The sequence below is a fragment of the Microbulbifer maximicatervae (SeqCode) genome, assembly GCF_052467385.1.
Genome location: NZ_CP174311.1, coordinates 5131886 through 5189328 on the forward strand (window position 1 = coordinate 5131886; position 57443 = coordinate 5189328).

Sequence of the window (57443 nt, forward strand, 5' to 3'; positions counted from 1 at the left end):
CCATCCTGTAATCTGACCACCAGGCTGCGGCGGCGGCCGAATACGACATCGGCGGCACTGACCTCTCCTTCGATTACCACATCCATACCGGCGGTGAGGCCGGCAATAGGCACCACCCGGGTGCGGTCTTGATAGCGTAGGGGCAAGTGGAAAACCAAATCCTGTAGGGAGTTGATATGGAGTTTGGCCAACACCTGGGCAAATTTATCCCCCACGCCTTTGAGGGTGGTAACGGGCAGCTCGGCCAGGTTGTTATCTATCCCACGGTCAGGTGACACTGGCTGATGGCCTCTCGCAGTATGTCGATTGCGCGGTGTCGGGGGAAGCTTGCCCGCCAGGCCAGTGCTACGGTGCGGCGTGGGCCCGGTGCGGTAAAGGGGCGGGTCTCCAGCAGGCCACTGGCATACTGTGATGCGGTGGCGGCTGAGAGTGGCAATACGGTAATTCCAAGCCCTGAGGCCACCATATGGCGGAGTGTTTCCAGTGAGCTGCCATCTGCGGCTGTGCGTATGCTGCCGCCGCCCGCTTCTTTTTCCATGGTTAGCTGCAGGTGCGGACAAGCTTCCAGTACCTGATCGCGGAAGCAGTGACCCTCACCCAGCAGAAGCACATTGTCTTCAGTGAGTTGATCCGGGGAGATAACCTCCTGCTTTGTAAGTGGATGGCCTGCGGGCATCAATACAACAAATGGCTCGTCGTACAGGGGTTGGGTGACAACGTCGGGCTCGGTAAAGGGGAGAGCAATAATGATGGCATCCAGTTCACCCTTGCGCAGCCTCTGTCTCAGCGTGGCGGTATATCCCTCTTCAACATAGAGTGGCATTTCTGGTGCCAAATGCTGTAGTTGGGGAATAAAGTGTGGGAACAGGTAGGGCCCAATAGTAAAGATGGCGCCAACTGACAGGGGGCTCGCCAGCTGGTCCTTGCCGGCGCTGGCGATGTCTTTGATGGCTGCTGATTGTTCCAGAACCAGCTGGGCCTGGGCGACAATTCTCTCGCCCAATGGGGTTGCCTGCACTCGAGTTTTTGAGCGCTCAAACAGAGCGACACCGAGCTCTTTCTCCAGTTTCTTTACCGCGATAGAGAGTGTCGGTTGGCTGACGTAACAGCGCTCGGCGGCACGGCCAAAATGCTGTTCCTGGGCGAGAGTTACGATATAGCGCAGTTCATTGAGAGTCATGGTCGAGGCAATTAGATGGCCATTAGTAATAGTAATTATTCATAAATAATCGCCGCTGGCCAATACCCTGTCTCAATCTGTAAGCTGAGAGCGAATATTGGGAAAATTTACTAGTTTTGGGAATTCAGGTGGGATTGAGGCGCAAAATTTTGCTATATCTGTAAGGGGCACACCGAACGGAGATACGTCATGGGAGTTCTGTCCTGGGTCATTCTCGGGTTGATTGCCGGCGCTTTGGCAAAGTGGATTATGCCCGGGAGAGATCCTGGTGGTTGGATAGTCACTATGGTCATCGGCATTGTCGGTGCCTTTATTGGAGGCTGGCTGGGTGCCTTGATTGGGTTCGGTGGCCCAGTGACTGGTTTCGGAATTGGCGACATAATAACGGCTACGATTGGTGCGATAATTTTTCTTGCGATCTATCGCATGTTCAAAAGGCGTGGCAACTAGTCCGCCTTTGGGGAGAGCCTCGGCGGCGAACTATAAGCATTCCGAATTTGATATTTGCCCAAATGACCCCAGCACCTTAGGACTGAATAGCACTGAATCAAGGGAATAAGGTGGACAGCAAAGATTGTTCACCGGGAACTATATGACACAACAAGAAAAGCTTTGGATCCTTGGGTGTGGTGACCTCGGGGCGAGACTGGCACTGCATATAGACCGAAAGCAATACGCGGTTTATGGAATGCGGCGCAATCCCCTGGTAGCTCTGGCGAGTAAGCGCCGGGCAGATGTGGTGAATTGGCGCCGGGGGGATGCCACTAAGAAAGAAGATATTGAACGCTTGTTGTCTACGGGGGCGGATGTCATTCTCGCGACATTTACCCCCACTGAGCACACACCAACCGGCTATCACCGCGCCTATGTGGAAACGGCAAAGGCAGTCGCTGAAGTTGTTCCGCACCTTCCATCCCCACCGCGCTTGGTTATTTGGGTTTCATCTACTCGTGTTTATGGCCAAAGCGGTGACGACTTTATCGATGAGCAAACCTTACCCCTGCCCAGTGGTTTTCAGGGAGATAGTTTGCTGGCAGCTGAAGAGATCATTCGCAACGCAATTCCCAACAGTTGCATTGTGCGCTTTGCGGGAATTTATGGGCCTGGTCGAGATCGCTTGTTGTCGCAGGTTCGCGCTGGTCGCTGCGCTCCTCCCCAGCCACCGCAATATAGCAATCGCATCCATGTCGATGATTGTATTGGTTTTTTATTGCACCTTATTGAAAGGCACAAACAGGGGTGGGTCCCGGAGCCCCTTTATATAGGCGCCGATAGCCAGCCTGTGCCGATGTACGAGCTGCAACAGTGGTTGGTAAAAGCGATGGGATATACCAGTGCCCACCTGCGCGAGATTGTGCAAACGAGCGAGCGCCGCTCGAAAAAGCTCAGCAATCAGTTGATGCTGTCCAGTGGTTACGAATTGAAATATCCAGATTACAAGGTGGGCTATAGCGCTCTGTTGGAGTCGGAGGGCTGAGCTGCCCTCCTCAATTATTGCCACAGCATCGGCGAGAACTTCTTGCCTCAGGTCACCATAATCGCTTCGGCTTCAAAAAGGGCTCCCCGCGGCAACTCCTTGACGACGACGGTTGCCCTGGCGGGATAAGGCTCTTCGAAAAACTCTGCCATTATCTCATTTACAGCGGCAAAGTTGCTGCTGTCGGTAATGTAGAGATTGAGTTTCACAATATGCTGAAGCGATCCGTCAGAGGCCTCACAGACTGCGCTGAGGTTGCGAAAGACCTGGTGGACTTCATCGCTAAAACCTCCGCTAATCATCTGTTGTGTCTCTGGGTCCAGAGCGATTTGTCCCGACAGGTAAACAGTATTATCCACTTTTACTGCCTGGGAATAGGTACCAGCTGCGGCGGGTGCCCGGTCGGTTTTAATAACGGCTCGATTGGGCATGGGGTACTCCATTACTTATCAATATTGTTGAAAAGGAAGACCTATACGGAACTTCCGATTAATCCCTTACTTATTTGCGGGGCTTTCAGAAGTCGGTTAAATATATCGCGCTTTGAAGCCTAATGGCAGTTCCCAATGGGATTCCCTTGTGTTCCTCAAGGGCGGGCGATGCGTATGACAGAAGGGAGGTTGCGCAGGCGCTTCATAACCCGAGCCAAATGTACACGGCCACTGACTTCCAGGGTCAGGGAGATCACGCTGTTGTGAGCATCCTTCTCATCCACATTGATCTGCTCGATGCTGGCGCCCTCTTCCGTAATACGAGTAGCCAGTCGGGCAATAATCCCTCTCTCTGACTCGACTTCTACCCGCACATCACCGAGGAACTCTCCTGTCACATCCGGTGACCAGTTCACCAGCATGATGTTTTCTGGGTGCTCGCGAAAATCACCGGTATTGCGGCAGGTGTCGCGGTGTACTACTACGCCTTTGCCCGAGCTGATATGGCCGATAATGGCATCCCCGGGAATAGGACGGCAACAGCGAGCGAAGCTGATCATCATGCCCTCTTGGGCATCGATCGTTAAGGGAGAAGAGATATTGCTGGCTTCAGTCTCTTCACTGGTGACGGGCGCGAGTAATTTAGCGGCAGAGAAGGCCACTTTACTGCCCATACCTATCTCTTCCAGCAGCTTGTCCAAAGTTGCGCATTTCGCCTCTTTGAGGCCCGCTTCTAATTGCTCTGGCGATAGCGCGTCTAGGCTCGTGTCGAACTTACTGAGTGCTTTTTCCAGCAGGCGCCGGCCCAGGGTAATGGAATCGTGGTGACGCTGGTGCTTGAGGAAGTGACGGATAGCACTGCGCGCTTTGGCGGTTACTACAAAATTGAGCCAGTTAGGGTTTGGCTGTGCAGTTTTGCGCGTGAGAATCTCGACTTTTTGCCCGCTTTCCAGAGGTTGGGACAAAGGGGCCAGGCGCTGATTGATACGCACGGCAACACAGGAGTTGCCGATATCCGTGTGTACGGAATAGGCGAAGTCCACGGCAGTGGCTCCTGCGGGGAGGTCAACGATCTGCCCTTTAGGGGTAAAGACGTAAACTTCATCCGGGAACAGGTCAATTTTTACGTTTTCAATAAACTCTAACGAGTCGCCGGCGCGCTGCTGCATCTCCAGCAGTCCCTGGACCCAGCGCCGTGCGCGCACCTGGCTGGTGCCACCGGTATTGATCACCTCATCGCCGGAGGCTTTGTACAGCCAGTGGGCGGCAATGCCACTGTTGGCCATTTCATCCATTTCCTTGGTGCGGACCTGAACTTCAATGGGCACCCCGTGCATACCCAGCAGCACTGTGTGCAGTGACTGGTAGCCATTGGATTTGGGGATAGCGACGTAATCTTTAAACTCGGAGATTACCGGTTTGTACAGGCTGTGCATAACACCGAGAACCCGGTAACAGGTATCCACACTGTCCACAATGATGCGGAAAGCGTAGACATCCATTATCTCCTTGAAGGACTTCTTCTTGGCGCGCATCTTTTGGTAGATGCTAAATAGGTGCTTTTCCCGACCAATCACCAGAGAGCTGATGCCCTCCCGCTGCAAGCGCAGTTCTATAGCATTCTGAATCTGTTCCAGCAGCTCTTTGCGATTGCCGCGGGCGGCGACCAGGGCGGCGCGCAAGCGGCTGGCACGTAGTGGGTAGATGGCAAAAAAAGCGCGATCCTCGAACTCGATACGAACGTCGTTCATACCCAGTCGGTGGGCGATGGGTGCGTAGATCTCCAGCGTCTCGCGGGCAATACGGGCACGCTTCTGCGGTTTCAGTGCACCAAGAGTGCGCATATTGTGCAGGCGGTCGGCCAGTTTGACCAGAATCACGCGGATATCGCGGGCCATGGCTAGCGCCATCTTCTGGAAGTTTTCCGCCTGCTTTTCTGCAGGGCTGTCGGTCTCGAACTGGGTTAGTTTGGAGACCCCATCGACCAGGTCGGCAACCTCTCCACCAAACTGCTCGGCCAAAGCTGCCTTGGGGATACCCGTATCTTCGATCACATCGTGCAACATGGCTGCCGCCAAGCTCTCGTGATCCATATGCATGCCCGCGAGAATAGTGGCAACTGCCAGCGGGTGGGTGACATAGGGCTCGCCGGAACGGCGCTGCTGACCATCGTGAGCCTGCTCCGCGTAAAAATAGGCGCGGCGGACGATTTGGATCTGGTCGGGAGGAAGGTATGAGGAGAGGCGGTGGGCCAAACTATCTATGGTGTGCAATGCCGCGCGCGCCTCTCGTAAAACACAAAAAGTACCCAGTAAGAGACCTGATCAGACTTGCTGATCTGTTAGGTAGTTGGGGGCAACGATAGGAGCAGGTGCCTCTTCGCGTTCCGGCTCGTCGAGGATGGCGGCATCCACCAGGCCCTCTTCGATTTCGCGCAGGGCAATTACCGTGGGCTTATCGTTTTCTTCGGGAACCAATGGATCCCTGCCGCCTGTAGCGATCTGACGGGCGCGTTTGCTGCCGACGATAACGAGCTCGAAGCGGTTGTCCACATGCTCAAGGCAATCTTCAACGGTAATACGTGCCATAAACTTTCGTTTCCATTTGCTGTGCCCGAAGGCAAATTCTGTACAGGGGACCGGCTATTTTACCGGACCGGGAAATGTATGCAATTCGATCAATTGGTTCAGTGGCGCAACAGTGCCTGAAGTAGATCGCCGTGGCGCAGTTGCTGCAGCTCTAAGCGCTGTCGCTGGGCAACGATAATGGCACGCAGCTCTGTTAACGCTTGCTCGAAGTTATCGTTGATTACCAGGTAATCTGCGGCGACATAATGGGTCATTTCGTCGATGGCCTGGTCCATACGGCGATCAATGACCGCTTGATCGTCCTGACCGCGTCCGGTGAGGCGCTCACGCAGGGCTTCCTGGGACGGAGGCAAAATAAAAATACCCACTGCATCAGGGCGCAGGCGACGAACCTGTTCGGCCCCCTGCCAATCGATTTCCAGGATTACATCGCGACCACTGGCAAGAGTCTCTTCGATCTCAGCTTTGGCGGTGCCGTAATAATTATCGCCATAAACTTGGGCGTGCTCAAAAAAAGCATCGCGCTCCAACATTGCCAAAAATTCTTCTCGCTCGACAAAGTGATAGTCAACGCCGTGAGTTTCGCCTGGGCGCATGGCACGAGTGGTATGGGAAACCGATACGGTAACCTGGCTGTCGCTGTCTACCAGCGCTTTGACCAAGCTGGTTTTTCCTGCACCGGAGGGAGCGGAGACGGTGTAGAGGGTTCCTGTTTGCACAACTGATCCTGTTCGCGAGCAAAGAGCCCATTATAACCGAAGCTTGCGTCTGGAGATGAAAGAGTGTCATGAAGGGACAAGGCTAGCCCCCGACCGGGGTGGGGGTATCTGTTGGGAGATTCAGGGCGCGTTACCACCTGCGCGCCTGGGCCCGGCCGGGATAGCCTCGCGGGAGTTTCTCAATCACCGCCAACCACCTGTGATTAAGGGGATCTCCCTGTTGTTAATCGCTAACGAAAGTGACTCTATCCTCTTTGCGCCGGGTTGCCAACCACCACCATACCAAAGAGCTTGCGAGCAAGTAGGATATGAAGAGTGGTACATATGTATTGTTTAGTAGCGGAATAGCGCAGATGAGTGCTGCGAGTCTCAAAGTTTCGAGGCGCCCTGAAATAGGATGACCATCCAGTATCCTTCCATTAATTGCCAGGCAAATAATCAAGGCAATAACCGAGCCCATAAGTTGCCAGAAACTCAATACGCTGGTGAACCAGAGGAGAGATAAGGTTGTGGCGGTATAACAGAGGTGTTGTGCGAATGCGTAGTTGCGCAAACCAGGGCTAATTTCAGGGTTGAAACGTTTAAAGTTTGTCAGATCGGTAGAGGCTACTGGCATGGATTTTTCTACATCTGCGGGTCTGTAGCCTGTGGGGCGTAACCAAAGAGTGCACTTGTCCCACCAGCTTTTCGTATGCCAGGCATCAATTGCCATGCGCTTTAAGTGTTGTAAATTGGCTGCTACAGGATCAAAGGTATTCAGGGGCTTACGCACACCGTAAAGACAGGGCTCAGTTTCGAGTTCCTGCTGGTAGGTGCCAAATAAGCGATCCCAAAGTATTAATATTCCGCCGTAGTTTTTATCTACGTAGACAGCGTTCTGGGCGTGGTGTACCCGGTGATTCGAGGGGGTAATGACAAACCACTCCAACCAGCGGATCTTGGGTATTTTTTGTGTGTGAACCCAAAACTGGTAAATAAGATCAATTGCGCCGGCGACAATAACAATTTCTGCCGGCAAACCAATCAATAGAAGCGGTAGATAAAATATCCAATCCAGCTGTAGCCCCCCCGAAGACTGGCGCAATGCTGTGCTCAGGTTGTAGTCCTCACTCTGGTGGTGCACCAGGTGTTCTGCCCAAAAGATGTTTACCTCGTGACAGATACGGTGCTTCCAGTAGTAGCAGAAGTCGTATGCGAGAACCGCCAGGGCCAGGTGCCAGACATTGTCGATAGACCAGTTGAAACCAACCCATTGATAGTAGGGTTGTAGCAACGTAAACAGCGGGATATAGATAACGAGGAATAAGCTTTTATAGGTAAGCCCGATAATACGATTGAGAATCCCCGTGCTGAGATTGCCAATAGTGTCATTCAGCCTGTAGAGCCCCCAGCCTTTCCAGCGATCTAGGGCGAACTCCATAAGCATGGCGGTCAGAAAAAATGGAATAGAGAAAGTAAGCAGGTCCACAGAAACCCCATATTTTTATTATTAGATAGCGTATCTATTGAACTCTGCCACACGGCTACTGGGCCGCATATGCCAGTGATGTATGGATTCTGAAATCAGTCAGTATTCGCTGAAGGGATTTTGACGTAATTAACTTTCAGGTTTACAAAAGTGGTGCCTGATTGGCACTAACCAAAAGATTGGCAAGAGCATGCGATACGTCGAATTGGTACCACGGCTAGGTGCGACTTTCGATGTTTAATCATGGTTTTCTTCGTGAAAGGATTTTCTTTGGAGTTTATAAATAGAAAGACCGGCAAATGCCGGTCTTTTTTTACTCTGAACGGGTCGCTATTTACTCGCTAGCTTCCGCTTCCAAAGTCACACCGCTGTAGGATTCATACCCATAGACACTGATGTACCAGGTGCCGGAATCCGGGTTGCTAATGGTGCAGCTCTCCTCGTTACCCCAGAGGTATGGACGACAGTCATATCGACGCAGGGTAGGATAGTTACCGTGGCGCACGTAGAGATCAACTTCGCCGGAGCCACCGGACATCTCTATAGTAAGGGTGGAAGTCCCAGACTCAACATCAATGGTGAAGTCATTCCAGCTGCCCTGGCTGCCAGAAAGGTTAGTTTCTGTCCAACCTGAACCATTGCTGCCACTGTCGTCATCGTCGTCGTCGCCATTACCACTATCGTCGCCGCTCGCCATAGCTACAGCTGCTGCCGCGTCCACAATACCGGAGCCGCAGTTGTTGCAAGAAGAGGGGAAGCTGCGAGCAGTGCTGGTGAGGATCGATTCAACTTCATCCGGAGTAACGTCGGGGTTAACCGAATAAATCAGCGCTGCTGCGCCGGCGACATGGGGGGCTGCCATACTGGTGCCCTGGCTGTAATAGTAGCTATCGCTGCCCGCATCGGTAGAGCCGTTGTTGTAGGTGGAAAGGATACCGTCGGAATCGTTTGCGAAGCTCTGTGCGCCACCGGGTGCAGCGACATCAACCACATTGCCATAGTTGGAGTAATAAGAGCGGCCGCCGGTACGGTCAGTTGCCGCAACGGTAATAACCCCATCACAGCTGGCAGGCGAGTATTGGCTTGCGTTGGCACCACTGTTACCAGCGGCGACAACCACGGTAGCGCCGAGGCTGCGCGCAGTGTCGATAGCGCTTTGCGTGGTAGTGTCACAGCTACCGCCACCGCCGAGGCTCAGGTTCAATACTTGGGCTGGGTTTTGGTTGCTTGGTAATCCGCTGACAGAACCACCGGCACCCCAGATAATGCCGTCGGCAATATCAGAGGTATAGCCACCACAGCGTCCAAGCACACGAACGGGCACTATCTTCGCATCATAGGCTACACCGGCGATACCCATGTTGTTGTTAGTAACCCCGGCAATGGTGCCGGCTACATGGGTGCCGTGCCAGCTGCTGTCGCTCTCGGAGGGGATGCTCGGGTCGTCACCGCAGGCTTTATCTGTATACCAATCCCCTGGGTCAGTGGGATCGTCATCACGTCCATCTCCATCTACGGAGACGAAAGTGTCAGAAATCATATCGTAGCCTGGTAGGATATTGTCTACCAGATCGGCGTGGGGGAGATAACCGGTATCGAGTACGGCAACCACTACGCCATCGCCCTGGGTAACGTCCCAAGCTGAGGGCAGGTTCAAGCCGCCGGTGGACTCGTAGTAATGCCACTGGCTGAGATAGCTCGGGTCATTGGGCTCGGCCATCGCTTTCATAATCAGGTCCGGCTCTGCGTATTCCACATCCGGATCCTGTTTCAGGCGATCGATGATCGCATTTACTTCAGCTCTACTTTTACGGCCTTCCAGGCGCATTACCTGAGCGCCAGTGGCCATACGGCGGAGGTGGCGCATCTTGTGGCCGGCGCGACGGGAAGCTTTTTCGACCGTCTCTGTGGCCATGGTGGCCGCCCTCCCAACTTTAGCGCTCTCCTTGTACTTTACGATGATGCGGTCGGTTAGCAGTGTTTTTTCCGCGTCCGCTGCGTGAGTAGCGAAAGGGGTAGCACACAGTAACGAAAACGCACTCGCCAGAGTCGTCTTTTGCAAAAGACTTTTCAATGATGATTTCATTATTGTTATATCTCCGAGATATTTTAAATCCGGCTATCAGTATTCCGATAGGCCGGAGACTCCTGAAAAACTCCGCACTAACAAAATAAATTTGCTTAACGGATAGGCCTAGAAACTGTCTTTCTCACAGTCGGTAAGTCAGTTTGACCAAAATTGGTACCAAAGTTTCAAAATGGTACTTCTTTATAACGTTCGTGAAATTATTATCCTCAGCTTAAGCCTTTAATTTTGTGTGGCTTTTGGCGACAAATTTATAAGTTTTGGGAAAAAAATCTGATAGTGAGAATTTATCTACGGGAGAGATGTGGAGGGGTTCACAGGGGGAAATTGGTTAATAAGCGAATATTTTCAGATAAAAGAATTATCGTGCGTAGAAAAGATGAATCGCTATACGCTTCTTAGTGACGTGCACGTAGCATTTACGTAGCTTGGCTTTGGGGCCTGTTTCCTGAGGGTACCCCAGTAATGAAAACCTTTGCTGGCTACTACTGGGGCTTGAGGTTGAAAGGTTGGTGTTAGGACTTGTGTTTATCTGGCCTTGCTATAACTGGGAACTTTGGCCCACAGCTTTGCAGCCAGCAACCCAAAGATAAATCCAAATAGGTGGGACTCCCAGGAGATAAAACCACCCCGTGGCAAGACACCGAAAATAAGCCCTCCATAAAGAACGGCTACCCCAATAGATATTAATAAACGGCTAAATTTCCTGCTGATAAATCCCGCAAGAAGCAAAAAGCCAAAGTAGCCGTAGATTACTGAGCTAGCCCCTAAGTGATTACTACCCCTGCCTCCAAAAAGCCAAACGGCCAGTCCGGTGGTGATCACAACGAACAGGGTCACTTTCAGGTAAGTTTTTACCCCGTACTGCAGCACTAAGAAACTGAAGATGCATAGGGTGAATATATTCGAGAAGAAGTGCCAGCTATTTCCATGCAGTAATGGTGCAGAAAAGATATGGGGGAGGTGCTTGATTGAGAGGGGAACAATACCAAAGTAATTAAGCGATCGGCCGCTCAGAATATTAATAATCTCAATTGCAGCAAGCACTAAAAAAATAGCGCCGACCCACTTCAGGTTTTGTTGCATAAATACTCCTTAAAGGGTGAGCTATCATAAATCCCTCTGTCTGGTGGCAGAGGGGCATCCGCAGTCTCGGTGAGAATGCCCCAGAGGGTTATTCGATGTTTTGTACTTGCTCGCGCATCTGCTCGATCAATACTTTGAGCTCTACCGCAGCCTGGGTTGTGTCGGTAACCACAGACTTTGAGGAGAGGGTGTTGGCTTCGCGATTAAACTCCTGCATCAGGAAATCCAGCCGCCGGCCGATTGATCCACCGCCGGCTAAAACCCGACGTGTTTCAGAAGTGTGCGCACTGAGGCGGTCGAGCTCTTCATCCACATCAGCCTTCTGGGCCAACAGGACGATCTCCTGCTCGAGCCGGTCCTTGTCCAGCTCCACTTGCAACTCTTCCAGGCGGCTGCGCAGCTTGTCTCGCTGTGCCTCAAGGATTTGGGGAAGCAGTTCTCGAACTTTGGCCACCTGCTCTTCGATTCCCTTGAGTCGGGCCTCAATAAACTTGGCTAGCTCAGCGCCTTCGCGTTCACGGTTTGCGCGCAGCTGTCCCAGTGCCTCGCGAAAAGCCACCAATATCGTTGCCGACTGTTGATCGGTATCCGCTTCCGGTTCACTGATAACACCGGGCCACTGGAGAATTTGCAAGGGATTGAGTGGTTGAATATCCTCGCCATCCGCTACCTGTTTTGCCGCATGAATCAGCGCCTGGGCGAGGGGTTGGTTGATTTCCAGCCCAGTGTCTTCGGCGCTATTGGTCTTCAGGCTCAAGGTTAATTCAACTTTGCCGCGGGACAGCGTCTTACGCAGCGTATCGCGCAGTTGTGTTTCCAGGGAGCGAGCCGCTTCGGGTAAACGGAAATGTGGTTCCAGGTAGCGATGGTTGACCGAGCGCAGTTCCCAGATAGCAGTGCCGCTTGCGTAATTGGCCTCGGCGCGTCCAAAGGCTGTCATGCTGCGCACTTTGTTCTGTTCCCGTTGACTGGCCATAGCTGATCCCCTACAGGCGTATTAATCGGCCCGGCATAATAACACAGCGTTTGGATCGCCATGCTGGGGTATATAATGCGGGGCTTTCATTCAATATTTGAGGTGGACTATGCAGCGTCCCAGTGGCCGCGCCCCTGCGCAATTGCGCCCGGTAAAAATTACCCGCAACTATACCCGTCATGCGGAGGGGTCTGTGTTGGTGGAGTTTGGTGATACCAAGGTTTTGTGTAATGCCTCTCTCTCCAGTGAAGTCCCAAGGTTTTTACGCGGCCAGGGCAGCGGTTGGATTACTGCAGAGTACGGCATGCTGCCACGCTCCACAGGCTCCCGTATGCCCAGGGAAGCGGCCAAGGGCAAGCAGAGTGGCCGCACCGTGGAAATTCAGCGCTTGATCGGGCGCTCACTGCGGGCAGCGGTAGACCTGGAGAAGCTAGGTGAGAATCAAATCACCGTCGATTGCGATGTTATCCAGGCCGATGGCGGTACCCGAACCGCAGCAATCACAGGTGCTTGTGTGGCACTGGTTGACGCCCTGCGTCATATGCAGAGGGAAAAAATCATTGCCGAAGATCCGCTTAAGAATATGGTAGCGGCGGTATCGGTGGGAATTTATGAGGGGGAGCCGTTACTGGACCTGGATTACCCGGAAGACAGTTCAGCGGATACCGATATGAATTTGGTGATGGCCGAAGATGGCGGCATGATCGAGGTTCAAGGCACTGCAGAGGGTGAGCCATTTACCGAAAAGCAGTTCGCTCAGATGCTGGGGTTGGGCAAGGCGGGTATCGATGAGTTGATCGCTCTGCAAAAGCGGGCGCTGGACGAGTAAAGCTGCCGCCCCTTGGTTTGTATCCGGCCCTCTCCCAAAAGGGAAGGGGCCGGAACTCCGTGCGATTCAGACTTCGATTTCGTAGTCCATGATGACCGGTAAGTGGCTGGAGAATTTCACATTCTTATTGATTGCACCGTACTCAATGCGATTTTTCAGACCGTGAGAAACGATCTGCATATCAGTACGCCAGCCATCTCCTTCTCCGACAGTACCGCTGGGCCACCAGCTAAATTCGTCGGTATCTTTTACTACACGGCGAAAAGCATCGACATAACCAACATCATTAAACAGTTGGTCCAGCCAGCGCTGTTCGTGACGCATAAAGCCGGGAGAATCCTGGTGATCCTGCCAATTCTGTACGTCTGCACGACGGTGAGCCATGCCCCAGTTACCACAGAAAATAAAGTCGCGGCGTTTGCGGCTTATTTTTAGCAAGTGCGCCTGCATGTCCTCAAAGAATTGGACTTTTTTCTCTAACGACGTCTCATCTGAGGCGACTGGCGCGAGTAGGGAGCCAACACTCAGTCGCTCGAAATCCGCCTGTAGATAGCGGCCGTACATATCCTCACCATTGGCGAAGCCCATGCCGAATATGATGGCTTTGGGCTGGCTTCGGGTGTAGATAGCCACACCATTTTCGTGGGGGGTTCCCGAGTCGAAAAAGTAACTGTAATAACCGTCGGGGTGAAATATTGGGTGGTCCAATTCAGGCTCGAGAGAGCGCAGGTCCTGAAGGCAGATAATATCTGCGTCCTGCTCCGCCAACCAATCGTAGAGACCGCGTTGGGCGGCCTGATGAACGCCGTCTACCGACAAGCTTACTATTCGCATTATTAGCCCCTTACCAGCGGACTGTGTATCATTAGAAACATTATATGCATGCCTACCCCCGGGAATGCTACGGGGAGGTCTCCCTTCACCTTAGCCAATAGTTAACAATTTTCCATGCAGCAATATCAGCGCGATTTTATCCAACTTGCCCTGGATCATCAGGTTTTGTGTTTCGGCGACTTCACATTGAAGTCGGGCCGTCAAAGCCCCTACTTTTTCAATGCCGGCCGTTTCCACACCGGTGCTGCACTGGCAGCGCTGGGGCAGGCCTATGCCGAGGCGATAATCGCTTCGGGAGTGGAGTTCGATGTCATTTTTGGACCGGCCTACAAAGGTATCCCGCTGGGTGCGGTGACTGCTGTGGCTCTAGCCCAAAAGGGGATCGATAAGCCTTTCTGTTACAACCGAAAAGAAGCCAAGGATCACGGTGAAGGCGGAACCTTAGTGGGTGCGCCGCTTAATGGCAAGGTTTTGATTATCGATGATGTTATTACTGCGGGCACAGCCGTGCGCGAAGTGATGCAAATTATCGAATCTCATGGCGCAGAAGCAGCGGGAGTTGTGATTGGTCTCAACCGCCAGGAAAAGGCTAACGAAGATTGTGAATTCTCCGCTATCCAGCAAGTTGAGAGACAGTACAATATTCCTGTGGTCGGCATCGTGCAGTTAGACGATGTGATCAGCTTTCTCGAGCAGGAGTCGAATGACAGCGATACTCTGCAGAAAATTGTGGACTACCGGCAGCGCTACGGTGTCGCGGGTCAATAAATTTTGTCCCCCCTAGCCGTGGGCCGGTTAATTTAGAGAGAAGAGCGATGCGAGTCGCCCCTTTAGTACCTCTATTGGTCAGCACCCTTTTGATGTTGGCTGTAGAGGCTTATGGCAACAATAGCCGGGTTTTGTATCGATACACTGATCACCAGGGAGTCCTGGTGATCAACGATGTTATTCCACCGGAATTTGTTCCAAATGGATATGAGATTCTCACTCTTACCGGTCGTGTAGTTGAAGTAATCGCACCGCAGCTCAGTCCTGAAGAGTACCAGGCCCAGCTTAAGTTGGAGGCCCAGCGTGAGGCGGATCGTAAGTTGCTCAAGCGCTATAACAGTATTGCGGATATTGAGAGTGCTCGGTCGCGCAAGTTGGCTGTCGTAGAGCAGGATATGGCTATCATGCGGTCAAATATCAGCAGTCTACGCCGGCAAATTGCCCAGGAAGAAGCCTCTGCTGCGCGCACGCAGCGGGGCGGCCGTGAGGTGGCTCCCGAATTGTTGCAGAGAATTGCAGATCTACAAAAAGAAATGGAAGTGCTTGAGGAGCGCCTCAGCCGGCGTGCGGCTGAAGCGGATACCATAGGGGTTGATTTTGATAAGGCGGTAGCCCGCTATACCGAACTTAATGCTGAGAGCTAGCTAATTTCTCAATGCCTGAATAATTTCGGAGGGCTACCGCTAAACAGCCCTCATGAGGAAATGGTTATCTGGCTGCAGCCACTGTCTCACGGAAGAAACCAGCCGTTAATACGGGCCACTGTTCTGCCCAGTACTCTGTAGGCTTACGCTTAAAACCGCTGCGCACGTATTGGACGATACGCCCCTCCGCGCTCGCCAAAAGCAGGTTGGCAGCACCACCGAGAGGAAGAGTTGGGCGCAGGTGTTCGCGCAACTCGGCTTCGCGCAAGATCTGTCTAATTTGGGTTTCCAGTCGATCAAATAACTGCAGGATTCGTCCATGCAGCCTTTCAGTTTCACCGGTAAGCGCGTCGCCTGTGAGCAGGCGAGTGATTCCAGGGTTTCGCTCACAGAAAGCTAGCAGGAGCTGCAGAATTTTCTGGCAGCGATTGAGAGCCGAGGGCTCCTCCTGCAGGATCATTGCGATACGGCTGAAAATGGTCTCCTCAATAAATTCGATCAGCCCTTCAAACATCTTGGATTTACTGGGGAAGTGACGATATAGCGCGGCTTCAGAGAAACCAACTTCCTTGGCCAGTGCTGCTGTTGTAATACGTGCGCCGGGACTGACTTCCAGCATATGTGCTAGGGCTTCCAGGATTTGTTGACGCCGATTGATTTTTTCGCTGCTCATTGACTGCCTTTGGTCCGCTTGGGGGGCGGAATTTAGTTTTGCTCTTGTCGTCTTATTTTGACGGCGGCGGAATCCTACCGATTCGCCGGGCTGTCTTCAATTGCCAAGGGGCTAGTGGTCCACAGTTTGCGCTTCGATGTTGGTAATCAGGGTACCCACGCCTCGATCTGTAAATATTTCGAGCAATATGGCGTGGGGCACACGGCCGTCGATGATGTGAGCGGAATTTACCCCATCCTGAACAGCGTCCAGAGCGCAGGTGATTTTTGGCAGCATGCCGCCATAGATGGTGCCATCCTGAATTAAGCTCTCTACTTCATTGGTAGTCAGTCCGGTGAGAACCTCCCCCTCCTTATCCTGCAGACCGGCGACGTTGGTGAGTAACATCAGCTTTTCTGCTTTCAATTCCTCGGCGATTTTTCCAGCGACGAGATCGGCATTAATATTGTATGAAACCCCATTGCCGTCGACTCCGATCGGCGCGATAACCGGGATAAAGTCGCTGTGAACCAGCATATTGATCACATCAATATTAACTTTCTCGACTTCCCCTACCTGGCCGATATCAATGATTTCAGAGGCATGTAGTCCCGCACTCTCATTTTTTCGGGTCAACTTTCGCGCTTTAACCAGCAATCCGTCTTTACCGGTGATACCTACCGCGCGGCCCCCATTTTTGTTAATCAAATTGACGATCTGTTTGTTGACGGTGCCCCCTAACACCATCTCTACAACATCCATGGTTTCGCTATCGGTGACTCTCATTCCGTCTACGAATCGGGACTCAATACTGAGCTTGTTTAGCAGCTGCCCGATTTGAGGTCCGCCACCGTGCACTACCACTGGGTTCATACCTACCAGCTTCATCAGGATAATGTCTCGCGCGAAACTGTTTTGTAGTTGCTCATCCACCATGGCGTTGCCACCGAACTTGACCACAATAGTTTTGCCTGTAAAGCGCTGGATATAGGGCAGTGCTTCATTGAGGACCTGGGCACTTTTCAGCGCAGAGTTTAGATCTAGGGACATGGGCAGTTCCTTACACAGGGCGAAAGGGAATCAGGTTTGGGGGCCTGACTTGAGTCGCCAACGATTTAAAGCAAATGTGGTGGATTGTTTTCTAAGCAATAGGGGCAGTGGCCCGATGGCGGCGCAGTCTATTCCGCCGTTTTATCTTAATCGAGCAGCTGCCAGTCGGGTACAGTAATTGCGGGAGCAATCTTTCTGAGCTGTCCCATCACCTCAGTACGGATGCGCTCCAGGGCCTGTTCATTTTCAGCCTCAAAGCGCAGGGTTAGTGCGCTAGTGGTATTGGAGGCACGTACAAGCCCCCAGCCATCGGGAAACTCTATACGCAGGCCGTCGATAGTATTGATATCGGCATTGCCAAAATTCCCCTTATCGCGCAGCTGGTCTATCAGTGAAAACTTCTCAGTTTCCTCTACTGGTAGCAGGATCTCAGGGGTGCTGTGCATTTTCGGCAAGGTGTCGAGGAGTTCATCAAGACTTTGTTCGCGCAGTGCCATAATTTCTAGTACCCGCGCAGCAGCGTAGATACCATCGTCGAAACCAAACCAGCGGTCCTTAATAAAGATGTGTCCGGAAAGCTCGCCGCCCAAAATGGCTTTGGTCTCCAACATCTTGGCTTTCATGGGCGAGTGTCCGGTCTTCCACATAATGGGGCGGCCCCCATACTGGCTGATTAGCTGGGATAAACTGCGACTGCTCTTAACGTCGAAGACAATATTTTCTCCCGGATTGCGCGCAAGGATATCCCTTGCCAGCAACATAACCAGTTGGTCTGCCCAAGCGATACGGCCGCTGCTTGAAATCAGGGTAACACGATCACCATCACCATCCAGGGCCACGCCCAAATCTGCTCCTGTAGCCAGAACCTTTTCAGTCAAGGCTTCGAGGTTTTCTGGTCTGGAGGGGTCCGGTGCGTGATTGGGGAAGTTGCCATCCACCTCACAATAGATCGGTGTTACTGCACAGCCGAGCTGCTCAAAGAGGCGGGGAGCCAGGTTAGAGGTGGCGCCATTGCCAGCATCGATAACCAAGTGCGGTTGCCCGGCGAGGGCGACATTATTGAAAACTTCATCGATATATTTATCGGTGATTTCTTGCTCCCGATTGGCGCCTTCCCCACTTTTGAATGGGCCTTTTTTCATCAACTGGTAGAGCCCTTGCAGTTTGTCTTCCGCCAGGGCGCGACCTTTCAGTACGATCTTAAAGCCGTTGTATTCCGCAGGGTTGTGGCTTGCGGTAACAATGACCCCACTACTGGTATTTTTTCCTTTCGCACAAGCGTAATAGAGAAGTGGTGATGGAATCAGGCCGAGATTAATAGAGTTGCAGCCACTATCTAGAATTCCCTCAATCAGGCACTGGCTAAGTGTCTCACTGCTATTGCGTCCATCTCGGCCAACTAGTAAGAGATGTTCTCCAGCGTGCTGTGCCAGGGTGCCGAGCGCTCTACCTAGTTGATAGGCAAAAGGTTCGTTGATTTCCTGCCCGGCGATTCCACGGATATCGTAGGCGCGGAAAACATGCTGGGGATACTCAGAGGTCAGAGGCAGCTCGGGCTTGTCATCGTCACTTTCTGGCAAGTCCTTTGAACTATTTTCTTTTTCTTCGCTTTCTGAGTTCTCCGAATCAGAGTTCGAGATACTGGGTGCTGAGGCCAGGCTCTGCGGCAGAAAATCTGTATTGGAAGCCTGTGTAGTTCCTCCATCAGAGGCTTGTGGGTGCGCCTTATTAAGCTCGCTGCCACTAGCATCCTTACTTCTTTCCCATGGGGCTCTCGAATCGCGAGGTAGGAATTTCAGTAGGGCGAATAGGCTCACCAATATTCCAATGCCGGCTCCGATGTAAATCCAGGATGTGGGCAGACTGTGCTGTTCGACAAAGGTTTCGGAGGGACTGAAGTGGAGGCTTAAATAGCTGTCCTCAAGTTGCTCTATAGTGTTGTGGCCTTTTCCTGTGCCTGCGCGCCACAGAGTTTGTCGGTGGGCATCGGGAAACTTCTGCATTAACTGAACTTGTCCATGACCACCGCCCAGACTTTTTAAAATGTTTTCCAGCACGGAAAAGGGTTGGGTAGCCAGTAGTTGTTCATTTTCCAGGTTGATAACACTATGAAGTTGCCAGCTATTTTCCACACCTGTACGCAGTACTTCCATCGGTTGCTCAGGTGTTTCCTGACTGCGCTTTAACAGATCGACCAAGGCAAAGTTCAGGGAGGGATTTTGCCCTGAGCCCACTCGAACCTGTTCGGAAGAAAAGGCCTGGAGGGATACCTGCTCAGGTAATTTGGTAGATTCAATCAGTGTTGCTGCAGGGAGCTTCCTTGATCCAAGGGCCTGCAGGCGCTTCGAATAGTCTGCGACGTAAGACTGCACGACTTCAGCTAGTTCGGCAGTTTTTTGCTTGGCGGCTAGCTCAATCTGCGAGTAATTGTGGGGTATTACAAGATACTGGATTAACAGATAGGCACCGCCCAGCCAAGCGACAACTACTAATAATAACGGTAAAAATAACCCTTTCTGCATGGTACCGCCTGGTTTCTTTTTGTTGTTGGAGCCCACAGATATCCCTGATTTGAGCGTAAATGTTGTCACTGAGCCTTGGAGGCGATGAGTTCAATGAGCTGTCGGGCTAGGTCGGTCTTTAATGCGGGAGCCAGTCGGCTCTGACCATCCGCATCTATCACAGTGACAGCGTTGTGATCGCTGTTAAATCCCGAATCCGATTGGCTCACATCGTTGGCAATGATCATATCGAGGTTTTTCCGCTGCAGTTTGCTCTGGGCGTGGGCGAGAACCTGTTCTGTCTCTGCGGCGAACCCGATAGTGAAAGGCCGTAGCTCAGTACGCGTGGCTATGGCTGCAACAATATCGGGATTTTTGATGAGGGCAATTGCATCATCATCTTGCCCGTCTTTCTTTTTGATTTTCTGCTCAGCGACTTGGGCCGGCCGGAAATCAGCAACGGCTGCTGCACTGATAAAGATATCGCAGTGATCGGCGGCACTTTTGGCGGCCTCATACATATCCTGGGCGCTGATAACATCGATACGATTGACCTTTGGCGGCGTATCCAAATTTACGGGGCCGGCAATCAACGTCACTTCGGCACCGGCACTCTGCGCCGCCGCAGCCAGGGCGAAGCCCATTTTTCCAGAGCTGTGGTTGCTGAGGAATCTCACTGGGTCAATGGCTTCCCTGGTAGGGCCGGCAGTGATTACTACTTTGCGGCCCTGCAGTGAGTGGCTTGTGTGAAAAAGGGATTCAGTGTGTTCCGCCAGGTTTTCTGGTTCCAGCATACGGCCGGGGCCCACGTCGCCACAGGCCTGGCTACCCGCGCCTGGGCCCCAGAATATGACTCCGCGCTCCTTTAGGGTCTGAGCATTGGCTGAGGTAGCTGCGTGGCGCCACATGGCTTGGTTCATGGCTGGTGCCAGGGCCAGGGGGGCTTCGCTGGCCAAACAAAGGGTGGTTAAGAGGTCATCAGCCATACCGGCAGCCAACTTTGCCATTACCTGGGCACTGGCTGGAGCAATCAGGATAAGATCAGCCCATTTCGCCAGTTCGATATGACCCATAGCGGCTTCTGCCGAGGGATCCAACAAGTCTGTATGCACCGGGTTAGCGGATAGCGCCTGAAAGGTCAGTGGCTGTACAAACTCCTGTGCTCCGGCGCTCATTACCACTCGGACATCGGCACCGCGCTCTTTGAGCCGGCGAACCAGGTCGGCACTCTTATAGGCGGCAATTCCACCGCTGATACCTAAAAGTATGCGTTTGTCGGCCAGAGAGGACATAAATGCTGTTTCCGATTTGGTGCGAGCCGGTAAGATTAGCATTTCTGTGTCGTTTCTTATAAGACTGCAGTAGTGCTACAAAGGTGCAGCGTGGAAGAGGTGTTCAGTAGATGTGCGATAGATAAGACACTGACTAACTGGGCTACAAATGAAAATAAAGGACTGGCCGGCAGGTGAGAGGCCTCGGGAAAAGCTGTTGGAGAGAGGGGCTGAAGCCCTGTCGGATGCAGAGTTGTTGGCAATTTTTCTGCGCGTGGGGCTACCCGGCCTCTCAGCAGTGGATGTGGCCAGGAGACTTCTCAATGATTTTGGTGGCTTGCGCCCTCTATTAGAGGCCGAGCGAGATGACTTTTGCCGCGCGCGAGGGCTCGGCGACGCCAAGTTTGCACAGTTGCAAGCGGCGCTGGAAATGGCCAAGCGGCACTTGGCGGAGACGATACAGCACGGCAGCGCACTGTGCAGTCCCGGGGCGGTCAGGGATTACCTGGCAATCCAGCTCAGGCACCGGCGCAGGGAAGTGTTCTGCTGCCTCTACCTGGATAATCAACACCGGGTGATCGCTTTTGAGGAGCTGTTCGAGGGGACTCTGAATGCAGCGAATGTCTACCCGCGCGAAGTAGTACAGCAAGCGCTGTTGAAGGGAGCTGCGGCGGTTATTTTGGCGCACAACCACCCGTCTGGTGTCAGTGAGCCCAGCCAGGCAGATATCTGGATTACCGAGCGTTTGACCCAGGCACTAGAGCTGGTGGATATCAAGGTTCTGGACCATTTGATCGTCGGTGAGGGCAAGGCGCTATCCTTTGCAGAGCAGGGATTGATGTAAAGGTGTCGTTCCCGGCGTTGAAATGTTGTACAAAACTTGCTCCCTACGGGCTCTTTTGGTATAAAACGCCGCTCTTTGCGGCCGGGCCAGATTCTGCACAGGTTCCGCCGCCATCCAGGAACCGGATTAGAATCCCGATTTTTATGTTCCCGCACTACCTTTTCCTCTTCAGGATTGGCGCCATGCGGGCACAAGCGTTTTGAAGAGGCCAACAGATGTCCAAGGTATGTCAGGTAACCGGTAAGCGTCCGGTCACCGGAAACAATGTATCCCACGCTAAGAACCGCACCAAGCGTCGCTTTGTGCCGAACCTGCACAGCCACCGTTTCTGGGTTGAATCCGAGAAGCGTTTTGTGAAGCTGCGTGTTTCCGCGAAAGGCATGCGCGTTATCGATAAGAAAGGTATCGACGCTGTGCTGACTGAGCTGCGCGCCCGCGGCGAAAAAGTGTAACGGCTGTAGCCCAGCTAATAGATTGGAGATAGAGCAATGCGTGAGAAGATTCGTCTGAATTCCAGCGCCGGTACTGGCCATTTCTACACCACTACCAAAAACAAGCGCAACATGCCTGAGAAAATGGAGATCAAAAAGTACGATCCCGTTGTACGCAAGCATGTAATGTACAAGGAAGGCAAAATTAAATAATTGCCTACCGCTACTGTACAAAAAGCCCGGTTCTAACCGGGCTTTTTTGTGCGTATTGGAAATTGAGCAGCCAGTTTACACAGGGTAACTCCAGAAGATGCCAGAGCTCCCAGAAGTAGAAACCACTCTCAGAGGCCTGCAACCTCACCTGGAGGGGCATAAAATTCGCTCCGCAAAAGTGCGCCAGCACCAGTTGCGCTGGCCCGTGGAAGCAGACTTTGAGCGCCGTGTCCGCAATGCCCGGATACTGAAGCTGGAGCGCCGGGCCAAATACCTACTGGTACATACTGACAAGGGCTGCGCTATTTGGCACCTGGGAATGTCTGGCAGCCTGCGTATGGTCGAGGCTGCACAGGCACCGGAAAAGCATGATCATATCGACTGGCGTCTGGATAGTGGTCTCATACTGCGTTACCGCGACCCGCGCCGCTTTGGTGCCCTACTGTGGACAGTGGCGGACCCACTGACCCACGATTTGCTCAGTCACCTGGGCCCAGAGCCTCTCTCGGAAGAATTCAGTGGTGACTATCTGTTCGAGACTTCGCGCAAGCGTAAGCAGTCTGTCAAAACCTTCGTCATGGATGGCCGTATCGTTGTGGGGGTGGGTAATATTTACGCCAGTGAATCTCTTTTCCTGGCGGGCATTCGCCCAGATCGACAGGCCGGTTCTATTTCCAAAGCCCGATACCAGCGCTTGGCTGAGTCCATAAAGCAGGTTCTCAGTCAGGCAATCGCCCAGGGTGGGACTACCTTGCGGGACTTTATTGGCGGCGATGGAAAACCTGGCTATTTCGCCCAACAGCTAAATGTTTATGGCCGTGCGGGTGAGTCCTGTCCCTCTTGCGGCCGAGCAGTCAAAGATATGGTTTTGGGCCAGAGAAATACCTTTTTCTGCTCTAGCTGCCAACGTTAAATCGCATCCTTCTGGCAGCTTTAGACAATACTAATATCATCGTATTGTCGATAAGGAGCTGCTTAGTGGTCATGATATTGCCTTTTCTTACGGTCACCCTGTCGATTTGGGCCGTTTGGAATGGTCGTCGCCGCTCTGCAATGGGCTGGTGGTTGTTGACCTTGCTGATCTTCATTATGTGGTGTGGATATCATATGACGCGAGCACTGTCGCTGTCTTTCTAGGGGCCGTGCCCATGATGGTGTTTATGGTCAGAAGGCTGGATAGCTTGGCGCTGTTAGCGGTAAGCATAATCCTATGGATTGCCTTGATCATGGAGTTGGCATCCCACCAACACCCCTGCCCTCTCTGTCTCTTACAACGTGTTGCCTTTGCCATGATTGGCATGGGATTGATGTTGAACCTGCGCTTTAGTATTCGTGCAGAGCATTACGGCGTTGTTATTCTTTCGTGTCTAGCCGGTCTGGCTGCTGCTGTAAGGCAGGTATTGCTGCATATCACCCCTGGCGATCCAGGGTTTGGCAGCCCAGTCTTGGGCTTGCATTTATACACTTGGTCTGCACTGATTTTCTTTGTCTTACTGATCTACTGTGGCGTTGCATTAATGTTTGGCTTTAAGCGACGAAGTTTTGCCACTAGAGAGTTAACTTTGATTGAAAAGTGCATTGCCATCTCTTTCTTCACTGTCGTGTTGGCCAATTTAGTCGCGGTTCTCCTCGAGTGCGGTCTGGGTCCCTGCACCAGTGGGTCATTTGGGTATCACTGGTTGTGGTCTCGAGGTTAGGCACACAAATGTGTCCGAGCTTTCTACACTTTTCCTGATAAGACCCGAGTCCCGGGGAATTACGGAAAACTGTGAGGAGTCCCTATGCGTCTGGCCTGCCTGCTCATTTCACTATTGTTAATTGCTTGTGAACGAGCTGAATCCCCCTTGCCGGCCGCCAGTGTTGAACCCGCCCAGCACGTTTTAAGGAATGCGTATATCTATACCGTCGACCCGGCCCGTAGTATTGCCTCGGCAATGGCAATTCGCGATGGGCGCATAGTCTATTTGGGGAATGAAAATGGAGTGAATAGGTATGTCGGAGTTCACACTCAGGTTAATGATTTGAAAGGAAGGTTAGTACTTCCCGGTTTCATCCAGTCAATTTCAAACAATACCGATTATAGCGGTCTGGATTTGTCTCTGTTTCAATCAGTTGAAGCCTATCAAAATAAGATTCAAGATTACATTCTCAATAATCCTGAGGCCCAAATTGTCGTCGGCCGTGGCTGGAAAATGGAAGTATTTGGTGACGACGAGCCCCATAAAGCAATGCTTGATCAGATTAATGATCTAGTACCAATTATTATGTTCTCAGCGGATCACTCATATGTGTGGACTAATTCTGAAGCTATAGCGGCGGCTGGAATAGATATGAGCACCAATAGTTCGACTGAGAATTTTATTAAAAGAAGTGATGATGGAATTCCTATTGGCCTATTTCAAGGTAGGGGAGCAGTAAGTGTTTTTAGTAGTCTAATTCCTGAAGACAAGGTGAGCAAAGAGTTTCATAATCTCAGTGAGCTAAAGGATGTAGCCCTTTCCATGGGGGTCACGACTTTACATTCATTTCATATTCCTTTTTTTGAAAGTGAAAATAAAGCTGAAAAATTTAAAAAATCAAATTCTTTGGAAAATCGTGATGTTCGTATTAGAGCGTTTTTAACGGTTCCTATGAACATGCCTTCTGATCGATTTATATCCCTTAGGAATTATGCGGATAAAATTTCTTCAGATGATTTTAAAGTGATTGCTATTAGTTTCGTAATTCCAGACTCTATTTCAAATTATAATTATCTAATTCAAGACGAGCTGGGAGAAAGTGTAAAAGATACTTCTGCATGGCTTGTCGATCTTTTTCATCAGGCAAATTTATATAAGTTTCAGGTGCATTTTAGCCTTCCTGAAGGGAGTTATGAAAGTGGCATATTAAGGGGCCAAGTTGAAAAGTTAATTAATGCGGAGTATCAGGGGGTCCGTAATATCGTATCAAATATTCCAGAATTCTTACTGGTTGATTTGTTGGAGAAAAATAATGCGGCAGCAATTGTTTATGAGGGTAAGTTGCCAACCTTTAATGTCGATAAATTAACAGAAGGCACAGGTTCTTATATGGGGGGTAAAATTTTATTTTTTGCAGGTGATGGGAAGCTAGAAGGGCAGATGAATAGCCTAAATGTGATACGAGATCCGATTTCCATTATACACACAGGAGCTAAGCATAAGGTTCCAGTTGACCTTATGATAAGGTTGCTCACAATTAGGGGGGCTTATGCTATTCATCTGGAGAATGAAGTAGGAAGCTTAGAGGTGGGAAAGTGGGCTGATTTTATCGTTCTGGATGGAAATTTATTGAAAATAAAATCAGCCGAAATTGATAAAGTTAGAGTGTTAAATACCTACTATAAAGGTAGGCAGGTATACTAAAAAATCCATTAATAAATTGGTGGTTGCACTTTAGAGTAAAATATGAAGCTTATGTGAATGTCCTATATTCTGCTTTATAGCTTAACTCTTCAATGAATTTATATAGATTCTTGGGCTCTTGTATTTCGGCCAGACCAAGCTTGAATATTTTTTCACTTACCCTGACAGCAGTGTGCAATGACACTTTAAGTATGTCCGCTTGTGGTGGAAATAAGCAGCCTTGATCAAGAAGTTCGTTTGCGACCTGTTCTGCAACACCAATAGCCGCCTCTATAAATAGCTCATCTGGGATTCTTTTTGCTTTGGTCGCATAGATTGCAAGAGCAACTGCAGGGAAGATGTAGAAATTATTTGCCTGTCCAGGTAAATAATTTTTCCCATTAAAGTTGTAATTTGGAAACTGAACTCCAGCAGCGTAAATAGCTGTGCCTTGAGACCACTGATAAGCTTGCTCCGCTGTACATTCAGCGTGCTCGGTTGGATTGGATAAGGCAAAAATTATTGGTTTTTGATTAAGTTTTGCCATAGTCTCTACTACTTGCCGCGTAAATAGCTGCCCAACAGTACTGACGCCGATAAGAGTAGTTGGCTTATGTGTATTTACAGCGGTAAACAGGTCATTGGTAGGGGGTAAATCATGCGCATAGGGTTGCTGAAAATCATATAAATCTGTCCGACCTTTAACCAATAGGCCATTTTGGTCAAACATAATAATTCTAGCTCGGGCATCTTTTTCATTTAGCCCATCCTCGATCATTTTACTGACGAGTAAGTCAGCTATACCTATGCCTGCCGACCCTGCTCCGGCAAAAAATATTCGCTCATTTTTTAGCGTACTACCTTTGATTTTCAGTGCATTGAGCATGCCTGCGAGAACTATTCCGGCGGTTCCCTGAATATCATCGTTATAACAGCAAGCTTTGTCCCGGTAGCGTTTCAGCAGGTGTACAGCATCACTGCCAGTCCAGTCCTCGAAGTGCAAACAACAGTTGGGATATTGCTCCTGAACAGCAGCAACAAACTCATCGACAAAGGGATATAGGACTTCACTGGTGGGACGTTTTTCTCGTAAGCCGATATATAAGGGGTCACTGAGAATAGCCTCGTTATTCGTCCCCGCATCTAAAAAGAGCGGCAGTAAATGTTCTGGTGGTATAGCTGCCGCCACGGTATATAGCTGTAATTTTCCAATGGGAATGGCCATGCCATTGGCTCCGATATCGCCCAGTCCTAGAATTCGTCCACCGTTAGTTACGCAGATAAAACGGATTTCCTGATCCGGCCAATGGTGCAGGTATTCGGCGACTTTGCCCCGGTGGTTAGTGCAAAGGTAAACGCCCCTAACCCGGCGTATGATATGGCTAAATTTAACGCAAGCTTCACCGATGGTAGGGTCATAAATAATAGGTAAAAAGCGCTCTGGGTCGGACATAACCACGCGGTAGAAAAGCGTTTCATTGGTGTCCAATAGCCCAGTGAGGTAAACAAAGCGATCAATGTCTGAATGCTTGTGACTCAACTGCATCATTACCCGTTCTACTTGGGTTTCTATGGTTTCAACCGCATCTGGAATTAAGCCTGTGAGACCAAATTTTTGTCGTTCTGCTGCAGTAAAGGCTGTGCCTTTGTTGGTTATCGGGTTGTGTAGGAGTCTGAGTCCCCCCAACTCGGTTTTTGGTTTTTTCACTTGCCAAGCTCTCTTACTCGATTAAGCAAAAAGAAGTATGGACTAAGGTGGACTCGGTTAATGGCAGGGTTGGCGGGGGATCAATGGTTTTTGCTTGGGAGCGTGAGTGGGCAGGCTAATCACCACGAGGGTGGGCCATTTAGCGGCCCACTGCGCTGCCCTCGCGGCGGGGGTCGGCTCCACCGTACAGCTTGTTATTTTGCAAAGCGATGGCATGGATACCACTGTTGAGGCCCCTTTCGACAACCTCGTGTCCACGGGCTTCGAGTTTCTCGATAGTATCGGGGCTGAAAAAGCCGGGCTCCAATTCGACTCTCTTACCAATAGCGCCGATATTTCCCGCAGAAATCGCTTCGGCAATCGGCATATTCAAGCCCAGATGGTAGAGAATGGTGCGCGCGGTGTAGTCAATAATTCGTGAGCCGCCGGGGGAACCCACCAGAAGGCGCATGCTGCCATCTTTGTTGAAAACGATGGTGGGGGACATGGAAGAGCGTGGTCTCTTGCGCGCTTGAATACGGTTGGCCACCCGCTCCCCACTACTGTTTTTTGGAGTGAAGGAAAAATCGGTGAGCTGGTTGTTGAGCAGGAAGCCCTTTACCATCAGGCGCGACCCGAAGCCGGTTTCAATACTGGTCGTCATACTGACGCCATTACCGTAGCGGTCGACAATCACTAAATGACTGGTGTTGGGCAGCTCTGGCGATTGGGCCATCACCCGCTTCACCCCGAGTTCGGCTGGGGTACCCGGAGTCGCAGCTGTGGCGGAGTCCGGGTCGATTAACTGCGCGCGGCGAGCCAAATAATCCCTGGACACCAGCGATTTACTGGGTACTTGGACAAAGTCGGAATCACCGGAGTAGGTGTTGCGATCGGCAAATGCCAGTTCCGAAGCTTCGATAAATAAGTGGGTGAGCAGATCACTGCCAGGCTCGAAGCGCTCCAGTGGGAACTGTTGCAGCATGCCCAGAATACCGCCTACCGTGGTACCTCCGGACGATGGGGCATCGGCACCACACACACGATATTCGAGAAACTCCGAACACAGGGGCTGGCGCTCCTTGGCCCGGTAGCTAACCATATCTTCGAGACTCAGGAGCCCTGGGTTGGCACTGTCATAGCGCACAGCTTTTACGATAGCCTTGGCAATGTCGCCGTGATAAAAGGCATCCGCACCGCCCTGGGCAATTGCCTCCAGGGTTTCCGCGTAAGCTGGGTTCTTCAAGTTGTGACCCACGGGCAGAGGTTTGCCATCACTGTTGAAGAAGTAGCTGGCAATTGCCGGTCGAGCAGCCACCTTCGGCATGCGCAGTAACAGCTGGTGAAGGCGCGGTGATATCTGAAAGCCGGATTTGGCCAGGTGTATGGCCGGCTGAAATAACTGCTCCCAGGGTAACTTGCCATCGCGCTCGTGAGCCATTTCCAGCATTCGCACAACACCGGGAACGCCGACCGAGTAGCCGCCGATTACAGACTCAAAAAATGAACGCGGCTTGTTGTCGCGGATAAAGTAATTTTCGTCTACCTGAGAGGGGGCTGTCTCGCGCCCGTCGTAGTACTTGAGCTTCTTTGCCGCAGCGTCATAGCTAAGCATAAATGCCCCGCCACCAATCCCGGAGGATTGTGGTTCTACCAATCCCAATACCATCTGAGCGGCAATGGCGGCATCCACAGCGCTGCCGCCCCGGGCGAGAATCTGCTCGGCAGCTCGGCTGGCGTGGGGGTTGGCAGTGACTGCCATATAGAAGTTGGCCGTTGAGGACTTAACGGCAGTGCGACCGGTATCAAACTCCGGTTGTGGTTCATCGGCAAAAGCGAAAGCGGGACTCAGAACCAGTGCAAAGGCGGCGAGAAAGTTGCGCACGTAACACTCCGCGGATTGTGGATAAATCCGCTCGAGTGTATCAGAAATAGCCAGATTCCGGCTTAACGAAATTTCTCTTCCAGCGCGCTTTGTACAGCAGCCGGAACAAACTTGGTGACATCGCCGCCCAGGGAGGCAATTTCACGCACTAAAGAGGATGAAATGTAGGACAAATGTTCTGCCGGTGTCAGGAACAGGCTTTCCATATTGGGCGCTAACTGGCGGTTCATATTGGCCAGCTGGAACTCGTATTCAAAGTCGGACACCGCGCGCAGACCGCGCAGTACGCCATAAGCATCTACCTGGCGCACCAGGTCGGCGAGCAGGATATCGAACCCAATGACTTCGACATTGGGCAGGTGACCGAGAACTTTTTGTGAAAGTTCTACCCGCTCCTCTAAGGTGAACAGGGGGTTTTTGCGGTTGCTGGCAGCCACAGCCACGATAACGTGGTCAAACAAGCGGCATGCGCGCTCCACCAAGTCCAAGTGACCATTGGTGATGGGATCGAAGGTTCCGGGATAGACGACTTTTTTCATACGCCAGGGCTTAAATGCGGGCCGAATGGGATGCGAATGGTAAACAATTTACGGCTAAGGTCAAAACCGAATCTTTTTATTCTTCCCTAAACCGATGGGCCGGCGCGGCGAAACAAGCGCATACACACCTGTCCTGCACGTTTTTCTTTTTCCTGTTCCCAGCCAGGTACGGATGCAACCACTGTGTCTCGCGGTGTTTCCACATAGATTAATGCATCCTGCGAAAGATGGCCGGACAGGGCGCCTAGAGTTGCCTGCCAAAGATTGTCAGCAAAAGGGGGATCGATAAATACGAGGTCGTATTTACTTCCATTACTTCCGAGGAACTCTTCTGCACTACAGTTATGGACTTTGGCTTCCCGGGCGTTTAACTGTTTTAACTGTTCCGCCAGGGTTCGCGCAGCGCGAGTATTCAGCTCGACAAAATCTACCGAACCGGCGCCTCGGGATAGCGCCTCCAGACCCAGGGCTCCTGAACCGGCAAAGAGGTCCAGGCAGCGGGCGTCGGGCAGGTAGAACTGCAGCCAGTTAAACAGAACCTCCCGCAGTCGGTCGCCGGTAGGTCTCAAGCCCTCCACTGGGGCAAACTGTAATTTTCGCCCGCGCCACTGTCCGCCAATGATGCGTAACTGTGAAAGGTTTTGCGGGCTTTGCTTTCGGGATGAACTTCTGGCCAAGGTAACTCTCTACTGGGGGCTTAGCGATGCTAAGATTAGCGTCTTTCTGCAAGCGGTACATCCGGACATACGAATGATTTTTGACTTCCTGCGCAAAAAGAAGAAGCGCAAGCCCGAACAAAGTGAGCCCCAGCAATCCCAGGCGGAGGTCACTGCTGCGTCTGAAGAGGAATCATCGGCGCAGAGCCCAGAGCCTTCAGCGCTAGAGAAAGAGCCCTCAGCGCTGGACAAAACGCCCTCAGACATAGAGGAAAAGTCGCCTGCCCAGGGAGAAACTTCCGCTCTGGAGGAGGCAAAGGCCCCTATCGATGAACCCACTACCCCAGCTTCTGCCCCCCAAGAGGAAAGTGCCGGCTGGGCGCAGCATACTGATGCGGCGGGCGAGCCGGAGGCCGTTGTCGAAGCCCCCCAGGTGGTTGCAGCAGCAGAGCCTGTAATAAAAGAAGAGGCCGAGAAGCCAGCCCCGATTCAGCCCGAGCTAGCTCCAAAACCCAGAGCCAAAGAACAGCCGAAACCGGAAGCCAAAAAGAAAGAGGGCTTCTTTGCACGTATGCGTCGCGGCCTCAGCCGCACCAGCAACCAGTTTGTCGAGGGGATGGGAAACCTGTTCCTCGGGGCCAAGGAGATCGATGAAGATCTGCTGGAAGAACTTGAAACACAGCTGTTAATGGCAGATGTGGGAGTTGAGGCCACCAGCGAGATCGTCGAGCGCCTGACCGAACGGGTATCCCGTCGGGAACTGGCCGATGGCGATGCACTTTACAAGGCATTGCAGCAGGAGCTGGCGGACTTACTCGATAGTGTTGATACTCCCCTGGAAATCGATATCAGCAAAAAGCCTTACGTCATCCTGGTAGTGGGCGTAAACGGTGTGGGTAAAACCACAACAATTGGCAAGCTGGCCCACCGCTTCCTCGGTGAAGGCAAGTCAGTGATGTTGGCTGCTGGTGATACATTCCGTGCCGCAGCCGTTGAGCAGCTACAGGTTTGGGGGCAGCGTCACGATGTACCGGTTGTAGCGCAGCATACCGGTGCCGATAGTGCGTCAGTTATTTTCGATGCGGTTCAGTCTGCCCAGGCGCGCGGCGTCGATGTGGTAATTGCCGATACCGCCGGGCGCCTGCACACCAAATCCAACTTGATGGAGGAGTTGTCCAAGGTGCGCCGGGTGATGGGCAAACTGGACCCCAGCGCGCCCCACGAGGTGCTGTTGGTACTGGATGCTGGCACTGGCCAAAATGCAATTAACCAGGCCTCTCAGTTCCGTGAGGCGGCCGGCGTTACTGGCTTGGTGCTGACCAAATTGGATGGTACTGCCAAAGGCGGCGTTATCTTTGCCCTGGCTCGTCGTTTCGGCATCCCGGTGCGTTTTATCGGTGTGGGTGAGCAGGCGGAAGATCTACAGCCATTCCGCGCTCGCGAGTTCGTATCCGCCCTGTTTGGCCGCGATAAGGCCTGATAGTTCGCCTAGGAAATAACAAGAACAACAGAAGCCGTGATCACTTTCGATAATGTGAACAAGCGTTACGCATCGGGGCAGGATGCCCTGGTGCGAGTCAGCCTGGAAATCCCCCGTGGCGATATGGTGTTTCTCACCGGTCACTCCGGTGCGGGTAAAAGTACTTTACTGAGACTCCTGACCGCGATTGAGCGCCCTACTAAGGGCAGTATTCTTGTCGCCGGACAGAATCTCAACCGCCTGCGCAATGGCCAGATCCCCTACTACCGCCGCAACCTGGGTATTGTCTTCCAGAATCACCAGCTGCTATTCGACCGCAGCGTTTTTGACAATATTGCCCTGCCCTTGTCTGTTGCTGGTTGCAATAAGCGAGAGGTGGGGCGTCGGGTTCGCGCAGCTCTGGATAAGGTCGGCTTGCTGCACAAGGAAAAGCAAAATCCCATTATGTTGTCTGGTGGTGAGCAGCAGCGGGTTGGGATTGCCCGCGCAGTCGTTAACAAGCCCGCGATACTGGTTGCCGATGAGCCCACCGGCAACCTGGACCCAACACTCTCGCAGGAAATCATGCAGTTATTCGCGGACTTTAACGCTGTGGGGGTTACGGTGCTGGTGGCGAGCCACGACTTGGAGCTGATTGCACGGATGCGCCGACGGGTATTGACCCTACAGGCTGGCCAATTGATTTACGACGGAGTGCCGAGCCGTGAAGTACACCCAAGCTAAAGCGCAACGGCAGGCCAACCCTGCCGCAGACAAGCGTGTGCGCAGCACCGGCGCTGTTGTTGCGCAAACAGGGTTGGGCGATCGATGGAATAGCTGGTTGGGGCATCACCGTGAGATGGCCGCCGACTCTGTCAGTCGATTTTTTAGCGCACCCATGGCCAGTGCAATGACGGCGCTGGTGATTGCTATTGCCCTGGCCCTGCCGGCGGCATTGCAATTGGGCCTGTTGAATTTCCAGCGCGCGGTGGCCGGTTGGGATGGGCAGCCACAAATTTCTGTTTTTCTACACAAAGATGCGAGACAGGCTGCGGTTAATTCCCTGGCCGACAAATTGCACAGTGACCCCGCTATCGCGGAGGTAACTTATGTCTCCCCGGAAGATGCACTGGCAGAGTTTGAACAGGCCTCGGGGCTTGGGGATGTATTGGTTGGCCTGGATGCCAACCCCCTGCCGGCAGTGCTGTTGCTGCGGCCAAGGGATGCGAAGGACGGCGATAAACTTCAGGCTTTGGTGGAGAACCTGAGAGCCCAGGCACTGACGGATTCAGTGGTCTTGGATCTTGCCTGGGTCCAGCGCCTCGCCCAGATCACCGAACTGGGACAGCGTCTCTCCGCAGGTCTAGCCCTGTTATTGGCGCTGGGGGTGGTATTGGTGGTGATCAATACCATACGGCTGCATATCGAAAGTCGCCGGGAGGAGATCCTGGTAGTAAAGCTCGTCGGCGGCACTAACGCGTTTGTGCGGCGGCCGTTCCTTTACAGTGGCATTTGCTATGGACTATTTGGCGGGCTGTTGGCGTGGCTGTTGCTTGCAGGTGGTGTGGCTATGTTGTCTGGACCAGTTGAGAGTCTGTCATCAAGTTATGGCAGCAGCTTCGAATTGAGAGGGCCGGGAGCCAGTTACTTCTTTCAATTAACGCTGGGGGCCTCCTCGCTGGGCCTATTAGGAGCCTGGCTTGCGGTAGCGCGACACACTCGCAAGATAGAACCCCGCTGACCGTTCAGTCTGATCAAGAAGGGTAAAGTGTTCTGGCAAAGGGAACCTGAGGCGTAAAAAGCCCCTCTAATTCCGCGAAATACAACAGAATACGGTAGTTGTTGGCGGGCTTTCTTATCTGCCCGTGCAAGTGCTACACTGAGTCCAGCTTGTCGTCGGATACAGTATCCGACGGCAGCGGCCGGTAAGATCGGCCGACTAATAATGACAGGAGAGACCTGAATGGGAACCAGCCTACAGCCAGTGCATACGCTGTCTCCGGGCGCCAACCTGGGAGCTTATATCCAGACCGTCAGTGGTTTTGACGTACTGACCGCTGAACAGGAAAAGCACCTGGCAGAAGACCTCTATTACCGCGAAAATCTCGATGCTGCACGCCAGCTGGTCATGTCACACCTGCGCTTTGTAGTGCATATCGCCAAATCTTATTCCGGCTACGGGCTCAATGAAGCCGACCTGATTCAGGAAGGTAATGTCGGTTTGATGAAGGCCGTCAAACGCTTCAATCCCGAAAAGGGAGTGCGCCTGGTATCCTTTGCGGTACATTGGATTAAAGCTGAAATCCACGAATTTATTCTGCGCAACTGGCGTATTGTCAAAATTGCCACCACCAAGGCGCAGCGCAAATTATTCTTCAACCTGCGCGGTCAGAAGAAAAAACTCGCCTGGTTGACCAATGCAGAAGCTAAAGCCGTCGCCAAAGACTTGAATGTGGATGTCACCCAGGTCCATGAAATGGAAGGCCGCCTGGCTGCACACGATGCGGCTTTTGATGCAGGTGTCGATGACGATGACGATACCGCCTGGCAGGCACCGGCTCACTACCTGGAAGACCGCAGTTTTGATCCGGCCGCCCAGCTTGAGCGGGATAACTGGCAGGAAACCAACTTGACCAGCCTCGCCAGTGCTATGGCACAACTGGATGATCGCAGCCGCGATATTATTCAGGCCCGCTGGCTCAGTGAGGAGAAATCCACATTGCATGAGTTGGCTGATAAGTATGGTGTTTCCGCTGAGCGAATTCGCCAGCTGGAAAAAAATGCCATGAAGAAAGTGCGTGCTGCTATGGAAGCCTAAATCGGCGTTCTGGTACACGGGTAGAAAACCGCGCAGTAGCGCGGTTTTTTTTGTCCCGCCTGTTACAGGCATACCTGTCACCACTGGGTAAAACAAAAAGGGAAGGTAATGGCCAAACTCTATCTGCTGCTGTGTGCACTCTTTGGCGCTAGTGGCGTGGCTCTGGGGGCGTTTGGGGCTCATGGCCTGCGCGGCAAGGTGGCAGAGAATCTGCTAGAGGCCTATAAAACCGGAGTCCAGTACCAGATGATTCATGCCCTGGCGCTGTTTGGTGTGGTGCTGCTAGTGCAAAACTGGGGAAACCGTTTATCGCTGACCCTGAGCGGTGCTCTTTTTACTTTCGGTATTATCTTCTTCTCCGGCAGTCTCTATGCCCTGGCACTGGGAGGCCCCCGATGGCTAGGTCCAATCACCCCTCTCGGCGGGCTGATGATGATTGCCGGTTGGGTAGTCCTGTTTTTTGCCGCATTTAATTTCTCTAAGTAGCCACCTTTACTGGGCTTACACTCAGATACCGAGCCCGAACAAAACATCAAGATATAAACCGTTTCGCATAAGAGGTCGCGAACAATGCAAGACGAATCTGCGGAAGATTTTCCCTACCGCACAGAATTTAAGAAGAAATCTATCCGCAGCTATGTGATTCGCGCGGGGCGAATGACAGAGGGGCAGCGCAATGCCTTTGACAATTATTGGGGGCAGTATGGACTCTCCCTATTTGATGGACCTCTGGATCGCCAACAGGTCTTTGGCCGCGAGGCGCCACTGGCGTTAGAGATCGGTTTCGGTATGGGGGATTCCCTGTTGGCCATGGCTGAAGCCGAGCCAGATAAGGATTTTATTGGTATTGAAGTACACCCGCCGGGGGTTGGCCGGTTGATCAATAATGCCGGCAAGGCAGGTATCAAAAACCTGCGTGTTTACATGGCCGATGCGGTCGATGTCCTAAACGATTGTATTGCCGATGGGAGCCTGGATCGTTTCCAGCTGTACTTCCCTGACCCCTGGCACAAGAAGAAGCACCACAAGCGCCGGATAGTGCAGCCGGAATTTGTTCGCCTGATTTGCAGCAAGTTAAAAACCGGCGGCCTTATGCATATGGCGACAGATTGGGAGAATTATGCCGAGCATATGCTGGAAGTATTGCAGGGTGAAAACCTGCTAGAAAATACCGCCGGTGAGGGTGATTATGTTGCCCGGCCAGAATGGCGCCCAGAGACCAAGTTTGAGCGTCGAGGGCAGAGGCTGGGGCACGGTGTTTGGGATCTGGTATACCGCAGGTTACCTGGTGAAGCGCTGCCGCTAACTACCACTGACCTAGATGCGTCAACTGTTGAAGAGTCCAAAGGCGAATAATTCGCACTGACGATCGATGTTTGCCACCGGTGCTAACATGGCACCAGTGGTATGCAACAGCCCACCTCTATTGTTAGAAAAACTCATTCCAGTTTTTCTTGGCCGCTTCCCATCGGCGCTTGTCTTCGACAACATTCAGGTTGCGGATGGTGTTACTGTCATAGGGCATCCAGTCCGACAGTTCAATATTATTTTGGGTGCCCGCAAAATAACGCATGCGAAAGCGGCGAATAAATTGGTTGGGAATAGCCATAAAGGCAACTTCACGTCCCTGGGTGACAGTGGAAACCTCTACGCATTGGTGGTTTCTTTTATCGAGCTCATAGATAAAACCGGTAGTGGCTAAGTCACCCTCATTTGTTCCATGCACAAAATAATACCTTTTTGGGCAATAAGTTTTGTTGTGCCAGGCAAAGCGCGCAACAATATTTGCATTGGTAGTGGTTGAGATGACTTGGTTAGATGCTCCGGTACCCAGGTGCGGATCAAAGCGGCCATTTTGATTCATCCAGGGAAAGAATCCCCCGGCTTGCCACAGCTTCTGTGGTGGGCGGGTATCGCCACGGTATAACAGTGTTGTCACTGTGTGCAGGTTAAAACCACTGCGGCTAAATCGGTAATTAAATAGTGAGAAAGGGACGTCCAAGTGGGCCTCGATGTTGGATATTGCTCTCCTCTCAGAGCTGAAAGCTTCACTGGCCTGTCGATACCAGCAGTAAGCTCCACCGAGTAAAGCTAAAACGGCATCTTTACGGCGTGTTATTCCATCGCTATCGAGTAGCTTGGTGGGTGTAGAGGGATCAAATCCAGTAAGCCAGGTATATAGGGTTTCTACTAGTACTTTGGCGACACGGGTAATCCTTCCATAATCATTTGTTTGAATTTGTACTGCCTGGCTTACTAATTGGTCGATCCGGGTTAGTCCATCACTACTGCGCTTGTGATACCACTTACTGTTGCTATTGGAATTATTTTGGAAATCCTGTGCGTACTCACGGATACTTTTGGGGACATAGCAGGTGGTTTGTATGTTTTGTGGGTGAACCAAGTTCCTAACATAGTTATCGATATTGGGTGCCAGCAAGGGTTAACTCTCCTGTCTTTATTACTGTTTTTCGCCACTAGCCGTCTATGCTTCTAGTGGTGCTGTGATTATCGAATTTTATTTCCAATAAGAACCGGATTCAGGAAGCATCGCGAAAACAAAACCGAATTATTTTTATTAATAGATATTGATGTTAATAATAATTTGGGGGGTTGATCAAGGAAGGAATCTTGGTGTTTCTAATGAGAAGGCGTGACCCTCTGCTTTCATTTCTCTATAGCCTGCCGTTTATCTTACTCTTTACAGTTTCTGAAGTCCGTGCTGATTTTGTTGGAACTTTAAACCTCTATGTTAATGGGGGTAAGCATTGGTTTGATGGTGACCGCCTACAAGGCACGCCATTTCGCGGTTTTGAAATGCGAGATACCTCAGGTGTCGGTGCCGGTTTTGGCTTTAACATGACAAATCATTGGGCGATGGAAGGGGTTGTCGACTATTTCGTCGTGAGTGTTGCGGATACGCCCGAGAAAGTAGATGTGTATAACTACCGCATAGATCTCCTATATCAATTTGGAGGGCAGTTCTGCGGTAATTTTTGTTGGCAGCCCTATGTCGCGTTTGGCCTGGGTGAAATGCGTATTAATTACGACCGGCGTTACCGTAAAAAACACTGGCATCCAGATGACCCAAAGTATGTCTATGATCCGGATCATCCCTACGACCCATACTATCCCTATCCCTGGGATTGTCGTAAGAAATTCTATGTCCCTGAGGATCGGCCAGACGGCCACCATTATCCCTACCCGCCTTACCATTGTGACTGGCATGACCGGCAAAATATGGTGAATGTGGGAATGGGAATTAAATATCACCTGGGGCCCCGTTGGCAGGCCCGCGCAGATATACGGCTTTTCCAGGGGGTCGAAGAAGGTGGTGTCGATGGTTTTGCCAGCTTGGCGGTCGGCTATCAATGGCTTGAATATCCGGATTTTTGGTATGACGAAGATGCCGATGGTGTTATTGATGCCACTGATCAATGTCCGCAGACCCCAGTGGGAATCGATGTGCAATTAGATGGCTGCCCGCTGGATACAGATTTTGATGGTGTACCCAGCTATATCGATCAATGCCCAAATACACCGATTGGTATTGCAGTGGATGAATACGGTTGTATTCGTTAAGGGCAACTAAAATCGATTTCTTCAGCGGGCGGCAGAAAAGTTCTGAAGCCCGCTGAAGATATTGTTTAAAATGATTTTCTATAAAATTACTCGCTGCGAATTTCTTCGAGCTTCTCAGAAATTTCCAGCCATTCCATTTCCAGTTCTTCCATTAATTCCTGCTGCTCCGACTGCTCTTTATTAAGTCGAGCTATTTCCTCCTGCTGGCCACCGCTATATAGCGCTTCATCGGCAAGTTTTTCCTGTACTGCGACCAATGCCTTTTCTGCCGAAGCCATCTGTCGCTCAATATTCTTGAGTTTGTTGGTCAGGGGTTTCAGTTGTTCGCGTAGAGCGGCGGCGGCGCGCCTTTGGGCCTTCTTATCCTCAGGGGCTTTTTCCTCTGTGCTTGTAACAGTGGAGGCGCTCTCTTCTTTGCGTTTCTTTTCCCGGTTAAAGCCGAGCAGCCACTGTTTGTAGTCATCAAGGTCACCGCTATAGGGTTCGGCGCGGCCATTGGCCACCAGAATAAATTCGTCGGCAGTATTGGCCAGTAGATGACGATCGTGGGAAACCAATATGACGGCACCGGGAAACTCCGCCAGCGCCAGGGTCAGGGCGTGGCGCATTTCCAAATCAAGGTGGTTTGTCGGTTCATCGAGAAGCAACAGGTTAGGTTTTTGCCAGGCCAGTAGTGCCAGGGCTAAACGGGCTTTTTCACCGCCGGAAAAGCCCCCTACCGTTTCGAAAACCCGATCGCCGATAAAACCGTAGCCGCCGAGAAAATCCCGCAGCGATTGCTCCGAGGCATCGGGGCTCAGCCTTTGCAGGTGCAGCAACGGGGAACCGTTGCTATCCAGTGCTTCCAGCTGATGCTGGGCGAAGTAGCCGATGGCCAAGTGCTCGCCACATTGGCGCTCGCCTCTGAGGGGGGCGAGTGTGCCAGCCAGGGTTTTGATTAGAGAGGACTTGCCCGCACCATTGGGGCCGAGCAGGCCGATACGGCGTCCCGGTTGAATGCCCAGCTGAACGTTCTTCACCACTATTTTTTCGGCATAGCCAATATCCGCCTCGCGCAGGTCGATTAACGGATTAGAGGTTTTCTCTGAGGATGGCAAAGTAAAATGAAAAGGGGAATCCACATGGGCTGGGGCAATCAGAGCCATCCGGTCCAGGGCTTTCAGGCGGCTTTGTGCCTGCTTGGCCTTGCTCGCTTTGGCGCGAAAGCGCCGCACAAAGTCTTCCATATGTGCGCGTTCGGCTTGCTGTTTTTCAAACTGTATTTGCTGCTGGGCCAGGCGCTCAGCGCGAGCGCGCTCGAAGGCACTGTAATTGCCGCTGTACAAGACCAGTTTTTGCTGTTCAAAACTGACAATGCCGTCGACCACTGCATCGAGAAAGTCGCGGTCGTGGGAAATAATCAGCAGGGTACCGGGGAAGCGTTGCAGCCACTGTTCCAGCCAAAGGGTGGCATCCAGATCCAAGTGGTTGGTGGGCTCGTCCAATAGCATAAGATCTGCGGGGCACATCAGGGCACGGCCCAAATTGAGGCGAATACGCCAGCCACCTGAGAAGCTGCGAACGGGGCGCTGTTGCTCTTCGTGGGAAAAGCCGAGCCCGTCGAGGAGTTGCGCGGCGCGCGCCGGGCCACTATAGCCATCAATACTGGCCATGCGCTCGTGCAGTTCTGCCAGTTTGTGACCGTCGGTATCGCCGCTCGCTTCGGCCTCTGCCAGTTGCTTTTGCAATAGCCGCAACTCGCTATCGCCGTCTAAAACGTAATCCAGTGCTGACTGCTCACTAGCTTCTACCTCTTGAGCCATATGGGAGATACGCCAGGTGCTGGGGAGGTCTACCCGCCCTGCATCGGTTTCCAGTTGTCCAAGCAGCAGTTTGAACAGAGTTGACTTGCCACAGCCGTTGGCACCGATAATTCCGACTTTGTGGCCGGGGAAGATTCTGCAATCTGCGCTGTCAAGCAAGTCGCGCTCACCTCGGTGCAGAGAAACCCCTTGTAAATTGATCACTGGAAAAACCTCATATGAATAGGCCGATGAATGCTAGGCTATTGAACAGACCCGGACTCCACAGAGACTGGGGCACTATGCCGATCAGCAAAGGGTCGGGATTTTAACGTGACAAATACTTCACCTCCATCTTCCCCCAAGGAAAACCCCCTCTGGCAGTTCAGCTTGGACTTTTATGCCTATCAGGATGTTGAGAAGTTCCTACTCGACTGCCAAGACAGAAATGGCGCTGACGTGTGTCTTCTGCTGTGGGCGAGCTATACAGCCGTTTGTGGCAAGGAAATCAGTGAAGAGGGATGGAGAGTCGCAGATCGAGGCGTTGCGCCGCGCAGGCGAATGATTCGCAGTGTGCGACACCTGCGTCGTTGGTTGGGGAGTTTGCGCCCCCATTCCCAGCGGGCCTACGCACTGTGTAAACGCTATGAATTGAAGCTGGAGCAGTTACAGTTGGCTGCGCTGTGGAAAATTTATGTTGAGGACTGGCCGGGGGATCGTTCTGCACTGGAGCTAGCATCCCAGCAATATGGTTTGCAGCAAAAAGATCAGGCCCGCTGGGCGGGCCTGATCGAAAGCTACTTGGCTCACAGGGGGGCAGCGGGTTAAACCACTGTTACACCCCTCTGGGCACTGTACTTTTCTGGGGTCGCCGGTAATACAGTCGTGAAAAGTACAGTGCTCAATTAAGCAGCACTATATTTGGCTGCGAGGAGTCCCAAGACTACTCGCCGCTGGGTTGCTCTGAAGAAAACAGGCTGTTTGCCGGAGTGCTAGGAGTAATCGTTGCTGCTGGGCGCGGAGTATCCACCGGTTTCTGCTGCTCAGCTGGAGCCATGGTTTTTGAATCGTCTTTGGGCTTCTCTACGGTTTCTGGCTTGCTGGCAGTCTTCACCTTCGGAGTTTCTGCGCTTGGCTTGACTGTTGCAGGCTTGGCTTCCGTAGAGGGTTTGCTCGCCGATGGTTTTTTGGCAGCAGCAGTTTTAGCTGGAGCTTTCTTCGCTGGAGTTTTTTTCTCGGCAGTAGAAGCTTTCTTGGCTGGCGCTTTTTTCGCAGTAGTGGAGGCTTTCTTTGCGGGAGTTTTCTTTACCGCTTTAGTGGCAGCGGCGGTTTTTGCCGGCGCTTTCTTGGCACTAGTTTTCTTTTCTGTGGCTTTTTTTGCCACTGTCTTTTTCGCTGTTTTGGTGGTGCTGGTAGTGCTTGCTTTAGTGCGGCTCTTTGCTGCGGTTGCTTTAGGAGCGGCTACTTTTTTTGAGGTGGTAGCTTTACGGGCTTTTGGCTTGGATTTGTTCAGCAGTTTTTCTGCTTTTACACCGGCCTTACGTACAGCTTCGGCAGCTTTCAGCTCGGCTTTTGCCTGGGACTCAGTACCCTTTGCTTCGGCGTGTGATGCCTTTGCTTGCTGGAGTACTTCGTTATGCTTTTCTACATTGGCCTTGGCGGTTTCTACACGCTTTTGTGTGGCAGCTGTCTTTCGTGTCTTGGCTGCAGTTCTAGCGTCTACTAGTTTGGTTTTCGCTTTAGCTAATTTTTCTTTTGCGGAAGTCAGTGCTTTTCCGGCTTTTAAAACACTTTTGCCGGCATCGGTAACTTTCTTGTTGCGGGCTTTGTCCAGCTTGACGGTTAGCTTGGAAATTTGTGCTTCCAGTTCTGCGACTGAATTGACAGCTCTTTGTTTGGCAGCCATGAGTAAATGTCCTGACGTTTATTATCAATTGGAACATCCGGACAGTGTACGGATCAGATCTATATGAAATAGACATATTTAAATCGGGGATCTGAACACTGTAAATTGTTCTGAAACTGAAAAGCACCTCAAACAGTCCGGAACAATAACCGGCGACTGGTCGATAATAGCGCTGTTTTTAAAAAAAATGTATGCCGTAAGCAGCGAAAATAGTGCTGTAAATGTATTTTTTTCTCGCTGGTCCCTGGAACCTTGAGGTGGAATGTGGTGTCCTGCACAGTGTGCGCGTCATCGGTATGCACTTGCAGTCGCCTTAGGTTAGACTTGAGCGGACTGGCGGAAAAGGTGCGCCTGGAGGCTAAGGGCCGAATCAGGATTACTTGATAAGCCGCCGCAGGCATTGACCCAGGGTCAAGCGCGAATCATTCAACGCAATACGGACAAAGAGACAACACCCATGAATAAATACCCTTTGGCTGCAGCAATTGCCCTTGGCCTGGCGCTGACCGGCTGTAACGAACAGGGATCTAAGCAGGAAAAAGAAGTTGCCCTGGACACCCAGGAGAAGAAGGTCAGCTACATCATTGCCGAAGATATGGCGAAGCGCCTTGAAGCTCAGGATGTGAAATTAGATCCCCAAGTGGTGATGATGGCTCTTAAGGATGTTTCCAGCGGCCATGAATCCCGTTTGACTGAAGAAGAAAAGCAGCAAACTATCGCTGCCTTCCAAGAGCAAATGCAGAAGAAGCAGCAGGAAATGCTGGCTCAGCAAGAGAAAGAATTCAAAGAGACTGCTGATAAAAACCTGCAGGAAGGAAAGGCTTTCCTCGAAGAGAATGCCAAGAAAGATGGTGTTGTTACCACTGATTCCGGCCTGCAGTACAAAGTGATTACTGAGGGTTCCGGTGGCCAGCCCAGTGAGAACAGCACTGTTGAAGTGGACTACAAGGGTACCCTGATTAATGGTGAAGAGTTTGATAGCTCTTACGCCCGTGGTGAGCCGGTCCAGTTCCCGGTTAATGGTGTTATCAAGGGTTGGACCGAAGCGTTGCAACTGATGAAAGAGGGCTCCAAGTGGGAGCTTTACATCCCCTCCGAGCTGGCATATGGCCCGGGTGGTGCAGGCGGTAAAATCGGCCCTAACGCAACGCTGATTTTTGAAGTGGAGCTGCACAAAGCCAATGTTGGCAAGGAAGATGGCGCCGAGAAAAAAGAAGAGAAAAAAGAAGAGCCCAAAAGCGAGTAATTAAATTTACTACTTTGGATTCAATAAAGGCGCCCAATGGGCGCCTTTATTTTTTACCTTGAAAAATCAACAGCAAAAATATTCGATTAAAGGCGCCGGCTTCCCATCGCCTTTACAGCGATGAATTCAGTTTTTTAGACCAGCTGGTTTTTATGGGCTGTGTGCAAAAGTGCGATCATTCGATCCTCGGAACTAAAGCGGGTTTCCAGTGCTTCCCCCAGCTGTGACAAATCTGGGTTCAGGCTGGATAGATCGTCGGTTTCCTGGTACTTATCATTGAAATCGACAGCGACATCAGTGGTCACATCAATATCCCGATAGAGTTCCCGCGCTTGTTGCAGCCCCTGTTTATCATCAAAAGCCTGGCCTTCCAGTATGAGCTGTTCGTATACCTCAAAGTGTCCCGCAGAGACGTAGTCCACCAGCAACTGGCAAAGATGACGAACACCGTTCTCGGTCTCCGAATCCCCATCGTTAAACTCTTTCTTCTCAGATAGATGGTAGTAACTTACCAGCAGGATTTGTCGGGACTGTAGCCAGCGGTCAATGATTTCACTGACGCCACCCCAGCGCTCGCGCGCAGATTTACAATTTTCCAGCATCTCCAAGAATCCTTTGGTTACTGTTGCCGTGATAGCCAGCTTTATTGCTGATCCCGAAGGCCCTAAGAAGATAGGAGATTCCCCCGCCGACGGCAAGGCGCAGAGTGTGATCTACGCCAGAATACAACGATGCCTGCGGCGATCTTCGGTGGAGCAAATCTAGGGTGTTTTATCCACTGATAATGAGCGGCAAAATCAGCGCTGTGAGCGCACCGCAGGTACCCATCGCCAACGCTGCACAGGCGCCGCACAGGGCGCTGATTTCTAATGCCCGCGCGGTCCCCACCGCGTGGGCATTGATGCCGAGTACGATACCGACAATGCGCTCATCGTGAATATTGAGCCTGCTCATTAGAGCTGGACCAGCGATAGCACCGACCACCCCGGTCAAGACCACAATAGCTGCAGTGAGGCTGAGAGAAGCGTGGATTGTTTCCGCCAGGGCCAATGCGATGGGTGTGGTAATAGATTTGCCGCTCAACGCCAGTAGTACTGACTTGCCCGCGCCGAATACCAAGGCGATTAATACCGCTATAACCGGGGCCAAAATCGCGCCCACAAAAATAGTGACAAGTAGCGGCCAGCCGGCTCTGCGGATAATCACTAGATTTTGTTTGAGAGGGACAGCCAGGGCAACAACTGCTGGCCCTAACAAGCTGTACAGTAATGCACTGGAGCCCTGGTAACTCTCATAGGGGATATGGAAAACACTCAATGTTATTGCGGTCAAAATGCTAGCGCTGATGATAGGGTGCAGCAGAACAGTCTTGTAGCGCCGGTAAAGGGTAACGCCGGCAAGAAAAGCGATGACATTCAAGGGCAATACAAAGATTGGGCTCGCCAGAAATTCATTCACTCTCTATTACCCCCAGAGCGAATCAGCAATTTCTTTAGTAGCTGTGCGCAAATAGCGATACTGATCAGTGTGCCAATCACAATAGCGGCGATTAAGGCTAGCCAGTCGGATAGAGTCAGGCCCTGGAAAAAAAATACCCCGACAGCCGCCGGTAGCAATAACAGCGGCAATAGGTAAAGCAGTTGTGAGCTGACTTTGGCAAGGCCTGCGGGAGCCCCACCATTGAACACGAGAATCACCAGTAGCATCAGCATCCCTATGACAGATCCCGGAATGGGTAGTGACAGGCTTGAGCTGGTGAAATTGCCCAGCCAGGTACAGGCAACCAGAATGGCAGCTCCCCCCAGCCAGCGGAGTATGTTGTGCAGCGTGGATTTTGACATGTAGGAGATGGCGGCCGGTAAAGCCGCCGGAGATTGTTAAGCTCTGCGGAATGCTTGCCAGCCACCGAACAGGATCAGACCGGCAAAACCGATAGCGGCCCAACCGGGGATACTCAGGCCCATCATGGTCCACTGTACTTCAGCACAATTGCCATCGCCGCTCAGCAGTGCCTTGAGCACATCGGCCATCGGGAAAACTTCAATCATATAGCTGACGCTTGGACCACAGGCCGGCACTTGGTCTTCCGGCAGGCTTTGCAGCCACAGTTGGCGACCGGCAAAGTAGAGACCGCCCATTGCCCACAGGGATACCAGCAGGCCGTAGACACGACGGCCAATGGTGGCAGGGTTGTGCAGGAATGCGATCAACGAAACTACACCAACACCCAATAGCATTACCCGCTGGGTAATACACAATTTGCAAGGCTCCAGCCCCTGCACGTACTCGAGATAAAAGGCGGAGCCGAGTAAAAAGGCCACCATTAGGAAGACCAGAAGAAAAGTGATGCGCGGGTTGGGTAAGGTCATGATAATTCGGGTCCTGAATAGTGCTGTCGAAAGCGGTTCGCTTCGAGATTCAAGTCGGTTAATAGTTTATTGAAATTGCTTTCCAGTTTGTTCCGCCCGGCGATAAGTTCAGGCAGTAGCTCCTGCAGTGCTACCGGGCGGCGCAACCGCTGTCCAACCCGCTCCAGGGTCAGCTCGATTACCCGCTCCTCGCGGTAACTTTGCAGCAGTTTAATTTGCTCGGCGCGCTCAATAAATGCCATTGCGCGTGGCGGAATATACCGGCTGTCGAAATGAAAGTCTCTCCAACAGCGCCGGCAAAACTCATCCAGCGCTTCAGAGTGCCACTGCTGCCAGTTTTCTGCCAACAGGTGATCAAACCATATATCCAGTGCGATACCGGCATAGCGACGCCAGCGCGGGTCCAGTTGTGACAGGGCATCCCGGTAGGCCGGGTGAGCATCGGTGATGGCATCGATGCGACGGTGCAGGCGAATACCATGCTCAATATCCGTTGGCCAACTGTCATCCAGGGGACCTTTAACAAAGTCCCCCAGGAGCCCACCCAGTCGCCAGCGCGGATTGGGCCCGGACAGTAACAGGTGTGCCAGATAGTTCATAAGCCTCGCTCAGGCTGCGGCACTGTATCAGCCGCTAGTCCTGGCAGCAGTTGTATTGGGCATAGTAACGGCTCAGGAATGTTTCAAAAGTACCGCTATCCTGCGCTTCAATTTCTTTTTGCTTGAGCAGTGAGGTTTCTGCCTGCTGTAGGAAGTCTTGCAGATAGTCGCTGTCCAGAGGGCGCTCCAGGAAGTAGCGACGGTGCTGTTCGGCTTTATCCATAGCCCACTGGGAAAAGGTAATGTTTTGTCCGCGCATCTCTGCCAGTATCTGCTGTGCCGGTGTGAGGATATCCCCTTTCACCTTGGCCTTCTGCACGCCCACTGAGCCGCGGTATTGCGAGCCGCCCCAGGCGTTATCCAGCAGTTCTGCCACTGAGTCGACCTCTTCCAATAATTGGGTGGCCCAGTCGCTCAGTTTACGCTCGCCACCGTTATCCAGCAGTGTTAGTTCCGGTTCGTGACCCCGGTAGACGATACGTTGTTGGTTCTCCTGGGTACTGCGGTAATCGGCATCACTGGTTTTGGGGCTGTCAGTGAGCAGGCAGTGCAGCAGGAAGCTATCGAGGAAACGCATCTGCTGGGCGTCAATTCCCAGGGGGGCGAAGGGGTTCAGGTCGAGACAGCGCACCTCAACATATTCAACACCGCGATTATCCAGGGCAGACAGCGCTGTTTCGCCGCGTTTGGCGGGGTTTTTGGGACGGATCGGTGAGTAAAACTCATTCTCGATTTGTAGTATGCCTGTGGACAATTGCTGGTAGTCGCCGCCTTCATTTTTAACCCCCATTTCCTGGTAAGGGCCGTAGGAACTGCTGATCGCTGAACAGAGCGTCGATAAATAGCTGCGCAGGTCGTTGTAGCAAACCACCAGTGACTGCTGCACGTTGCTGTTGTAGCCCAGGTCGCCCATACGCAAGGACGTAGCGTGGGGCACGTGCAGAGTGTGGTCATCCCCATTGAAGGGCTCAAGACTGTGCTCGCGGCCATCGACAAAAGAAGCGCATACCGCAGGTGCGGCGCCAAACAGGTAAATCAGCAACCAGTAATTGCGGCGGAAATTACGAATTAGATCGAAGTAGCGACGGGTTTTAAAACTTTTTAAATCCTCACTACTGCCTTCGATTTCATGCAGCCACAGCCAGAACTCTTCAGGAAGCGAAAAGTTGTAGTGGATACCAGCAATGGTCTGCATGGCTCGGCCGTAGCGCAGCCCCAGGCCCAGCCGGTAAATAGTTTTCATTGTGCCGCTGTGAGAGCTGCCGTAGCGGGCAACCGGAATATCTTTATCTTCGCCAATCGCACAGGGCATGCTGTTAACCCACAGGCGCTCGTCACCGATCTGGTTGTAGGTGTAGCGGTGGATACGGTCCAAGACCTGTAACGCTTCCTCTGGGGTCGCTACTGGTGGCGTTATAAATTCCAGTAGGGCCTCGGAGAAGTCGGTAGTAATACTTTCATGGGTAAGTGCGGAGCCCAGTGCTGTGGTATGCGGCGTTTGCGCAAGGGCACCATCGGGAGCGACACGCAGGCTCTCTTTCTCGACACCGCGGAGGATGCCTTTGAGCAGTTGGGCTGGTTTGGCTTGCGATAGCGCGGCCAGGTGGGAAATGGGCACTCGAATCTCCTTGGTACTACCGGAACGCTTCTTTATCGCTGCCATCTCGGGCGACTCTCTGTGCCGGTGCTGAATGTTCTGGCGCTCAGGCGGCGGATTCAGATTTGTTTTCGTCAGGCTGTGCGGGCGTTTCAGCGGGCGCTTGTTCCGGGGCAACCTCAGGCGCTTCTTCCGGTGCGACTTCAGGCGCAGGCTGGGGTTCTATCTCCGGGTTGGCCTGCTCTGGCAGTTCCTCAGGTGTTGAGGGGGTGATTTCAGGGTCACCCTGACTTACATCACTGGATACCGGTGCTAGAGCTTCCTCGGGGATCTGGGGGTGCCCCTTAATGCTGAGTTCGCACAGTAGCAATTCAATGCGTAGGCTCACATTGCGAGTATTGGCCTCGAACATCTGGTTGATAGCGACATCTTTATGCTCGCTGCGAAACAGTTTGTTCGGCTCGCGGCCATCGGTCCATTCGCCGCTTTTACTCAGGAACTGCTGGTGCTGATTGGTCAGCACGTACACATGACTCATTATGTTGGGCAACTTTGATGCTGTGACAGAAAGGCAGTTTAGCGACGGGGGCTTTATGGCTCAAGAACTCCGTTAGAGCGAAAGCGGTAAATGCCTGCTCTAACGGGTTAAGTGAGGAAATCTGTGATCTTTACAGGGTTTCCAGGGGATAGTTGTCCGGGTAGGGCAGGCGCGCACAGCCACTGTCTACGGCGGCTCGAGCTACAGCCGAAGCCACCTCAGGCAGTAAACGTGGGTCGGTTGGCTTGGGCAGGATATAGTTTGGTCCGAAGCTGAGTTCGATACCGCCATAACCTTCGCGCACTGAATCCGGCACCGGCAGGTGGGCAATTTTGCGGATCGCCTCGATCGCTGCCAGTTTCATCTCTTCATTGATTCGCGCAGCGCGGACATCCAGGGCACCCCGGAAAATAAACGGGAAGCAGAGGACGTTGTTAACCTGGTTCGGGTAGTCGGAGCGGCCTGTGGCCATAATCAGGTCGTCGCGCACACTGTGAGCCAGCTCGGGTTTAATCTCCGGGTTGGGGTTAGAGCAGGCGAAGACCACCGGTTTTGGGGCCATGCGCTGTAGCTGCTCGGCGGAGAGCAGGTCCGGGCCGGATACCCCAAGGAATACATCCGCACCGGCGATGGCATCGTCGAGGGTGCGCATATCGGTATCCCGCGCCCACTCACCCTTATAGGCGTTGATATCCGTCCGCCCCGAGTGGATAACCCCACGGCTGTCGAGCATGGTAATTTGTTCTTTGCGCGCTCCGGCAGCCAGCAGCAGTTTGCAGCAGGCGGTCGCAGCGGCACCCGCGCCCAGGCAGACCATATGCACTTCGCTAATTTTCTTACCCTGAATCTCCAGAGCATTGAGCATACCGGCAACGGTCACAATGGCGGTGCCGTGCTGATCGTCGTGGAAAACCGGTACCGGGCAGCGCTCGATTAGGGTCTCTTCAATATGGAAGCACTCGGGCGCCTTAATATCTTCGAGGTTGATACCGCCGAAGGTGTTGGCGATTGAGGCCACGGTCTGAATAAATTGTTCCGGGCTGCTGGCATCAACTTCGATATCTACTGAGTTGATATCGGCAAAGCGTTTAAACAGCAGAGACTTGCCTTCCATCACGGGTTTTGAGGCCAGCGAGCCCAGATTGCCGAGACCGAGAATGGCACTGCCATTGGAAATAACTGCTACCAGATTACCTTTGCCGGTGTATCGATAGGCTGCTTCTGGGTCCTTGGCAATTTCTCGCACCGGTTCGGCGACGCCGGGGCTGTAAGCCAGGGACAGGTCTTCCTGGGTTTCGGCAGGGGTCGTCAGTTCTACTGAAAGTTTGCCGGGACTGGGGAGCGCGTGGTAATCGAGCGCTGCCTGGCGCAATGAATCCGTCATTTGGGGGCTTTTCTCTCGAATACTGTGGGCAACACTTAAGTGTTATCCCGGTTACTGCGGGGGCCAGAGAATAACCGAGGGAAGCTTGGCGCTACAAGCGTGAAAATCTGCAATATGTGGTACGGACTTCTATTTTTATCGTGCTTGTCGACGATTTTCGGGATAAATAGCCGCAATATTTTGATTTATAAGGATAAAATGGTTGCCAATAGCGGTAAGGTTAAGCGATTCAAGTCGATTTTGATTTTGTACACAGACGCTTACGGCTGCTGGATACGATGGGGAATAAATAGATACAAAAAAGGCACCATCGCAGTGCGAGGTGCCTTTTTGGAATGGGCCCTGCCGCAAGCGGCGGGTCCATTCGAGCGAAGAGCCCGGATTATTTGCCGATACGGCTGCCGAAACGCTTCTTGAAACGGTCAACACGACCACCAGTGGTAGCCTGCTTCTGCTTGCCAGTGTAGAAAGGGTGGCACTGGGAGCAAACGTCGATTTGCAGGTCTTTGCCCAGAGTGGAACGGGTTTTTACAACATTGCCGCAGGAACAGGTAGCGGAGATGTCGGTGTAGTTAGGATGGATATCTGCTTTCATGATTGCCTCTTTTCGAAACCGCCACTCGATCTTTTGCCGAGCACGGCATCGTCATTGGTGCAGGAACCAGTATGGTTCCAGGCTGTTTAAAAAGTCGGCGCATACTATCAGATTAATGTCGCGGTTCAAGCACAATTGGGTGGCGAAATAACTAAGGATGGCCACTTGTTAGCATTGCACAACAGCTTTGATAACAATTGACCTCACTAATTCCTCTGTGACGCCTAAGTCGCCAATTCGGTCATAACACCATTATCCCCGACGAAGCCCTGCAACTTGCCACATCTGCTATTAAACTAGCGCCTTTTGTTTGAGTGAGTGGGGGCCAGGTGCAGGAGTCAGTCCAACAGAGAGTCATTTTAAGGCTGGCAGTGCCCGTGCCCCTGAGGCGCTTGTTTGACTATTTGCCGCCAGAGGGACTGTCGCCGGAGTCACTGCGGCCCGGCCAGCGCCTCTGGGTGCCCTTTGCCGGGCGCAAGTTAGTGGCAGTACTGTTGGATATAGTGCAGGAGTCGCCGCACAGCAGTTTGAAGCCAGCGCTGGAACTGGTGGATTCGGAGGTTTTGTTTGGCGATGGCAGCCGCAAGCTGCTGGCCTGGATTGCCGACTATTACCAGGCGCCCCTCGGCGAGGTCTACGCCGCAGCGTTGCCTGTGGCGCTGCGCAAAGGTAAGCCGGCAGATCACTGGGCGGAGCAGTGGCTCCAGCTCACTACCGAGGGAAAGGGCTTGCCGGAAACTGCGTTGGCGCGCGCCCCCAAGCAGCAGGCTCTGTTCCAGTTGCTGTTGAGTGATGGCAAGCAGAGCCGAACCCACCTTAAGACCCTCGGCCACAATACCCCCGTGATCCGCGCCCTGCAGGATCGCGGCCTGGTGGAGTGGATTCCAGGCCCTACCGTACCTGCGCCATTGCCCGCTGCAGAGAGCACAGCGGCCCCGGAGCTGAACAGCGAACAGCAACAGGTGCTCGACAGTATCGATTGCAGCAGCTTTTCTGCTTCATTACTGGAGGGCACCACCGGCAGTGGCAAGACCGAAGTTTATCTGCGCCTGATGCAGCGGGTTCTGGATAGCGGTCGTCAGGCATTGTTATTGGTGCCGGAGATTGGACTTACGCCGCAAACGCTGAGGCGTATTGCCGCACGATTTCCCAAGCACAGTATTGCAGCGCTGCACTCTGGCTTGGCCGACGGTGAGCGCGCTCAATCCTGGTTGGCGGCCGCAGGTGGGCAGGCAGATATTGTGATCGGCACCCGTTCAGCCATTATGACTCCCCTGCCCAGGCTCGGCGTTGTGATTGTCGATGAAGAGCACGATGCCTCTTTTAAACAGCAGGACGGTGTGCGCTATTCGGCCCGGGACTTGGCTGTGGTTTTGGGCCGGAACAATAATGTACCGGTGGTTTTGGGTTCGGCCACGCCCTCTCTGGAAACCCTGCACAACGCTCTGAATGGGCGCTATCAACACCTGCGTATGCGCTATCGCGCCGGTGATGCCAAGCCACCGCAAATTCACGTAGTGCCGACACTGCGAGAGCCTCTGGAAGAGGGATTTTCTCCCCAGGTGCTGCGCCATATCGGTGATACCCTCGAGCGAGGTGAGCAGGCTCTGGTGTTTATCAACCGGCGCGGCTTTGCCCCCGCATTGACTTGTGATGATTGCGGCTGGCTGGCGGATTGCCCACACTGCTCGAGCAAGCTGACTATGCACCGGCGGCAACGCCAGTTGCGCTGCCATCACTGCGATTACCGCCGCCCGCTGGTTGATAGCTGTCCACAATGTCACAGCCGTTCGATCTCGGCCCTGGGTGCCGGCACGGAACGCAGCGAGGAACTGTTGGCCCGTCGCTTTGCCGACTACCCGGTGATACGTGTGGACCGGGATACCACGGCGAGCAAGCAGGCGCTGGATAAATTGTTAGCACCGGCGCGAGAGGGGGAGCCCTGCCTGTTGCTGGGAACCCAGATGCTGGCCAAGGGGCACCATTTGCCCAAGGTCACTTTGGTAGTGATCCAGGATGCCGATGGCGGCCTGTTCAGCGCAGATTTCCGCGCGCCAGAGCGTACCGGCCAGTTATTGGAACAGGTGGCGGGCCGTGCGGGGCGCGGCAGTCTCAGTGGGCGGGTATTGGTTCAGAGCCGCTTCCCCGAGCACCCGCTTTTACAATTGCTGCTGGAAAAAGGCTATGGCGCTTTTGCGCGCCAGTTGCTGAGGGATCGCACGGTTGCACAGTTGCCTCCCGCGAGTGCTATGGCACTGGTGAGAGCGGAGTGTGAAGAGCCTGGTTGGGCTGAAGAGTTTCTACAAAATGCGCGACTCTTTATGCAGTCCCTGGCACCCCCATCGCCGCAGATCCAATATCTGGGGCCGGTGCCGGCACTACTGGAACGCAAATCCGGGCGCTTCCGATTTTATATTCAGGTCACTGCACAAAACCGAGCCCACTTACAGCCGCTGCTGGCGCGAGTGTGTGCTTGGGCGGAGGGCAATAAAAATCGCCGCCTGCGCTGGGCTGTGGATATGGATGCGCAGGAATTATCGTGAATATGCGCTGGGTTACGCGCCTGGCACTAAATTGGCGGTACAATTCACAAACCGCTAAAACCTTGCAGGGAAGAAATTTTCGATGAGCCGTCGCACCAGTAATCGCCGCAGTAAAAAAGCCGCAGGCAAACCCGCATGGGTTTGGTTTGTCCTGGGGAATTTTGTCGGTGGCTTTGCGGTGGCAGTACTGTTTCTTCAGGGCATGGACAAGGACAGCCGGGGAATAAGCAGCATTAAGCCAAAGGCGGTGCAGCAGCGAGAGGAAACATCGCCTCAACCGCGTTTTGACTTTTATACAAAATTAAAAGAAAACGAAGTCACGGTACCCCCGCCCAAAGTGGCACAACCGGCGCGCCGCAGTGACTCCACCAACAATTCCCAGAACAGTAGCTCATCGGAACCCGATCGCAGCACCCCGGCACAGGTATATATCCTGCAGGCGGCATCGTTTCGCGATGCCTCTGAAGCGGAGCGCCTGCGCGTTGAGCTGACCCTGGCCAACCTGGATGTCAAAGTGGAATCGGCCACCGATAACCGGGGAACCTGGCATCGGGTACTGGTGGGCCCTTACAGCAACCGCTCCCGGATGGCCAAAGCGCGCCAGACACTGGCTGAGCATCGCCTGATGCCGCTGGTGCTAAAACGCCCGGCGACCCAGTGACCATCAATTCCGTTTATTAAGGTGTGTTGTCCCACTCAGTAATTGTGACCTCTCTTATTGAAATCGGCGCGAACCGTCCTCACTTACCTAGTCTGAAGATAATTCCCCGGCGCGGGCACTTCGATGCCCGCTGCCAGAGTACACGCGCAATCCGAGAGGTCTCCATTGGAACAGTATCGCGGAACTACTATTTTATCCTGTCGCCGCAACGGCAAAGTTGTGATTGGCGGCGACGGCCAGGTGTCCATGGGCAACACCGTTATGAAAGGCAATGCACGCAAGGTGCGTCGCCTGTACAAAGATAAGGTTATTGCCGGTTTTGCCGGTGGTACTGCAGACGCTTTCACCCTGTTCGAACGTTTTGAAGCCAAGCTTGAGGCCCACGGTGGCCAGCTGACCCGCGCCGCTGTGGAGTTGGCCAAAGATTGGCGTACCGACCGCGCCCTGCGCCGCTTGGAGGCCCTGCTGGCGGTTGCCGATTCCACTGCCAGTTTGATTGTGACCGGTAATGGCGACGTGATTCAGCCGGAAGACGACCTGATTGCTATCGGTTCCGGTGGCCCCTTCGCCCAGTCGGCAGCCCGCGCGCTGCTGGACAATACCGATATGGATGCCCGCTCTATTGTGGAGCAGGGGCTGAAGATCGCCGGCGATATCTGTGTTTACACCAACCAGAACCACACCATCGAAGAACTGGCTTATTGATTACCGGGTACACCCTAGAGTGACCGGCTGGCGGGCTGTTTAGGCCCCCGCAAGAATTTTTGCAGGAATTTGTATGTCCCAGATGACACCCAGAGAAATTGTCCACGAACTCGACCGCCATATTGTCGGCCAGCAGGAGGCCAAGCGTGCGGTAGCCATTGCGCTGCGAAACCGCTGGCGTCGTATGCAGGTTAGTGAAGACCTGCGCGCCGAGATCACGCCGAAAAATATTTTGATGATCGGCCCTACCGGCGTGGGTAAGACGGAAATTGCCCGCCGCCTGGCCAAATTGGCGAACGCGCCCTTTATCAAGGTAGAGGCGACTAAATTTACCGAAGTGGGCTATGTCGGTCGGGATGTAGAGTCGATTGTCCGCGATCTTGTCGAGATGGCAGTGAAGCAAGAACGCGAGCAGGCCATGGCTGGTGTTGAGCAGCGCGCTATGGACGCCGCAGAGGAGCGCATCCTCGATGCCCTGCTGCCGCCGGCGCGCTCCACCGAGCCCACCGATAAGGATTCCAGTACTCGCCAGTTATTCCGCAAGAAGTTGCGCGAAGGTGATCTCGATGACAAAGAGGTTGAAGTGGATCTAGCCGCTGCGCCCATGGGCGTTGAGATTATGGCCCCTCCCGGAATGGAGGAGATGACTAACCAGCTCCAGGGCATGTTCTCGAATATGTCCCAGGGCAAGATCCGCAAGAGCAAGCTGCCGGTGAAACAGGCCCTCAAGCAGCTTACCGACGAGGAAGCGGCCAAGCTGGTCAACGACGAAGATGTTAAGACCCGTGCGATCCGCGCTGCTGAGCAGAATGGCATCGTATTTATCGATGAAATCGATAAAGTCGCCAAGCGCCAGGAGAGCGGCGGTGCCGATGTTTCCCGCGAAGGGGTACAGCGCGATCTGCTGCCACTGATTGAAGGCAGCACGGTTAACACCAAGTACGGCATGATCAAAACCGATCACATCCTGTTTATTGCCTCCGGCGCCTTCCACCTTTCCAAGCCCTCGGACCTGATTCCCGAATTGCAGGGTCGCCTGCCCATTCGCGTGGAATTGAATTCGCTGAGCTCCGCAGATTTCGAGCGTATCCTCACTGAGCCGTCCGCTTCCCTCACTGAGCAGCAAAAAGCATTGCTGGCCACTGAGGGGTTGGAACTGCAATTTAGTGAAGACGGTATTCGCCGCATCGCGGAAGTGGCCTTCGAGGTGAATGAGCGCACCGAGAATATTGGTGCACGCCGACTGCACACGGTATTGGAGCGCTTGCTGGAGGAAATTTCCTTTGATGCGGGTGATGGCAATACTTCGCTGAACATTGATGCCGCCTATGTGGACAGCCATCTGGGCGAGTTGAGCCAGAACGAAGACCTGTCGCGTTTTATCTTGTAAATCAATGAAACCGCAAAAAATCCGATTAAATCGCGCAGAGAAAAGCCTGCATCTGGTATTTGGCGATGCTGAATTTACCTTGCCGGCAGAGTACCTGCGCGTCTACTCCCCCAGTGCTGAGGTGCGTGGCCACGGTGCCAGCGAACCGGTGCTGGTCAGTGGCAAAATGCATGTGGGTATCGATACGGTGGAGGCGGCTGGCCGCTATGCGCTAAAAATCGATTTCGACGATGGCCACGACACCGGTATTTTTACCTGGGAGTATTTGCACGAACTAGCTGAAAACTATTCGTCCAACTGGGAGGCTTACCTTCAGCGCCTGCGCGATGCCGGCCAGGGCCGCGACCCGGATGAGAGTGTGGTGAAGTTTATCGGCTAATGGCAAATTAATCGGTAATGACAACCGCTCCCCAGGGGGCGGTTCCACCCTTCTCTCTCTCTCTCAATATCTCCCCACTCTTCTCAATAATTTATTGCCGAAATAATTAATTTTGAGTACGTCTTTGCCAAATATTGTCAAGTTTACGTAATTCTTTGATATTCATTGATTTTCAGAGCAAAGATATTAACAACGTAACCGGCGCGTAATTCTTTTGTCACATTTTGGAACTCTAATGCTCGCCAAATTAACGAGTTTCGGAGGCCCCCATGGCAAAAACAATTGTCCGCGCACTGAGCGCCTTTTGTCTGATTCCTCTCGCTTCCGCTGTTTCAGCGGCAACCCTGCCCGACTACCAAACCAATAGTGCTTGGTACACGGAAAGTGTTGACCGATTGGAAGAGCGCGCTTCGCTTTCCCGCGAGGCAAAAACTGCGAAGAATGTAATTCTGTTCGTCGGCGATGGAATGGGTATTTCCACACTAACCGCTGCCCGTATTCTTGAAGGCCAGCTAGTCGGTGAGAGCGGCGAAGAAAATGCACTCTCTTTTGAAGAGTTTCCGTATACCGCACTGATCAAAACCTACAACACCAATCAGCAGACCCCGGACTCTGCCGGTACCATGACCGCCATGATGACCGGTGTAAAAACCCGCGCCGGTGTAATTAATATCGACGGCGATGCACTGCGAGCTGATTGCGTCAGCACCGAGGGTAAGGAATTAAACACCTTCCTGGAAATGGTGGAGAGCCGTGGCAAGGCCACCGGTATTGTTTCCACCGCGCGCCTGACCCACGCCACGCCTGCAGCCACTTACTCGCGCAGCCCGGAGCGCAACTGGGAGTATTCCGCCGAGGGTGATTGTTCCGATATCGCCTCGCAGATGGTTGAGGTGTCTGCCGGCGACGGTATCGATGTCATGCTCGGCGGTGGCCGCCGCAACTTTGTTACCACCGACAACGACGGTAGGCGTGAAGACGGCCGCAACCTGACCAGTGAATGGCTAGAGCGCTATGACGGCGAGCAGACTGCTGTGTACGTGGAGAGTGGCTCCGAGCTGGAAGGCGTCGATATTGCCTCCACCGATAAGTTATTGGGGCTCTTCACCAGCAGCCACATGAGTTACGATGCGGACCGCATCGCCAAGGACAGCGATGAGCCGAGCATTGCCGAGATGACTGATACCGCCATCGAGCTGTTGGAAAAAGACAGCGATGGCTACTTCCTGATGGTAGAGTCCGGGCGTATCGACCACGGCCACCATGCCGGTAATGCCTATAACGCCTTGCACGATGCCATCGCCTTTGCGGATGCGGTACAGGTTGCTTTGGATAAAGTGGATCTTGAAGACACCTTGATCCTGGTGACCGCCGACCACAGCCATGTGATGACTATCGCCGGCTATCCGACTCGCGGTAACCCGATACTCGGTAAAGTGGTTGAGAATGACAGCAGCGGTGCCGCAGAAGCGGAAGAAGGTCTTGCTGCGGACGGTAAACCTTACACCACCCTGAGCTATGCCAATGGCTTGGGTTATGCCGATTTAGGTGAAAATACCGACGCGGATGAGCGCTACGATATCGCCGCCGATACCGGACGCAAAGATCTCTCCGGCGTGGATACCGAAGCGCCGGGCTTCCACCAGGAAGCAATGGTGCACCTGGAGTCTGAGAGCCATGCGGGCGAGGATATCAGCTTGCACGCTATCGGCGC

Annotated in this window: 58 protein-coding genes (2 of these 58 running past the window's edge); 27 read left to right on the forward strand and 31 right to left on the reverse strand. The window is 52.7% G+C overall.

Annotated elements, in window-relative coordinates:
- Positions 1–278 carry the start of an ATP-dependent DNA helicase RecG gene (gene recG, locus ACJJIR_RS22000; protein WP_444906843.1) on the reverse strand. 1828 nt of this gene lie to the left of the window's left edge, so 278 of the gene's 2106 nt are visible here — the first part of the coding sequence; it begins with the start codon at positions 276–278; its stop codon lies off the left edge, out of view.
- On the reverse strand, positions 257–1180 hold the full coding sequence (locus tag ACJJIR_RS22005; RefSeq protein WP_282930624.1) for a hydrogen peroxide-inducible genes activator: 924 nt from the start codon (positions 1178–1180) through the stop codon (positions 257–259). The genes recG and ACJJIR_RS22005 overlap by 22 nt, the downstream gene beginning before the upstream one ends.
- 189 nt (positions 1181–1369) lie before the next feature.
- Between ACJJIR_RS22005 and ACJJIR_RS22010 the strand changes: the two genes are divergently transcribed.
- Entirely contained in the window at positions 1370–1630 is a 261-nt protein-coding gene (locus ACJJIR_RS22010) for a GlsB/YeaQ/YmgE family stress response membrane protein (protein ID WP_108735039.1), read from the forward strand.
- 142 nt (positions 1631–1772) lie between these two features.
- A complete protein-coding gene (locus tag ACJJIR_RS22015) occupies positions 1773–2657 on the forward strand; it encodes a sugar nucleotide-binding protein (RefSeq protein ID WP_282930625.1) in 885 nt (294 codons plus the stop codon).
- A gap of 47 nt (positions 2658–2704) precedes the next feature.
- Here the strand turns inward: ACJJIR_RS22015 and ACJJIR_RS22020 are convergent, their stop codons facing one another.
- The 8 genes from ACJJIR_RS22020 to ACJJIR_RS22055 form a co-directional block, all read right to left on the reverse strand.
- Entirely contained in the window at positions 2705–3088 is a 384-nt protein-coding gene (locus ACJJIR_RS22020; protein WP_282930626.1) for a Rid family detoxifying hydrolase, read from the reverse strand.
- Positions 3089–3243: 155 nt separating this feature from the next.
- Complete coding sequence (gene spoT / locus ACJJIR_RS22025; protein WP_282930627.1) at positions 3244–5361, reverse strand: bifunctional GTP diphosphokinase/guanosine-3',5'-bis pyrophosphate 3'-pyrophosphohydrolase; 2118 nt, start codon at positions 5359–5361, stop codon at positions 3244–3246.
- Between the two features lie 51 nt (positions 5362–5412).
- Complete coding sequence (gene rpoZ, locus ACJJIR_RS22030) at positions 5413–5676, reverse strand: DNA-directed RNA polymerase subunit omega (RefSeq protein ID WP_413663830.1); 264 nt, start codon at positions 5674–5676, stop codon at positions 5413–5415.
- Positions 5677–5774: 98 nt separating this feature from the next.
- A complete protein-coding gene (gene gmk, locus ACJJIR_RS22035) occupies positions 5775–6395 on the reverse strand; it encodes a guanylate kinase (RefSeq protein WP_444906844.1) in 621 nt (206 codons plus the stop codon).
- A 223-nt stretch (positions 6396–6618) separates the two neighbouring features.
- Positions 6619–7863: a sterol desaturase family protein gene (locus ACJJIR_RS22040; RefSeq protein ID WP_444906845.1), complete on the reverse strand. Its 1245-nt coding sequence runs from the start codon at positions 7861–7863 to the stop codon at positions 6619–6621.
- 334 nt (positions 7864–8197) lie between these two features.
- Positions 8198–9949 (reverse strand): S8 family peptidase, encoded by a 1752-nt coding sequence (locus tag ACJJIR_RS22045; RefSeq protein WP_444906846.1) that lies wholly within the window; start codon positions 9947–9949, stop codon positions 8198–8200.
- A gap of 528 nt (positions 9950–10477) precedes the next feature.
- Complete coding sequence (locus ACJJIR_RS22050) at positions 10478–11035, reverse strand: rhomboid family intramembrane serine protease (protein WP_444906847.1); 558 nt, start codon at positions 11033–11035, stop codon at positions 10478–10480.
- A gap of 88 nt (positions 11036–11123) precedes the next feature.
- A complete protein-coding gene (locus tag ACJJIR_RS22055) occupies positions 11124–12011 on the reverse strand; it encodes a YicC/YloC family endoribonuclease (RefSeq protein ID WP_444906848.1) in 888 nt (295 codons plus the stop codon).
- 109 nt (positions 12012–12120) lie between these two features.
- Between ACJJIR_RS22055 and rph the strand changes: the two genes are divergently transcribed.
- Positions 12121–12840, forward strand: coding sequence for a ribonuclease PH (rph, locus tag ACJJIR_RS22060; RefSeq protein WP_413663824.1), 720 nt, complete (start codon positions 12121–12123; stop codon positions 12838–12840).
- Between the two features lie 66 nt (positions 12841–12906).
- Here rph and ACJJIR_RS22065 read toward each other — a convergent pair whose 3' ends face one another.
- Positions 12907–13674, reverse strand: a complete 768-nt coding sequence (locus tag ACJJIR_RS22065; protein WP_413663823.1) for an exodeoxyribonuclease III — start codon at positions 13672–13674, stop codon at positions 12907–12909.
- A 114-nt stretch (positions 13675–13788) separates the two neighbouring features.
- Between ACJJIR_RS22065 and pyrE the strand changes: the two genes are divergently transcribed.
- The gene (gene pyrE, locus ACJJIR_RS22070) at positions 13789–14442 is read left to right on the forward strand and encodes an orotate phosphoribosyltransferase (protein ID WP_444895660.1); all 654 of its coding nucleotides are present in this window, start codon (positions 13789–13791) and stop codon (positions 14440–14442) included.
- A 47-nt stretch (positions 14443–14489) separates the two neighbouring features.
- Positions 14490–15086, forward strand: coding sequence for a hypothetical protein (locus tag ACJJIR_RS22075; protein ID WP_444906849.1), 597 nt, complete (start codon positions 14490–14492; stop codon positions 15084–15086).
- Positions 15087–15150: 64 nt separating this feature from the next.
- On the opposite strand, the gene slmA is transcribed toward ACJJIR_RS22075, so the two are convergent.
- The 4 genes from slmA to coaBC form a co-directional block, all read right to left on the reverse strand.
- Entirely contained in the window at positions 15151–15759 is a 609-nt protein-coding gene (slmA, locus tag ACJJIR_RS22080) for a nucleoid occlusion factor SlmA (RefSeq protein WP_108735025.1), read from the reverse strand.
- A 111-nt stretch (positions 15760–15870) separates the two neighbouring features.
- Positions 15871–16788: an acetylglutamate kinase gene (argB, locus tag ACJJIR_RS22085; protein ID WP_413663820.1), complete on the reverse strand. Its 918-nt coding sequence runs from the start codon at positions 16786–16788 to the stop codon at positions 15871–15873.
- A gap of 146 nt (positions 16789–16934) precedes the next feature.
- A complete protein-coding gene (locus ACJJIR_RS22090; RefSeq protein WP_444906850.1) occupies positions 16935–19310 on the reverse strand; it encodes a phosphomannomutase/phosphoglucomutase in 2376 nt (791 codons plus the stop codon).
- 65 nt (positions 19311–19375) lie between these two features.
- Positions 19376–20581, reverse strand: coding sequence for a bifunctional phosphopantothenoylcysteine decarboxylase/phosphopantothenate--cysteine ligase CoaBC (gene coaBC, locus ACJJIR_RS22095; protein ID WP_413665903.1), 1206 nt, complete (start codon positions 20579–20581; stop codon positions 19376–19378).
- A gap of 148 nt (positions 20582–20729) precedes the next feature.
- On the opposite strand from coaBC, the gene radC reads away from it, so the two are divergent.
- From radC to ACJJIR_RS22130, 7 genes are all read left to right on the forward strand, one after another.
- The gene (gene radC / locus ACJJIR_RS22100; RefSeq protein ID WP_444906851.1) at positions 20730–21404 is read left to right on the forward strand and encodes a RadC family protein; all 675 of its coding nucleotides are present in this window, start codon (positions 20730–20732) and stop codon (positions 21402–21404) included.
- A gap of 215 nt (positions 21405–21619) precedes the next feature.
- Positions 21620–21856 carry a 50S ribosomal protein L28 gene (gene rpmB / locus ACJJIR_RS22105; protein ID WP_020413982.1) on the forward strand — a complete coding sequence of 79 codons (237 nt, stop codon included), beginning with the start codon at positions 21620–21622 and terminating at the stop codon, positions 21854–21856.
- Positions 21857–21892: 36 nt separating this feature from the next.
- Positions 21893–22048 (forward strand): 50S ribosomal protein L33, encoded by a 156-nt coding sequence (rpmG, locus tag ACJJIR_RS22110; protein WP_020413983.1) that lies wholly within the window; start codon positions 21893–21895, stop codon positions 22046–22048.
- Between the two features lie 97 nt (positions 22049–22145).
- Positions 22146–22961, forward strand: a complete 816-nt coding sequence (gene mutM / locus ACJJIR_RS22115; protein WP_444906852.1) for a bifunctional DNA-formamidopyrimidine glycosylase/DNA-(apurinic or apyrimidinic site) lyase — start codon at positions 22146–22148, stop codon at positions 22959–22961.
- A gap of 71 nt (positions 22962–23032) precedes the next feature.
- Positions 23033–23185 carry a DUF5993 family protein gene (locus tag ACJJIR_RS22120; protein WP_282934619.1) on the forward strand — a complete coding sequence of 51 codons (153 nt, stop codon included), beginning with the start codon at positions 23033–23035 and terminating at the stop codon, positions 23183–23185.
- A gap of 11 nt (positions 23186–23196) precedes the next feature.
- Positions 23197–23745 (forward strand): disulfide bond formation protein B, encoded by a 549-nt coding sequence (locus ACJJIR_RS22125; protein WP_444906853.1) that lies wholly within the window; start codon positions 23197–23199, stop codon positions 23743–23745.
- Positions 23746–23829: 84 nt separating this feature from the next.
- Positions 23830–25431: an amidohydrolase family protein gene (locus ACJJIR_RS22130; RefSeq protein WP_444906854.1), complete on the forward strand. Its 1602-nt coding sequence runs from the start codon at positions 23830–23832 to the stop codon at positions 25429–25431.
- 49 nt (positions 25432–25480) lie between these two features.
- On the opposite strand, the gene ACJJIR_RS22135 is transcribed toward ACJJIR_RS22130, so the two are convergent.
- The 4 genes from ACJJIR_RS22135 to rsmD form a co-directional block, all read right to left on the reverse strand.
- Positions 25481–27118 (reverse strand): NAD-dependent malic enzyme, encoded by a 1638-nt coding sequence (locus ACJJIR_RS22135; protein ID WP_444906855.1) that lies wholly within the window; start codon positions 27116–27118, stop codon positions 25481–25483.
- A gap of 139 nt (positions 27119–27257) precedes the next feature.
- Positions 27258–28982 (reverse strand): gamma-glutamyltransferase, encoded by a 1725-nt coding sequence (gene ggt / locus ACJJIR_RS22140; protein WP_444906856.1) that lies wholly within the window; start codon positions 28980–28982, stop codon positions 27258–27260.
- Positions 28983–29044: 62 nt separating this feature from the next.
- Positions 29045–29521, reverse strand: coding sequence for a pantetheine-phosphate adenylyltransferase (gene coaD, locus ACJJIR_RS22145; RefSeq protein WP_282930647.1), 477 nt, complete (start codon positions 29519–29521; stop codon positions 29045–29047).
- 86 nt (positions 29522–29607) lie between these two features.
- Positions 29608–30198, reverse strand: coding sequence for a 16S rRNA (guanine(966)-N(2))-methyltransferase RsmD (rsmD, locus tag ACJJIR_RS22150; RefSeq protein ID WP_444895667.1), 591 nt, complete (start codon positions 30196–30198; stop codon positions 29608–29610).
- Positions 30199–30610: 412 nt separating this feature from the next.
- Here rsmD and ftsY point away from each other — a divergent pair, with 412 nt between their 5' ends.
- The 6 genes from ftsY to trmB all read left to right on the forward strand — a co-directional run bounded on the left by ftsY (position 30611) and on the right by trmB (position 35810).
- A complete protein-coding gene (gene ftsY, locus ACJJIR_RS22155; protein ID WP_444908447.1) occupies positions 30611–31657 on the forward strand; it encodes a signal recognition particle-docking protein FtsY in 1047 nt (348 codons plus the stop codon).
- Positions 31658–31693: 36 nt separating this feature from the next.
- Positions 31694–32380 (forward strand): cell division ATP-binding protein FtsE, encoded by a 687-nt coding sequence (gene ftsE / locus ACJJIR_RS22160; protein ID WP_282930649.1) that lies wholly within the window; start codon positions 31694–31696, stop codon positions 32378–32380.
- Positions 32361–33377, forward strand: coding sequence for a permease-like cell division protein FtsX (ftsX, locus tag ACJJIR_RS22165; RefSeq protein ID WP_444906857.1), 1017 nt, complete (start codon positions 32361–32363; stop codon positions 33375–33377). Before ftsE ends, ftsX begins: the two co-directional genes overlap by 20 nt.
- Positions 33378–33599: 222 nt before the next feature.
- The gene (gene rpoH / locus ACJJIR_RS22170) at positions 33600–34454 is read left to right on the forward strand and encodes an RNA polymerase sigma factor RpoH (protein ID WP_282930650.1); all 855 of its coding nucleotides are present in this window, start codon (positions 33600–33602) and stop codon (positions 34452–34454) included.
- A gap of 108 nt (positions 34455–34562) precedes the next feature.
- Positions 34563–34940: a DUF423 domain-containing protein gene (locus tag ACJJIR_RS22175; RefSeq protein ID WP_444906858.1), complete on the forward strand. Its 378-nt coding sequence runs from the start codon at positions 34563–34565 to the stop codon at positions 34938–34940.
- 84 nt (positions 34941–35024) lie between these two features.
- Positions 35025–35810 (forward strand): tRNA (guanosine(46)-N7)-methyltransferase TrmB, encoded by a 786-nt coding sequence (gene trmB, locus ACJJIR_RS22180; RefSeq protein ID WP_444906859.1) that lies wholly within the window; start codon positions 35025–35027, stop codon positions 35808–35810.
- A gap of 73 nt (positions 35811–35883) precedes the next feature.
- Here the strand turns inward: trmB and ACJJIR_RS22185 are convergent, their stop codons facing one another.
- On the reverse strand, positions 35884–36894 hold the full coding sequence (locus ACJJIR_RS22185; protein WP_444906860.1) for a hypothetical protein: 1011 nt from the start codon (positions 36892–36894) through the stop codon (positions 35884–35886).
- A 203-nt stretch (positions 36895–37097) separates the two neighbouring features.
- Here ACJJIR_RS22185 and ACJJIR_RS22190 point away from each other — a divergent pair, with 203 nt between their 5' ends.
- A complete protein-coding gene (locus tag ACJJIR_RS22190) occupies positions 37098–38036 on the forward strand; it encodes an outer membrane beta-barrel protein (protein ID WP_282930654.1) in 939 nt (312 codons plus the stop codon).
- An 86-nt stretch (positions 38037–38122) separates the two neighbouring features.
- Here the strand turns inward: ACJJIR_RS22190 and ACJJIR_RS22195 are convergent, their stop codons facing one another.
- On the reverse strand, positions 38123–40042 hold the full coding sequence (locus ACJJIR_RS22195) for an ABC-F family ATP-binding cassette domain-containing protein (protein WP_444906861.1): 1920 nt from the start codon (positions 40040–40042) through the stop codon (positions 38123–38125).
- 108 nt (positions 40043–40150) lie between these two features.
- Between ACJJIR_RS22195 and ACJJIR_RS22200 the strand changes: the two genes are divergently transcribed.
- Positions 40151–40645 (forward strand): TIGR02444 family protein, encoded by a 495-nt coding sequence (locus ACJJIR_RS22200; protein WP_444906862.1) that lies wholly within the window; start codon positions 40151–40153, stop codon positions 40643–40645.
- Positions 40646–40760: 115 nt separating this feature from the next.
- On the opposite strand, the gene ACJJIR_RS22205 is transcribed toward ACJJIR_RS22200, so the two are convergent.
- Positions 40761–41723, reverse strand: coding sequence for a histidine kinase (locus tag ACJJIR_RS22205; protein ID WP_444906863.1), 963 nt, complete (start codon positions 41721–41723; stop codon positions 40761–40763).
- Positions 41724–42180: 457 nt separating this feature from the next.
- Here ACJJIR_RS22205 and bamJ point away from each other — a divergent pair, with 457 nt between their 5' ends.
- Positions 42181–42969 (forward strand): FKBP-type peptidyl-prolyl cis-trans isomerase, encoded by a 789-nt coding sequence (bamJ, locus tag ACJJIR_RS22210; protein ID WP_444906864.1) that lies wholly within the window; start codon positions 42181–42183, stop codon positions 42967–42969.
- 134 nt (positions 42970–43103) lie between these two features.
- Here bamJ and rsd read toward each other — a convergent pair whose 3' ends face one another.
- The 9 genes from rsd to rpmE form a co-directional block, all read right to left on the reverse strand.
- Entirely contained in the window at positions 43104–43571 is a 468-nt protein-coding gene (gene rsd / locus ACJJIR_RS22215; RefSeq protein WP_413663804.1) for a sigma D regulator, read from the reverse strand.
- Positions 43572–43740: 169 nt separating this feature from the next.
- On the reverse strand, positions 43741–44427 hold the full coding sequence (locus tag ACJJIR_RS22220; RefSeq protein WP_444906865.1) for an LrgB family protein: 687 nt from the start codon (positions 44425–44427) through the stop codon (positions 43741–43743).
- Positions 44424–44810, reverse strand: coding sequence for a CidA/LrgA family protein (locus ACJJIR_RS22225; protein ID WP_413663802.1), 387 nt, complete (start codon positions 44808–44810; stop codon positions 44424–44426). Before ACJJIR_RS22225 ends, ACJJIR_RS22220 begins: the two co-directional genes overlap by 4 nt.
- 36 nt (positions 44811–44846) lie before the next feature.
- The gene (locus ACJJIR_RS22230) at positions 44847–45338 is read right to left on the reverse strand and encodes a disulfide bond formation protein B (protein WP_282930663.1); all 492 of its coding nucleotides are present in this window, start codon (positions 45336–45338) and stop codon (positions 44847–44849) included.
- Complete coding sequence (locus tag ACJJIR_RS22235; RefSeq protein ID WP_444906866.1) at positions 45335–45937, reverse strand: acyl carrier protein phosphodiesterase; 603 nt, start codon at positions 45935–45937, stop codon at positions 45335–45337. Before ACJJIR_RS22235 ends, ACJJIR_RS22230 begins: the two co-directional genes overlap by 4 nt.
- A gap of 34 nt (positions 45938–45971) precedes the next feature.
- Positions 45972–47600, reverse strand: a complete 1629-nt coding sequence (gshA, locus tag ACJJIR_RS22240; protein WP_444906867.1) for a glutamate--cysteine ligase — start codon at positions 47598–47600, stop codon at positions 45972–45974.
- Positions 47601–47640: 40 nt separating this feature from the next.
- The gene (locus ACJJIR_RS22245; protein ID WP_444906868.1) at positions 47641–48072 is read right to left on the reverse strand and encodes a hypothetical protein; all 432 of its coding nucleotides are present in this window, start codon (positions 48070–48072) and stop codon (positions 47641–47643) included.
- 130 nt (positions 48073–48202) lie between these two features.
- Positions 48203–49456: a malic enzyme-like NAD(P)-binding protein gene (locus ACJJIR_RS22250; protein WP_444906869.1), complete on the reverse strand. Its 1254-nt coding sequence runs from the start codon at positions 49454–49456 to the stop codon at positions 48203–48205.
- A gap of 382 nt (positions 49457–49838) precedes the next feature.
- The gene (gene rpmE / locus ACJJIR_RS22255) at positions 49839–50051 is read right to left on the reverse strand and encodes a 50S ribosomal protein L31 (RefSeq protein WP_108734996.1); all 213 of its coding nucleotides are present in this window, start codon (positions 50049–50051) and stop codon (positions 49839–49841) included.
- 329 nt (positions 50052–50380) lie between these two features.
- Here rpmE and ACJJIR_RS22260 point away from each other — a divergent pair, with 329 nt between their 5' ends.
- The 6 genes from ACJJIR_RS22260 to ACJJIR_RS22285 form a co-directional block, all read left to right on the forward strand.
- On the forward strand, positions 50381–52594 hold the full coding sequence (locus ACJJIR_RS22260) for a primosomal protein N' (protein WP_444906870.1): 2214 nt from the start codon (positions 50381–50383) through the stop codon (positions 52592–52594).
- Between the two features lie 82 nt (positions 52595–52676).
- The gene (locus ACJJIR_RS22265; protein ID WP_444906871.1) at positions 52677–53255 is read left to right on the forward strand and encodes an SPOR domain-containing protein; all 579 of its coding nucleotides are present in this window, start codon (positions 52677–52679) and stop codon (positions 53253–53255) included.
- Between the two features lie 165 nt (positions 53256–53420).
- Entirely contained in the window at positions 53421–53960 is a 540-nt protein-coding gene (hslV, locus tag ACJJIR_RS22270; protein WP_108734993.1) for an ATP-dependent protease subunit HslV, read from the forward strand.
- Between the two features lie 73 nt (positions 53961–54033).
- Positions 54034–55350 carry an ATP-dependent protease ATPase subunit HslU gene (hslU, locus tag ACJJIR_RS22275; protein ID WP_444906872.1) on the forward strand — a complete coding sequence of 439 codons (1317 nt, stop codon included), beginning with the start codon at positions 54034–54036 and terminating at the stop codon, positions 55348–55350.
- A gap of 4 nt (positions 55351–55354) precedes the next feature.
- Positions 55355–55729, forward strand: coding sequence for a gamma-butyrobetaine hydroxylase family protein (locus ACJJIR_RS22280; RefSeq protein ID WP_413663796.1), 375 nt, complete (start codon positions 55355–55357; stop codon positions 55727–55729).
- A gap of 269 nt (positions 55730–55998) precedes the next feature.
- Positions 55999–57443 carry the 5' portion of an alkaline phosphatase gene (locus ACJJIR_RS22285; RefSeq protein ID WP_444906873.1) on the forward strand. 91 nt of this gene lie beyond the right edge of the window, so only the first 1445 of its 1536 coding nucleotides appear in the window; the start codon lies at positions 55999–56001; the stop codon falls past the right edge of the window.

Bases quoted from the DNA above. Each gene is read 5' to 3' on its own strand.
- rpoH (WP_282930650.1), top strand. From the start codon at position 33,600: ATGGGAACCAGCCTACAGCCAGTGCATACGCTGTCTCCGGGCGCCAAC.
- coaBC (WP_413665903.1), bottom strand. From the start codon at position 20,581: ATGTCCTCTCTGGCCGACAAACGCATACTTTTAGGTATCAGCGGTGGA.
- trmB (WP_444906859.1), top strand. From the start codon at position 35,025: ATGCAAGACGAATCTGCGGAAGATTTTCCCTACCGCACAGAATTTAAG.
- rpoZ (WP_413663830.1), bottom strand. From the start codon at position 5,676: ATGGCACGTATTACCGTTGAAGATTGCCTTGAGCATGTGGACAACCGC.
- radC (WP_444906851.1), top strand. From the start codon at position 20,730: ATGAAAATAAAGGACTGGCCGGCAGGTGAGAGGCCTCGGGAAAAGCTG.
- ACJJIR_RS22055 (WP_444906848.1), bottom strand. From the start codon at position 12,011: ATGGCCAGTCAACGGGAACAGAACAAAGTGCGCAGCATGACAGCCTTT.
- ACJJIR_RS22190 (WP_282930654.1), top strand. From the start codon at position 37,098: ATGAGAAGGCGTGACCCTCTGCTTTCATTTCTCTATAGCCTGCCGTTT.
- ACJJIR_RS22045 (WP_444906846.1), bottom strand. From the start codon at position 9,949: ATGAAATCATCATTGAAAAGTCTTTTGCAAAAGACGACTCTGGCGAGT.
- ACJJIR_RS22225 (WP_413663802.1), bottom strand. From the start codon at position 44,810: ATGTCAAAATCCACGCTGCACAACATACTCCGCTGGCTGGGGGGAGCT.
- ACJJIR_RS22230 (WP_282930663.1), bottom strand. From the start codon at position 45,338: ATGACCTTACCCAACCCGCGCATCACTTTTCTTCTGGTCTTCCTAATG.
- ACJJIR_RS22125 (WP_444906853.1), top strand. From the start codon at position 23,197: ATGATGGTGTTTATGGTCAGAAGGCTGGATAGCTTGGCGCTGTTAGCG.
- bamJ (WP_444906864.1), top strand. From the start codon at position 42,181: ATGAATAAATACCCTTTGGCTGCAGCAATTGCCCTTGGCCTGGCGCTG.
- ACJJIR_RS22050 (WP_444906847.1), bottom strand. From the start codon at position 11,035: ATGCAACAAAACCTGAAGTGGGTCGGCGCTATTTTTTTAGTGCTTGCT.
- ACJJIR_RS22205 (WP_444906863.1), bottom strand. From the start codon at position 41,723: ATGGCTGCCAAACAAAGAGCTGTCAATTCAGTCGCAGAACTGGAAGCA.
- rpmG (WP_020413983.1), top strand. From the start codon at position 21,893: ATGCGTGAGAAGATTCGTCTGAATTCCAGCGCCGGTACTGGCCATTTC.
- ACJJIR_RS22065 (WP_413663823.1), bottom strand. From the start codon at position 13,674: ATGCGAATAGTAAGCTTGTCGGTAGACGGCGTTCATCAGGCCGCCCAA.
- argB (WP_413663820.1), bottom strand. From the start codon at position 16,788: ATGTCCCTAGATCTAAACTCTGCGCTGAAAAGTGCCCAGGTCCTCAAT.
- ACJJIR_RS22090 (WP_444906850.1), bottom strand. From the start codon at position 19,310: ATGCAGAAAGGGTTATTTTTACCGTTATTATTAGTAGTTGTCGCTTGG.
- gshA (WP_444906867.1), bottom strand. From the start codon at position 47,600: ATGGCAGCGATAAAGAAGCGTTCCGGTAGTACCAAGGAGATTCGAGTG.
- ACJJIR_RS22020 (WP_282930626.1), bottom strand. From the start codon at position 3,088: ATGCCCAATCGAGCCGTTATTAAAACCGACCGGGCACCCGCCGCAGCT.
- ACJJIR_RS22245 (WP_444906868.1), bottom strand. From the start codon at position 48,072: ATGAGTCATGTGTACGTGCTGACCAATCAGCACCAGCAGTTCCTGAGT.
- ACJJIR_RS22280 (WP_413663796.1), top strand. From the start codon at position 55,355: ATGAAACCGCAAAAAATCCGATTAAATCGCGCAGAGAAAAGCCTGCAT.
- hslU (WP_444906872.1), top strand. From the start codon at position 54,034: ATGTCCCAGATGACACCCAGAGAAATTGTCCACGAACTCGACCGCCAT.
- coaD (WP_282930647.1), bottom strand. From the start codon at position 29,521: ATGAAAAAAGTCGTCTATCCCGGAACCTTCGATCCCATCACCAATGGT.
- slmA (WP_108735025.1), bottom strand. From the start codon at position 15,759: ATGAGCAGCGAAAAAATCAATCGGCGTCAACAAATCCTGGAAGCCCTA.
- pyrE (WP_444895660.1), top strand. From the start codon at position 13,789: ATGCAGCAATATCAGCGCGATTTTATCCAACTTGCCCTGGATCATCAG.
- rsd (WP_413663804.1), bottom strand. From the start codon at position 43,571: ATGCTGGAAAATTGTAAATCTGCGCGCGAGCGCTGGGGTGGCGTCAGT.
- ACJJIR_RS22120 (WP_282934619.1), top strand. From the start codon at position 23,033: ATGATATTGCCTTTTCTTACGGTCACCCTGTCGATTTGGGCCGTTTGG.
- rph (WP_413663824.1), top strand. From the start codon at position 12,121: ATGCAGCGTCCCAGTGGCCGCGCCCCTGCGCAATTGCGCCCGGTAAAA.
- rpmB (WP_020413982.1), top strand. From the start codon at position 21,620: ATGTCCAAGGTATGTCAGGTAACCGGTAAGCGTCCGGTCACCGGAAAC.
- ACJJIR_RS22075 (WP_444906849.1), top strand. From the start codon at position 14,490: ATGCGAGTCGCCCCTTTAGTACCTCTATTGGTCAGCACCCTTTTGATG.
- ACJJIR_RS22015 (WP_282930625.1), top strand. From the start codon at position 1,773: ATGACACAACAAGAAAAGCTTTGGATCCTTGGGTGTGGTGACCTCGGG.
- mutM (WP_444906852.1), top strand. From the start codon at position 22,146: ATGCCAGAGCTCCCAGAAGTAGAAACCACTCTCAGAGGCCTGCAACCT.
- ACJJIR_RS22010 (WP_108735039.1), top strand. From the start codon at position 1,370: ATGGGAGTTCTGTCCTGGGTCATTCTCGGGTTGATTGCCGGCGCTTTG.
- ACJJIR_RS22005 (WP_282930624.1), bottom strand. From the start codon at position 1,180: ATGACTCTCAATGAACTGCGCTATATCGTAACTCTCGCCCAGGAACAG.
- ACJJIR_RS22265 (WP_444906871.1), top strand. From the start codon at position 52,677: ATGAGCCGTCGCACCAGTAATCGCCGCAGTAAAAAAGCCGCAGGCAAA.
- ACJJIR_RS22130 (WP_444906854.1), top strand. From the start codon at position 23,830: ATGCGTCTGGCCTGCCTGCTCATTTCACTATTGTTAATTGCTTGTGAA.
- ACJJIR_RS22250 (WP_444906869.1), bottom strand. From the start codon at position 49,456: ATGACGGATTCATTGCGCCAGGCAGCGCTCGATTACCACGCGCTCCCC.
- ACJJIR_RS22175 (WP_444906858.1), top strand. From the start codon at position 34,563: ATGGCCAAACTCTATCTGCTGCTGTGTGCACTCTTTGGCGCTAGTGGC.
- ACJJIR_RS22235 (WP_444906866.1), bottom strand. From the start codon at position 45,937: ATGAACTATCTGGCACACCTGTTACTGTCCGGGCCCAATCCGCGCTGG.
- rpmE (WP_108734996.1), bottom strand. From the start codon at position 50,051: ATGAAAGCAGATATCCATCCTAACTACACCGACATCTCCGCTACCTGT.